This window comes from Microbispora sp. H10830, assembly GCF_014161375.1.
In the GTDB taxonomy this organism is placed as follows: Bacteria; Actinomycetota; Actinomycetes; order Streptosporangiales; family Streptosporangiaceae; genus Microbispora; species Microbispora catharanthi.
The window spans coordinates 55,139-111,543 of the sequence record NZ_JABBWX010000014.1 but is presented as its reverse complement, the minus strand read 5'-3'; the positions used below and the strand labels follow the sequence as shown (position 1 = coordinate 111,543).

At 72.4% G+C, this 56,405-nt stretch carries 52 protein-coding genes and 1 pseudogene (2 of these 53 running past the window's edge); 25 read left to right on the top strand and 28 right to left on the bottom strand.

The features are described from left to right. Positions 1-1,412, bottom strand: the 5' portion of a protein-coding gene (locus HHX35_RS31260; protein WP_285785049.1) for an MFS transporter. 418 nt of this gene lie to the left of the window's left edge; 1,412 of the gene's 1,830 nt are visible here — the first part of the coding sequence; the start codon lies at positions 1,410-1,412; its stop codon lies off the left edge, out of view. A gap of 207 nt (positions 1,413-1,619) precedes the next feature. Further along, on the bottom strand, positions 1,620-2,243 hold the full coding sequence (locus tag HHX35_RS31255) for a TetR family transcriptional regulator (protein WP_182902255.1): 624 nt from the start codon (positions 2,241-2,243) through the stop codon (positions 1,620-1,622). 144 nt (positions 2,244-2,387) lie between these two features. Here HHX35_RS31255 and HHX35_RS31250 point away from each other — a divergent pair, with 144 nt between their 5' ends. Then, positions 2,388-3,797: a serine/threonine-protein kinase gene (locus HHX35_RS31250; RefSeq protein WP_220506109.1), complete on the top strand. Its 1,410-nt coding sequence runs from the start codon at positions 2,388-2,390 to the stop codon at positions 3,795-3,797. Positions 3,798-3,910: 113 nt separating this feature from the next. Here HHX35_RS31250 and HHX35_RS31245 read toward each other — a convergent pair whose 3' ends face one another. From HHX35_RS31245 to HHX35_RS31225, 5 genes are all read right to left on the bottom strand, one after another. Continuing rightward, the gene (locus tag HHX35_RS31245; RefSeq protein ID WP_220506108.1) at positions 3,911-5,569 is read right to left on the bottom strand and encodes a wax ester/triacylglycerol synthase family O-acyltransferase; all 1,659 of its coding nucleotides are present in this window, start codon (positions 5,567-5,569) and stop codon (positions 3,911-3,913) included. Between the two features lie 61 nt (positions 5,570-5,630). Beyond that, positions 5,631-6,638, bottom strand: coding sequence for a peptidylprolyl isomerase (locus HHX35_RS31240; protein WP_182902253.1), 1,008 nt, complete (start codon positions 6,636-6,638; stop codon positions 5,631-5,633). Further along, positions 6,635-10,945, bottom strand: coding sequence for an NEW3 domain-containing protein (locus tag HHX35_RS31235; protein WP_182902252.1), 4,311 nt, complete (start codon positions 10,943-10,945; stop codon positions 6,635-6,637). Before HHX35_RS31235 ends, HHX35_RS31240 begins: the two co-directional genes overlap by 4 nt. 81 nt (positions 10,946-11,026) lie before the next feature. Further along, positions 11,027-12,415 carry a cell wall metabolism sensor histidine kinase WalK gene (locus tag HHX35_RS31230; protein ID WP_182902251.1) on the bottom strand — a complete coding sequence of 463 codons (1,389 nt, stop codon included), beginning with the start codon at positions 12,413-12,415 and terminating at the stop codon, positions 11,027-11,029. Further along, positions 12,412-13,113 (bottom strand): response regulator transcription factor, encoded by a 702-nt coding sequence (locus HHX35_RS31225; protein ID WP_182902250.1) that lies wholly within the window; start codon positions 13,111-13,113, stop codon positions 12,412-12,414. The genes HHX35_RS31230 and HHX35_RS31225 overlap by 4 nt, the downstream gene beginning before the upstream one ends. Before the next feature lie 131 nt (positions 13,114-13,244). Here HHX35_RS31225 and HHX35_RS31220 point away from each other — a divergent pair, with 131 nt between their 5' ends. Then, complete coding sequence (locus tag HHX35_RS31220; RefSeq protein WP_182902249.1) at positions 13,245-15,149, top strand: hypothetical protein; 1,905 nt, start codon at positions 13,245-13,247, stop codon at positions 15,147-15,149. A 65-nt stretch (positions 15,150-15,214) separates the two neighbouring features. Here the strand turns inward: HHX35_RS31220 and HHX35_RS31215 are convergent, their stop codons facing one another. Further along, on the bottom strand, positions 15,215-15,922 hold the full coding sequence (locus tag HHX35_RS31215) for an MBL fold metallo-hydrolase (RefSeq protein ID WP_182902248.1): 708 nt from the start codon (positions 15,920-15,922) through the stop codon (positions 15,215-15,217). Positions 15,923-16,116: 194 nt separating this feature from the next. On the opposite strand from HHX35_RS31215, the pseudogene HHX35_RS31210 reads away from it, so the two are divergent. After that, positions 16,117-17,940: pseudogene (locus HHX35_RS31210) on the top strand (glycoside hydrolase family 3 protein); the annotation flags it as partial. 8 nt (positions 17,941-17,948) lie between these two features. On the opposite strand, the gene HHX35_RS45220 reads toward HHX35_RS31210, so the two are convergent. Continuing rightward, positions 17,949-18,137: a hypothetical protein gene (locus HHX35_RS45220; RefSeq protein ID WP_396781221.1), complete on the bottom strand. Its 189-nt coding sequence runs from the start codon at positions 18,135-18,137 to the stop codon at positions 17,949-17,951. On the opposite strand from HHX35_RS45220, the gene HHX35_RS45215 reads away from it, so the two are divergent. Then, complete coding sequence (locus HHX35_RS45215; protein WP_396781219.1) at positions 18,097-18,408, top strand: cellulose binding domain-containing protein; 312 nt, start codon at positions 18,097-18,099, stop codon at positions 18,406-18,408. The genes HHX35_RS45220 and HHX35_RS45215 overlap by 41 nt on opposite strands. Before the next feature lie 32 nt (positions 18,409-18,440). Here the strand turns inward: HHX35_RS45215 and HHX35_RS31205 are convergent, their stop codons facing one another. The 4 genes from HHX35_RS31205 to HHX35_RS31190 all read right to left on the bottom strand — a co-directional run bounded on the left by HHX35_RS31205 (position 18,441) and on the right by HHX35_RS31190 (position 20,569). Beyond that, positions 18,441-18,857 (bottom strand): DUF3592 domain-containing protein, encoded by a 417-nt coding sequence (locus tag HHX35_RS31205; protein ID WP_182902246.1) that lies wholly within the window; start codon positions 18,855-18,857, stop codon positions 18,441-18,443. Between the two features lie 68 nt (positions 18,858-18,925). Beyond that, the gene (locus HHX35_RS31200) at positions 18,926-19,339 is read right to left on the bottom strand and encodes a PH domain-containing protein (RefSeq protein ID WP_182902245.1); all 414 of its coding nucleotides are present in this window, start codon (positions 19,337-19,339) and stop codon (positions 18,926-18,928) included. A 143-nt stretch (positions 19,340-19,482) separates the two neighbouring features. After that, positions 19,483-20,040, bottom strand: coding sequence for a DUF5709 domain-containing protein (locus HHX35_RS31195; protein WP_182902244.1), 558 nt, complete (start codon positions 20,038-20,040; stop codon positions 19,483-19,485). A gap of 37 nt (positions 20,041-20,077) precedes the next feature. Further along, positions 20,078-20,569, bottom strand: coding sequence for a metallophosphoesterase family protein (locus HHX35_RS31190; protein ID WP_182902243.1), 492 nt, complete (start codon positions 20,567-20,569; stop codon positions 20,078-20,080). A 131-nt stretch (positions 20,570-20,700) separates the two neighbouring features. On the opposite strand from HHX35_RS31190, the gene HHX35_RS31185 reads away from it, so the two are divergent. Beyond that, positions 20,701-20,841, top strand: coding sequence for a hypothetical protein (locus HHX35_RS31185; protein WP_161628093.1), 141 nt, complete (start codon positions 20,701-20,703; stop codon positions 20,839-20,841). A gap of 91 nt (positions 20,842-20,932) precedes the next feature. Here HHX35_RS31185 and HHX35_RS31180 read toward each other — a convergent pair whose 3' ends face one another. The 3 genes from HHX35_RS31180 to HHX35_RS31170 all read right to left on the bottom strand — a co-directional run bounded on the left by HHX35_RS31180 (position 20,933) and on the right by HHX35_RS31170 (position 23,408). Next, positions 20,933-21,247, bottom strand: coding sequence for a hypothetical protein (locus HHX35_RS31180; RefSeq protein ID WP_182902242.1), 315 nt, complete (start codon positions 21,245-21,247; stop codon positions 20,933-20,935). A 126-nt stretch (positions 21,248-21,373) separates the two neighbouring features. Then, positions 21,374-22,327 (bottom strand): Ppx/GppA phosphatase family protein, encoded by a 954-nt coding sequence (locus tag HHX35_RS31175; RefSeq protein ID WP_182902241.1) that lies wholly within the window; start codon positions 22,325-22,327, stop codon positions 21,374-21,376. A 67-nt stretch (positions 22,328-22,394) separates the two neighbouring features. Next, the gene (locus HHX35_RS31170; RefSeq protein ID WP_182902240.1) at positions 22,395-23,408 is read right to left on the bottom strand and encodes an NADPH:quinone reductase; all 1,014 of its coding nucleotides are present in this window, start codon (positions 23,406-23,408) and stop codon (positions 22,395-22,397) included. A 94-nt stretch (positions 23,409-23,502) separates the two neighbouring features. On the opposite strand from HHX35_RS31170, the gene HHX35_RS31165 reads away from it, so the two are divergent. The 3 genes from HHX35_RS31165 to HHX35_RS31155 all read left to right on the top strand — a co-directional run bounded on the left by HHX35_RS31165 (position 23,503) and on the right by HHX35_RS31155 (position 28,648). Next, complete coding sequence (locus tag HHX35_RS31165; RefSeq protein ID WP_182902239.1) at positions 23,503-25,251, top strand: ATP-dependent DNA helicase RecQ; 1,749 nt, start codon at positions 23,503-23,505, stop codon at positions 25,249-25,251. Positions 25,252-25,376: 125 nt separating this feature from the next. After that, positions 25,377-25,757, top strand: a complete 381-nt coding sequence (locus HHX35_RS31160; RefSeq protein WP_182902238.1) for a hypothetical protein — start codon at positions 25,377-25,379, stop codon at positions 25,755-25,757. Between the two features lie 476 nt (positions 25,758-26,233). Then, complete coding sequence (locus HHX35_RS31155; RefSeq protein ID WP_182902237.1) at positions 26,234-28,648, top strand: Tex family protein; 2,415 nt, start codon at positions 26,234-26,236, stop codon at positions 28,646-28,648. Positions 28,649-28,785: 137 nt separating this feature from the next. Here HHX35_RS31155 and HHX35_RS31150 read toward each other — a convergent pair whose 3' ends face one another. The 4 genes from HHX35_RS31150 to HHX35_RS31135 all read right to left on the bottom strand — a co-directional run bounded on the left by HHX35_RS31150 (position 28,786) and on the right by HHX35_RS31135 (position 33,799). After that, a complete protein-coding gene (locus tag HHX35_RS31150; RefSeq protein ID WP_182902236.1) occupies positions 28,786-29,103 on the bottom strand; it encodes a hypothetical protein in 318 nt (105 codons plus the stop codon). Positions 29,104-29,443: 340 nt separating this feature from the next. After that, complete coding sequence (locus tag HHX35_RS31145) at positions 29,444-30,691, bottom strand: allantoate amidohydrolase (protein ID WP_259405565.1); 1,248 nt, start codon at positions 30,689-30,691, stop codon at positions 29,444-29,446. Then, entirely contained in the window at positions 30,684-32,348 is a 1,665-nt protein-coding gene (hutU, locus tag HHX35_RS31140) for a urocanate hydratase (RefSeq protein ID WP_310739439.1), read from the bottom strand. Before hutU ends, HHX35_RS31145 begins: the two co-directional genes overlap by 8 nt. 179 nt (positions 32,349-32,527) lie before the next feature. Next, positions 32,528-33,799, bottom strand: coding sequence for a MurR/RpiR family transcriptional regulator (locus HHX35_RS31135; RefSeq protein ID WP_182902234.1), 1,272 nt, complete (start codon positions 33,797-33,799; stop codon positions 32,528-32,530). Between the two features lie 180 nt (positions 33,800-33,979). Between HHX35_RS31135 and HHX35_RS31130 the strand changes: the two genes are divergently transcribed. Further along, positions 33,980-35,086, top strand: coding sequence for an MBL fold metallo-hydrolase (locus HHX35_RS31130; protein ID WP_220506106.1), 1,107 nt, complete (start codon positions 33,980-33,982; stop codon positions 35,084-35,086). 23 nt (positions 35,087-35,109) lie between these two features. Here HHX35_RS31130 and HHX35_RS31125 read toward each other — a convergent pair whose 3' ends face one another. After that, entirely contained in the window at positions 35,110-35,514 is a 405-nt protein-coding gene (locus HHX35_RS31125) for an STAS domain-containing protein (protein WP_182902233.1), read from the bottom strand. 142 nt (positions 35,515-35,656) lie between these two features. Here HHX35_RS31125 and HHX35_RS31120 point away from each other — a divergent pair, with 142 nt between their 5' ends. From HHX35_RS31120 to HHX35_RS31110, 3 genes are all read left to right on the top strand, one after another. Then, a complete protein-coding gene (locus HHX35_RS31120; protein WP_182902232.1) occupies positions 35,657-36,043 on the top strand; it encodes a hypothetical protein in 387 nt (128 codons plus the stop codon). Positions 36,044-36,137: 94 nt separating this feature from the next. Continuing rightward, complete coding sequence (locus tag HHX35_RS31115; protein WP_182902231.1) at positions 36,138-36,812, top strand: DUF6766 family protein; 675 nt, start codon at positions 36,138-36,140, stop codon at positions 36,810-36,812. 111 nt (positions 36,813-36,923) lie between these two features. After that, positions 36,924-38,123, top strand: a complete 1,200-nt coding sequence (locus HHX35_RS31110) for a hypothetical protein (RefSeq protein ID WP_182902230.1) — start codon at positions 36,924-36,926, stop codon at positions 38,121-38,123. A 60-nt stretch (positions 38,124-38,183) separates the two neighbouring features. Here the strand turns inward: HHX35_RS31110 and HHX35_RS31105 are convergent, their stop codons facing one another. Both HHX35_RS31105 and HHX35_RS31100 read right to left on the bottom strand, forming a co-directional pair. Further along, a complete protein-coding gene (locus HHX35_RS31105; protein ID WP_182902229.1) occupies positions 38,184-38,765 on the bottom strand; it encodes a hemerythrin domain-containing protein in 582 nt (193 codons plus the stop codon). Between the two features lie 126 nt (positions 38,766-38,891). Beyond that, positions 38,892-40,205: a cellulose-binding domain-containing protein gene (locus HHX35_RS31100; RefSeq protein WP_182902228.1), complete on the bottom strand. Its 1,314-nt coding sequence runs from the start codon at positions 40,203-40,205 to the stop codon at positions 38,892-38,894. 462 nt (positions 40,206-40,667) lie between these two features. On the opposite strand from HHX35_RS31100, the gene HHX35_RS31095 reads away from it, so the two are divergent. Both HHX35_RS31095 and HHX35_RS31090 read left to right on the top strand, forming a co-directional pair. After that, entirely contained in the window at positions 40,668-41,696 is a 1,029-nt protein-coding gene (locus tag HHX35_RS31095) for an ROK family protein (protein WP_182902227.1), read from the top strand. A 127-nt stretch (positions 41,697-41,823) separates the two neighbouring features. Continuing rightward, on the top strand, positions 41,824-42,174 hold the full coding sequence (locus HHX35_RS31090; protein ID WP_310739417.1) for a hypothetical protein: 351 nt from the start codon (positions 41,824-41,826) through the stop codon (positions 42,172-42,174). A 10-nt stretch (positions 42,175-42,184) separates the two neighbouring features. Here HHX35_RS31090 and HHX35_RS31085 read toward each other — a convergent pair whose 3' ends face one another. Further along, positions 42,185-42,844, bottom strand: a complete 660-nt coding sequence (locus HHX35_RS31085; RefSeq protein WP_220506129.1) for an Lrp/AsnC family transcriptional regulator — start codon at positions 42,842-42,844, stop codon at positions 42,185-42,187. A gap of 139 nt (positions 42,845-42,983) precedes the next feature. Between HHX35_RS31085 and HHX35_RS31080 the strand changes: the two genes are divergently transcribed. From HHX35_RS31080 to HHX35_RS31055, 6 genes are read left to right on the top strand one after another with little or no spacing between them, the layout of a single operon-like run. Further along, positions 42,984-44,579, top strand: coding sequence for an ABC transporter substrate-binding protein (locus HHX35_RS31080; RefSeq protein ID WP_182902225.1), 1,596 nt, complete (start codon positions 42,984-42,986; stop codon positions 44,577-44,579). 22 nt (positions 44,580-44,601) lie between these two features. Continuing rightward, the gene (locus HHX35_RS31075; protein WP_310739416.1) at positions 44,602-45,627 is read left to right on the top strand and encodes an ABC transporter permease; all 1,026 of its coding nucleotides are present in this window, start codon (positions 44,602-44,604) and stop codon (positions 45,625-45,627) included. After that, the gene (locus HHX35_RS31070; RefSeq protein WP_182902223.1) at positions 45,624-46,499 is read left to right on the top strand and encodes an ABC transporter permease; all 876 of its coding nucleotides are present in this window, start codon (positions 45,624-45,626) and stop codon (positions 46,497-46,499) included. Before HHX35_RS31075 ends, HHX35_RS31070 begins: the two co-directional genes overlap by 4 nt. Beyond that, a complete protein-coding gene (locus HHX35_RS31065) occupies positions 46,496-47,299 on the top strand; it encodes an ABC transporter ATP-binding protein (RefSeq protein ID WP_182902222.1) in 804 nt (267 codons plus the stop codon). Before HHX35_RS31070 ends, HHX35_RS31065 begins: the two co-directional genes overlap by 4 nt. Beyond that, entirely contained in the window at positions 47,296-48,258 is a 963-nt protein-coding gene (locus tag HHX35_RS31060; RefSeq protein WP_182902221.1) for an ABC transporter ATP-binding protein, read from the top strand. The genes HHX35_RS31065 and HHX35_RS31060 overlap by 4 nt, the downstream gene beginning before the upstream one ends. Continuing rightward, positions 48,255-49,256, top strand: coding sequence for a Xaa-Pro peptidase family protein (locus tag HHX35_RS31055; RefSeq protein WP_259405564.1), 1,002 nt, complete (start codon positions 48,255-48,257; stop codon positions 49,254-49,256). The genes HHX35_RS31060 and HHX35_RS31055 overlap by 4 nt, the downstream gene beginning before the upstream one ends. Before the next feature lie 78 nt (positions 49,257-49,334). Here HHX35_RS31055 and HHX35_RS31050 read toward each other — a convergent pair whose 3' ends face one another. Then, the gene (locus HHX35_RS31050; protein WP_220506105.1) at positions 49,335-49,922 is read right to left on the bottom strand and encodes a TetR/AcrR family transcriptional regulator; all 588 of its coding nucleotides are present in this window, start codon (positions 49,920-49,922) and stop codon (positions 49,335-49,337) included. A 225-nt stretch (positions 49,923-50,147) separates the two neighbouring features. On the opposite strand from HHX35_RS31050, the gene HHX35_RS31045 reads away from it, so the two are divergent. Beyond that, the gene (locus HHX35_RS31045) at positions 50,148-50,912 is read left to right on the top strand and encodes an SDR family NAD(P)-dependent oxidoreductase (protein WP_182902220.1); all 765 of its coding nucleotides are present in this window, start codon (positions 50,148-50,150) and stop codon (positions 50,910-50,912) included. 63 nt (positions 50,913-50,975) lie between these two features. Here HHX35_RS31045 and HHX35_RS31040 read toward each other — a convergent pair whose 3' ends face one another. After that, a complete protein-coding gene (locus HHX35_RS31040; protein ID WP_182902219.1) occupies positions 50,976-51,560 on the bottom strand; it encodes a DJ-1/PfpI family protein in 585 nt (194 codons plus the stop codon). Positions 51,561-51,738: 178 nt separating this feature from the next. Here HHX35_RS31040 and HHX35_RS31035 point away from each other — a divergent pair, with 178 nt between their 5' ends. Together HHX35_RS31035 and HHX35_RS43910 are read left to right on the top strand one after the other, a co-directional pair. Beyond that, entirely contained in the window at positions 51,739-52,401 is a 663-nt protein-coding gene (locus HHX35_RS31035) for a hypothetical protein (RefSeq protein WP_182902218.1), read from the top strand. A gap of 387 nt (positions 52,402-52,788) precedes the next feature. Then, on the top strand, positions 52,789-52,914 hold the full coding sequence (locus HHX35_RS43910; RefSeq protein ID WP_259405563.1) for a hypothetical protein: 126 nt from the start codon (positions 52,789-52,791) through the stop codon (positions 52,912-52,914). Positions 52,915-53,225: 311 nt separating this feature from the next. On the opposite strand, the gene HHX35_RS31030 is transcribed toward HHX35_RS43910, so the two are convergent. Beyond that, positions 53,226-53,420, bottom strand: coding sequence for a CsbD family protein (locus HHX35_RS31030; protein ID WP_030506614.1), 195 nt, complete (start codon positions 53,418-53,420; stop codon positions 53,226-53,228). A 190-nt stretch (positions 53,421-53,610) separates the two neighbouring features. Here HHX35_RS31030 and HHX35_RS31025 point away from each other — a divergent pair, with 190 nt between their 5' ends. Both HHX35_RS31025 and HHX35_RS31020 read left to right on the top strand, forming a co-directional pair. Then, positions 53,611-54,087, top strand: a complete 477-nt coding sequence (locus HHX35_RS31025; RefSeq protein WP_182902217.1) for an SPW repeat protein — start codon at positions 53,611-53,613, stop codon at positions 54,085-54,087. Between the two features lie 193 nt (positions 54,088-54,280). Beyond that, on the top strand, positions 54,281-55,243 hold the full coding sequence (locus HHX35_RS31020) for a glutathione S-transferase family protein (RefSeq protein ID WP_182902216.1): 963 nt from the start codon (positions 54,281-54,283) through the stop codon (positions 55,241-55,243). 1 nt (position 55,244) lies between these two features. On the opposite strand, the gene HHX35_RS31015 is transcribed toward HHX35_RS31020, so the two are convergent. Next, positions 55,245-56,405: the 3' portion of an aminotransferase class V-fold PLP-dependent enzyme gene (locus HHX35_RS31015; protein ID WP_310739415.1), read on the bottom strand. It continues 12 nt past the right edge of the window; 1,161 of the gene's 1,173 nt are visible here — the last part of the coding sequence; the start codon falls outside the window, past its right edge; its stop codon occupies positions 55,245-55,247.

Below are 56,405 nucleotides of genomic sequence, written 5' to 3'. Positions count from 1 at the left end.
TGAGCCACCAGCTCGTCGTGCATGGTGTGCGGCAGCGACTGCGACAGGCCCGCGATCATCAGGCTGAAGAACACGCCGATGGACAGGACCATCGAGGAGTTCTGGAAGGTGGCGGTCATGCCCGCGCCGACGCCGCGGGACTCCGCCGGGACCGAGTTCATGATCTCCGCCCGGTTGGGCGAGGAGAACAGGCCGGAGCCGAGGCCGTTGATCAGGATGAGCAGCGCGAAGACGCCGTAGCCGAAGTCCGTGGGCAGGGTCATCAGGGCGTAGAAGCTCGCCGCGGTGACCAGCGCGCCGCCGACGGTGAACATCCGCGGCCCGAACCGGTCCGACAGCCAGCCGGAGACCGGCGCCGACAGCAGGAAGCCCACCGTCAGCGGGATCATGTAGATGCCCGCCCACAGGGGCGTCTCCTCGAAGCTGTAGCCGTGCAGCGGCAGCCAGATGCCCTGCAGCCAGATGATCAGCATGAACTGCAGGCCGCCGCGTCCGAGGGCGGTCAGCAGGCTGGCGATGTTGCCCGCGAGGAACGCGCGGTTGCGGAACAGCGAGAGCCGGAACAGCGGCTCGTCCACCCTGGTCTCGATCCAGGCGAACAGCGCGAGCAGCAGGACGCCCCCGCCGAGCGCGGCGATCACCCAGGGGTTGCCCCAGCCCATCACGCCGGTCCCGTACGGCTGGATGCCGTAGGTGATGCCGACCAGCAGCGCGATGAGGCCGACGGCGAAGGTCGCGTTGCCCCACCAGTCCATCCGCGCCCGGCGCCGCACGCCGTTGTCCTTGAGCTTGACGTACGCCCAGACGGTGCCGAAGACGCCGAACGGCACGGAGACCAGGAAGATCGCCTTCCAGTCGACCGGGGCCAGGACCCCGCCGATGACCAGGCCGAGGAAGGAGCCCGCGATGGCGGCGATCGAGTTGATGCCGAGCGCGGTGCCGCGCTGGCGCACGGGGAAGGCGTCGGTGAGGATCGCGGTGGAGTTGGCGAACAGCAGCGCGCCGCCGACGCCCTGCACGATCCGCCAGCCGATCAGCCACATCGCCCCGGCGTCGCCGTCCATCCAGGTCAGCGACAGCATGATCGAGCACAGACTGAAGACCGCGAACCCGAGGTTGTACATGCGGACCCGGCCGAACATGTCGCCCAGGCGGCCGAACATCACCACCAGCACGGCCGTGACGACCATGAAGCCCATCATCATCCACAGCAGGTAGCCCGTGTTGCCGGGGTCGAGCGGGTTCAGGTGGATGCCGCGGAAGACGTCAGGAAGGGCGATCAGCACGATGGACTGGTTGATCGTCACCATCAGGACGCCGAGGGTGGTGTTGGACAGCGCGATCCATTTGTACCGCGAGGACGGCGCCGACTGCGGCGACGCCCCCGCCAGGGACTGGTTCGCTACGGCCACGGAGTGGTTCCCCTCCTCTTGGTCCGTACAGCGCACGGCCTGTTTCCGCGCAGCGCGCGACGGACGGACAGTTAGTTAGCGCAACTAAATTACCCCGACCGGGTGACATCGATGTTTCACGGGCATGCGCAACTAAGGCCACGATGGGGCCCTTAAACGGATATGGGCGTTATCTGACCTGATTTGGGCTGACGGGAGAAGGCGACGTCAGGACGTGAGCGCCCCGGCGATCACGTCGGCGAGGCTGTCCACCACCGTGTCGCGGTCGAGCCCGGGGTTCTCCAGCCACCAGTCGCCGATCGCCTGCACCATGCCGACGAACGCGTGGCCGAGCACCCGGGCGCGCACCGGGTCGGCGACGCCCTCCTCCGCGAGCGCCGCGCCCAGTTCCTCGCCGACGCTGCGCACGATGGCGGCCATCTGCGTGCGGGTGCGGCTGTCCTCGGCGCTGGCCCGATGGAACAGGAAGCGGTAGAGGTTGGGGTTGGCCGAGATGGTCTCCAGGTAGGCCTCGATGGCGCCCCGGGCGCGGACCCGGGGGTCGGCCACGGCTCTGGCGAACTCCGGGCGCAGCAGGTCGATCACAACGCGCGTGTGGCGTTCCGCGAGCGCCTGATACAGGCCGCTCTTGTCGCCGAAGTGGCGGTAGAGGATCGGCTTGGTGATCCCCGCCTCCGCCGCGATCGCGGCCATCGACGCCTGCGGGCCCTCTCTGCGGATCACCCGGTCGGCCGCGTCGAGCAGGTCCCTGCGCCGCTCCGGGCTCCGGCCGCCCGTCGTGGTGCCTCCCGCCGTGCCTCCCGCCGTGCCACCCGTCGTGAGCCCCGTCATGAGCACAGCATAGGTGCCGATTCCGCGTCTCCTGGATCAAGACCGGGCCCTATGGGCGATCACTCCGGTAATGTGCCGGACGCGGGTTTTCTGGTCCGAATTTTTGTGGTGTCACGGTTCCGCCGGGTCCTCTGGAGGTGCGGGGTGGGCGAGGCGGGCGGACCGCTGGTGCCGGGCTACGAGGTGCTCGGGATCCTGGGCCAGGGAGGCTTCGGGGTCGTGTACCGGGCCAGGCAGCTCGCCGTGGGCCGCGAGGTCGCGCTCAAGGTCGACAACCGCGTGCTCGTCTCCGACCGCGACCGGCGCAGGTTCATGCGCGAGGTGACGTCCGCCGGCGCCCTGTCCGGCCACCCGCACGTGGCCGACGTCTACGACGCGGGCGTGCTGCCCGACGGCCGGCCGTACATGGTGCTGGAGCTGTGCCCGAACGGGTCGCTGGCCGACCGCCTGCGCGACGCCGGCCCGCTCGGCCCCCGCGAGGTGCGCGACATCGGCATCAAGATCGCCGACGCGCTGGCCGCCGCCCACGCCGTCGGTGTCCTCCACCGCGACGTCAAGCCCGCCAACATCCTGGTCAACTCGTACGGCATGGTCGCCCTGTCGGACTTCGGGCTGGCCACGATGCCGGGGCAGGGCGGCGCGGCGCGGGGCGAGATGTCGGTCACGCGCGAGTCGCTCACGCCCGCCTACGCGCCGCCGGAGGCGTTCGACCTCACCGAGCCCACGGCCGCCGGGGACGTGTACGCGCTCTCGGCCACGTTGTACGCCCTGCTCCAGGGCAGGCCGCCGCGATTCCCGGACAGCGGCGTGGTGAACATCGCGGCCATCATGGCGCTGCACCGGCTGCCGATCTCCGACATCCCCGGCGTGCCCGCCGCCCTCACCGGCGTCCTGCGCCACGGCATGGAGACCGATCCGGCCCAGCGGATCCCGACGGCCGCCGGGCTGCGGGACGCGCTCGCCGCCCTGACGCCGGACGGCTCCGCCTCGGGGGATCACCCGCATCCCGCCGCGTCCGGGGACCGAGGCGGCGTCCCGGGGTGGGGCGCCCCGTCCCCCTCCCCCGCCGGGCCTGTTCCACCCTCCTCTTGGCCCGCCGCGGTGACCGGACGGCACCCCGGGGAGCGGCGGCCTGTCGAGACCCGCGTTCCCGCCGCGCTGGGGCATTCGCCCACCGGCCCGGCCGGAGGCGTTCCCGTGAGCGGTCAGGACCTGCGCCGCGCGGCGACCGCGCCGAACGCGGTGCCGGACCCCCGGCCAGGCGGGCACTGGCCATCCGGTCATCGGCCACCCGGGCATCGACCACGCGGGCACCGGCCGCAGAGCCCCCGGCAAGGGTCCACTCCTCCGCTCCCGCCGCGCACCGGCATGTCCCGGCAGTCCATCGTGTTCGCCGTGATCGCCGCCGTCTTCGCCCTGCTGCTCACGGCCGGGATCGCGGCGCTGACGCTGGGAGACGGCGACCGGGGGACACGGCCGCCGGCGGTCCCCGGCTCCACCTCCGGCCTCGGTGCTGACCACGCCGGACCTGGCCCCACGGGCGCCTCCTCCTGACCACCGCCTGCGGGTGGCCGGTTGCAGGCGAGGAGGCCCAGGCGGGCGGAGTGCTCACTCACGGGCGGCTACCAGGTATGCGAGTTGCCTGCAGACCGACCCGGTAGCACCCATCAGGCGGGCGGCGGCTCCGGAGGCTTGCGGGCCCGCCTCGGCTTCGGTGCCGTGCCCTGCTCCTGCGGCGGCCCGTCGGCCGCCCGCGCGCCGCGCGCCGCTGCCGCGCCCGCCTTCGCCGTCCTTCGCGGCCTCGCGGGCTTTCCCGGCTCCGCGCGCTTCCCCGGCTCCGCGCGCTCTTCCGGCTCCGCCGTGCCCGGCGCGGGCGGGGCCGCCAGAGCGCCGTACTCGGCCAGCGAGTCGCGCAGGTAGTCGATGAGGTCCCACACGTCGGGCACCATGTCGCGGTCGGTGACGATTCCGAAACCGAGCCTGCCGTCGTAGGAGAACACCGTGATGTTGATCCCCCCGCTGACGTCCGTGATCACCGACATCGGGTAGAGCGCGGTGACCCGCGCCCCGCACACGTAGAGCGGCGTCTGGGGCCCCGGCACGTTGGAGATCATGAGGTTCATCGCGGAACCCGTGCGCGAGGCGATCCTGAAGGCGGACCTGGCCGCCAGCGCGCTCAGCGCGGCCGGCATCGCCTGGCTGAACTCCAGGAGCCAGGCCGCCGGCGCCGCGGCGAGCCGTTCCTTGAGCAGGCCCATCGAGCGGTTCACCGACAGCAGACGGTCACGCGGGTCGGGCACGTCCGTCGGCAGGGTGGTCATGGTCAGCATGACCTCGTTGGCGGCCGAGCCGTTGGCGGCCTGTCCCCGGGTGGAGACCGGGATCCCGGCGACGAGCGGCTGACGGGGCAGCTCGTCGCGCTTGGCCAGCCAGCGCCGCAGCGCCGTGGCGCACATCGCCATGACGACGTCGTTCACGGTGACGCCGAAGGCGTTCTTGATCCGCTTGACCTCGTCCAGGGGCAGCTGGCCGAAGGCGAACCGGCGGTGCCGCGAGATCGGCCCGGAGAACGGCGTGCGCGGCACCACCATGCGGGGCAGCTCGGGCAGGGGCTCTGCGTCCCCCCCGCCGATGCCGCGGACGAACCGCGAGACCACCCCCACCCCCGGGAGCTGCGCCACGAACGGCACCTCGTCCAGCCGCGGCACCGCCTCGGCGATGAAACGCAGCAGGGCGAACGGGTTGTCCAGCACCCGGGCCACGCCCCTGATCACCATCTCCACCGCGTCGGGGGCCCGCTGCGGCTCTGCCGCGGTCTCCGGGGCGGGAACGGCGGCCGGCTCGGGCTCGAAGTCCATCAGGGCGGCCAGCACCTCGGCCCCGGTGACGCCGTCGACGGCGGCGTGGTGGACCTTCGTGTAGATCGCCACCCGGCCCCCGGCCAGGCCGTGGATCAGGTAGATCTCCCACAACGGCCGTCCCCGGTCGAGCCGTGCCCCGTGCAGCCGGGCGACCTGCTCGGCGAGCTTGTGGTCGTCGCCGGGGGGAGGCAGCGCCAGGTCCCGTACGTGGTAGTCGAAGTCGACCTCGCGGTCCTCCGCCCAGTAGGGGTGGTCGAGCCCGAAGGGCACCTCGACCAGCCGCCTGCGCAGCGGCGGCGCCAGATGGAGCCGCCGCTTGAGCAGCCCGATCAGGTCCTCGCGGGTCAGCGCGCCGCCGGGCCTGCCGGAGGGGTCGAGAATCGTGAGCGCCGCGATGTGGGCGAGGTTCGTGCCCGTCTCGAAGTTGAGGAACTGCGCGTCGAAGGCGCTGACTTGCTCTGCCATGCCTACTCACGTGCCCCGAAACTCCGGGGTCGGACCGCCCGGGAACCGGGTGTTTCCCTGGTCAGTGCCGGTGGTCGGCGTCGGGCTGGGCCGGGTCGGCCGGATGCTCGTGCCCCGGCGTGAGCACGACCGAGTCGGCGTGCCGCGCGTCGAGCCACCGGGCGAAGGCCCGCTCCCCGTTCTCCTTCGCCAGCTCCGCGCGGATCCGCTCCCGCACGGCCGCGTACGGCTCCCGCCGCGCCGCCTCGATCCGCTCGACCACCAGGGTCCAGGGACCGCCGGGGCCCTTCACGGGCCCGACCGTCTCGCCCTCCCGGGCCGCGAAGACCGCGTCCTCGATCGGCCCGGTGAGCTGCCCGCGCCGCACCGGCCCGAACGGACGGACCCAGCGCGTCTCCGGGGTGGTGAACCGGTCGAGGTTGCGCCGGTAGTAGTCGCGCACCTCGTCCTCGGACGGCTCGCGGCCGGCGGCGAGCGCCCGGCACACCGCCCTGGCGGCCGGCGTCGTCACCAGGACGGCGGCCGCGACGCCGCCCGTCCGGAGCGCGCCCGCCAGGGTGAGCACCGCCTCGGGTCCGGGTGGAGCCGCGCGCCCGGCCGGCGAAGGACTTCCCGGCGGCACAGCGTTTCTCGGCGGCACAGGGTTTCCCGGCGGCACAGGGTTTCCCGGCGGCACAGGGTTTCCCGGCGGCACAGGGTTTCCCGGCGGCACAGGGTTTCCCGGCGGCACAGGGTTTCCCGGCGGCGGCGAGTGCCCGGCGGGCAGGCCGAGACGGGCCGCCTCCTGCTCGGCCAGCGCCTCGGCCACCATGACCTGCACCAGCCAGCGGCGCAGGTTGCGGCCCTCGGCGGTCTCCTCGCGCGGCAGCCGCGCCGCGAGCGGGCCGCTGCGCAGCAGGCGTAGCCGCCGGTCCACCTCGGCGACCGTGATCACCCGATCCCCCGCCGTCGCCGCGGCCCGCACGGCGGACGGACCCGGGTGGGGGCGGCCGTCCGAGCGCCACCCGCCGCCCCCTCCGCGTGCCGCCGGCGCGGCGCCGCCGGTCAGGGGAGCGTCCGGACCGCTCACAGCTCGACCTCGACCTCGACCGTGTCGGTGTAGTGCAGCCACCCGGCGCAGGCGATCTTCACGAGCGCCCACCAGCGGCCCGGGCGAGCGCCCGGCGGCACGCGTACCGGGAAGCGCACCTCCGCCTCGCCCTCGGGCGGCACGACGGCCCCGCTGTTCCACTCGGGGAACATCTCGAACGTCTGCCACGGGCTGACGAGCTGCGCCTGCGCGGCGACCGGCGACCGCGCCTCGGATCGCAGCCGGACCACGACCTCCGCCCGGCCGCCGGGCGTCAGCCGCAGGTGCGGCGGGTGGCCGAGACCCTCCAGCGACACCTCCAGCCCCGGCCACCGCCGTCCGCCCTCCCCCGGCCGGAACACGTGCAGCCGGGTCACGTCCTCGTACGCCTGGCCGCCGAACTCGGTGCGCGCGGTGAGCAGGTAGAGGCCGCCCTCGGCGCCGGGGGGCGGTGTGAGCCGGACCGGCACGGTGGCGTGGCCTCCCGGAGGCAGCACGTAGGGCCGGACGGCGGGCGCCACCGACCAGCCGTCGGGGGCCGTGAGCGTGACCACACCCTCCGCCCGGTCCTCCGTGAGGCTGGAGGCGATGGTCAGGGTCAACTCCACCGGCCCCGCGACGTCCAGGTCCGGTGGGGACAGGTGCACGGCGACCGGCAGGTCTCCCATCGGCGCGGGCCCGGTGTTGCCGAGCCAGTAGCGCGTATGAACCGGCTGGTGCGGCTCGGACTCCGGCACCTCCGGCACGGCCCCGCAGGCCGCCACTCTGCCACCCGTCCCCGCGCCGCCCGTCCCCGCGCCGCCCGCCGCTGCGACGCCCGCCCAGGGACCGGCCGCCCGCTCCCCCACCGCGTCCACGGGTGCCCCGGGACGGAGCGGAGCGACCAGCGTGACGATCTCCATGCCGTCGAGCGTGACGGGGGCGTCCCCGGTGGCGTTCTCCAGGAGGTCGGCCCGCCGCCACGGTCCCAGGGGCAACGTCGTGGCGACCGACAGCGGGACGGTCCGGCCGCCGGCCTCGTGGACGCGGGCGGTCAGCGCGGTCACCGGACCGGGCGTCCGGCCCGAGGCGATCGGGTTCCCGGCCGCCTTGAGCGCGGTGAGGACCAGGCCGGGCCCGGTCTCCAGGAACGACCGCGACTCGCCCGCCGGCCCGTCCCGCCCGTCCTGCCCCACGGTCGCCGCCAGCGGGTGGTTGACGTCGTGGCCGAGCCGTACGAGATCGGCCGCGCGCCAGTCGCCGGGGGCGGCCACCAGCGAGCACTCGAACGAGTGGGTCCAATGCTGGAGCTGGAAGCCGGAGCCGTCGGGCGCGGTGCGGCGCGGCGGGTCGATCCACACGCCGGACGGCCAGCCGGTGCACGACCGCATCAGCGACACGTGCAGCGCCCCGGACGGGTCGACCGCGAAGCCCGGGATGCCCCGGTTCACCAGCCCGATCGTGTAGTCGTCGAGGACGGCGTCCGCCGGCTCGGCGTCCGTCACCACCTCCACGGCCGCGTCGGCGAGGTCCGCGACCAGCTCCCCGACCGCGCCCTCGCCGCAGACCACGAGCACCGGAAGGTCGCGGGGGCCGGTGAGATCCGCGCCCGGCACCCAGACCTTCTCCAGCGGCTCGTCCGCGGGCACCCACAGGCGGGCCCGGCCCTCGGCGTCGAGACGCGCGCGCAGCTCCGCGGCCTCCGCGTCGTCCAGCAGCGCCGCGACGAACGGGTTCTCCTCGGGCGTGCCGATCGCGATGCGCACGTCGGGCAGGTTGGAGTCGACGGCGAGGTTGCCGTACCGGGGGCCGGGCCCGGTGGAGCACGTCGAGGTCACGCCCTGCCGTACGAGCGCCACGGCGAGGTCTCTCAGATCGCCGGCGGCCGCGTCCGGCGGCGCGATGATCTCGGCTACGCCGACGGCCCGCGCGCCGAGGGGGCGTCCGCCGGGCGAGCGCAGCGCGACGCGGGCCGTGGACGACAGCGCGAACCAGTTGTGCGCGGGGTTGTCCAGCGTCCACGGATGCTCCGCGGAGTCCACGTCGATCAGGCCGAACCCGCGGCCGACGACGGCGCCGGCGACCTCGCTGACCGGCAGCGCCCCCGGCACCCGCACCGGCCAGCGCAGCCGGAGCAGCACGTCGGAGCCGTGGAACTCGTCCACGTGGGTGGTGAGATCCACCCGCGGCAGCCCGTCCCAGAGCGTGATCTCCTGCGTGTAGACGACCGGGCCGACCCGGCCGCCGACGGTGATCCGCCGGCCCGCCGGGCACTCGGCGACGGCGACCTCCGCGGGGGCGGCGGCCGAGCCGCTCACCCCGCCGCTCGGCACCAGGTGCCAGGGGCCCTCGCCGAAGCGGGGGTGCGCCGGGTGCTCCTCGTAGACGAGCAGTTCGTTGCCCACCCGGTCCTGCTGCAGCAGCTCGCGGCCCTCGACGGTGAGGCTCGACACCGTCCCCCCGCGCTCGGGGTCGACCTCCACCACGTGCGTGGCGTTCTCGATCCTGCTCCCCTCACGAACGGCCCAGCCGATGGGCGCGGGCTCGGCGGTGGGCACCAGCCGGAACGTGCGATACCCGAGCGCGGGCACGTCGCCGGCGACGAAGACCGCGTCCACGGCGGCGAGGCTGCCGTCGGGATGCCGCTCGGGATGCTCAAGCAGCAGACCGCGCACGGGCGGGTCGAGCGCGACGCCGTACGCCCCCGGCTCGGGCAGCGTCAGCCGCACGCGTACGAGGTCGGTCCTGGCCCAGGAGGAGGGGTTCCAGACGGCGACGCCGGTCAGCCCCTCGCCGAGGCGGCGCAGCGACGCGTCGAGGACCCGCCCGCCCAGGTCGTACGCCTCCCGCCAGCTCGTCATCAGGTCGAGGTAGACCTGGTCGGACTCCGATCCGGTGATGCCGTCGTGGTGCGCGCCGTACGCGATCTGACGCCAGGCCTTGTCGAGGGCGGCGTGCGGGTAGGGCGCGCCGAGGGTCGCCGCGGCGACCGCTGCGAACTTCTCGGCGTCGGCGAGCCGCGTCTCGGCGTGCCGCTGCGCCTGCTTGGTGTCGATGTACGACACGTCCTTGCCGGTGTAGATCGGGTTCATGTCCCGCGTCTGCGGCGTCAGGCGGACGCCCTCGTCCCGCACGGCGGCGAAGAACTCCCTCGGCAGCCCGCAGACGAACCGGGGCGAGACGTAGCGCCGGTTCCAGTCGCGCTGGATCTCCATGACCCACTTGTTGGGCGGGGTGTAGTCGGTGCCGACGGGCAGCAGCACGTTGCGGGTCGCGGCGACCTTCTTGAGCAGCGTGAACAGTTCGTAGACGGCGGCCTCCGCCTGCTCCAGTGCGGGCGCGGAGTCCATCCACCACCCGGCGCTGTAGTGGGCCGGCATGTAGTGGGTCGTGACCCCGCGCCCCGACGGCGACAGCCACTCGAACTCCGAGGGGAACTGCATGACCGACGGGTCGCCCCAGCCGCCGCCGGCGAGCATCGGGCCCCATTGGTGGTAGGGCCCGCGCGCCCACGAGCTGGAGGTCAGCCCCGCCTCGGCGATCAGCCCGGGGAACTGGGGGTCGTGCCCGAACGCGTCGAGCTGCCAGGCGGTCGCCGGATCGCCGCCGAGCACGTCGCGCTGGAAGCCGATCCCGTGGACGATGTTGCGGATCGTCGCCTCGGGGCCGGTCAGGTTGGTGTTCGGCTCGTTGTACGTGCCACCCATGATCTCCAGCCGGCCCTCCGCGAGCAGGCGGCGCAGGTAGGCCCGATCCTCGGGGTGGGCGTTCCAGTACGGCTTGAGGTAGTCGACCTCGGCGAGCACGAACTTGTATTCGGGCTCCCTCCTGGCGGTGTCGAGGTGGAGCCGGACGAGGTCGAATCCCGCGTGCTGGAAATCCTGCCGGTTCGCCTGCGCCAGGCCGCCCGCGTGGTCCCAGGTGGCGGTGTAGGCGGCCTGGGTGTTCCACCAGACCGGGTCGTAGTGGAAGTGGGGAATCATCCAGACCGTCCACCCCGGCTCGGCCACGAGCAGTTCGCCCTCGGCCGTGCACCGCTCCCGGCCGGCGGCGGCCCGCACGGTGATCGGGACGCGCGCGCCCGGGACCGCGGCGGGCTCGGCCGCCTCCACCGGCACCACGACGGGCACCTCCACCACCACGGGCGCCGTGCCGGGAGGCCGCCCGTCCGCCGTGTGCTCGCCCCGCACCCCGGGGCCGGTGACCTCGGCCACCGGAGACGCGTCGTCCGGCACCTCGTCGAGGACGACGCGGACCACCTGGCGCGGGCCCTCGCCGGTGGCCACGCGGACGAACAGCTCGGTGGACTCGACGGAGGTGATCCGCATCGGCACCCCTTACTCCGGCACCGCGCGGCCGCCGCTGGGGGACAAGGTGACGGCGAGAACATCCCCCGCGCGCGGCGCCCTCTACCCTCGTCGTCCCGATCGGGCGGGCGACGGGAAACTGACCCGGACGACGGTGCCCTCTCCGGGCCCGCTGTCGAGAGTCGCCTCGCCGCCGTGGGCCCGGGCGATCGCGGCGACGATCGACAGCCCGAGGCCGCTGCCGGGGACTCCGGGACGGGAGGACCCCCGGTAGAACCGGGAGAAGGCCCGCTCCGCCACCTCCGGCGCCATGCCCGGTCCGGCGTCGCGCACCTCGATCACCCCGCCGCCACCCGGCCCGGCGCGTACGGCCACCGTCGCGCTCGTCCCCGGGGGGGTGTGCGTGCGGACGTTGCCGAGCAGGTTGGCCAGCACCTGCCGGACGGCGTCCTCGTCGGCCGCGACCTCGACGGCGTCACCGGCCTCCAGGGCGACGACCCGGTCCGGCGCGACGGCCCGCGCATCGCAGATCGCGTCGGCGGCGACGGTGGCCAGGTCCACCGGCCGCCGTCGCAGGCGCGGCTCCTGGTCGAGCCGGGCCAGGTAGAGCAGGTCGTCCACGATCTTCGCCATGCGCGCCGCCTCGTCGTCGGCCCGCCGTACGGCGTCGGGCCGGTCGGCCTGGCTGACCACGCCATACCTGAGCATCTGGAGGTAGCCGCGCACGGCCGTCAGCGGGGTGCGCAGCTCGTGGGAGGCGTCGGCGACGAAACGCCGCAGCCGGTCCTCCGACCGGGCCCTGGCCTCCATCGCCGCCTGGATCCGGGCGAGCATGCCGTTCACGGCCAGCGCGAGCCGGCCGGCCTCCGTCCTGGGCGAGGCGACCGGGGCGCGCCGGTCCAGGTCGCCGCCGGCGATCGCCCCGGCGGTGGCCGCGATCGCGGCGAGGGGCCGCAGGCCGCGGGCGACCAGGCGGTGCGCGACCAGGGCGAGCACGCCCAGGGAGGCGGCGCCGGCCATCGTCTCGATCAGCAGCAGCCGGCCGACCGTCTCCTCCACCGGCCTCAGGGGCAGCCCCACCGCCGCCCGGGTCTGGCCGCCCGCCCCCACGAACGACACGACGCGGTACGCCCCCGTCCCGCTGCCGAGCGTCACGGGGCCGGAGACGCCGCCCGCCGCCGGGGACGGGGCACGGTCGAGCAGCGCGGCGCCGGCCCGCCCGCCCCAGGCGCCGAGGACGCTCCCGTCGTGCCGCCAGATCCGCACCGCGTAGTCGGTCGGCGCCACGGCGGCGCGCAGCAGGCCGGTGCGGTCCGTGCTCTCCCGCAGCAGCGGGTTGGTGCGGGCGGTCGCCGCCGCCGCGAGGAGCTGCTCGTCCACCCGGCCGACGAGATAGGCCCGCAGGGCGAGGGCGACGGCGGCGCCGGTGGCCGTCAGCGCGGCGGCGGCCAGGACCACGAGCACGAGCAGAAGCCGGGCGCGGAGGGTCACGACGCCGTCCCGCTGTCGCGGAGCACGTACCCGAACCCGCGCTGGGTGTGGATGAGCGGCGGCCCCAGCCGGTCGAGCTTGCGGCGGAGGTAGCCGACGTACAGATCGACCACGTTGGAGGTCCCCCTGAAGTCGTAGTCCCACACCGCGTCGAGGATCTGGGCGCGCGACAGGACCCTGCCGCGGTTGCTCATCAGGTAGCGCAGGAGGTTGAACTCGGTCGGCGACAGGCGGACGGGCACTCCGCCGCGCCGCACCTCGCAGGCGTCCTCGTCCAGCTCCAGGTCGGCGACCCTGAGGCGCTCGCCCCCGGGAGGCGGCGGAGGCTGCGCGACCCGGCGGAGCACGGCCCTGACCCGGGCCAGCAGCTCGTCCAGGGCGAAGGGCTTGGTCACGTAGTCGTCGCCGCCGTAGGTGAGCCCGGACACCTTGTCCTGGCGGGCGTCCCTGGCGGTGAGGAAGACGATGCCGAAGCGGTGGCCGCGGGCCCGCAGGGTCCGGCAGACCTCGAGGCCGCCCATGTCGGGCAGCATCACGTCCAGGACCACGAGGTCCGGCGCGGCGGCCTCGGCGCAGGCCATCGCCTGCGCCCCGGTGGCGGCCGTCGTCACCTCGAACCCGTGGAACCCCAGCACCGTGGCCAGCACGTCGAGGATGTTCGGCTCGTCGTCGACGACGAGGATCTTCTCTCCAGGCATGTCGGGGACAGCACACCAGTCCCGGATGTGAGTTCGCTGTGAACCGGCTGTGGGGTTGCCGAAGAGGCTCTCATCTGTCCCCCTTCTCCCGCACAGGCAGTTCCCACCGCCCGGGGGTGGGGTGGACGGCCATGAGACTCATCCGATCCTCGATGGCGGGAGTGGCCGTGCTCGCGGCCGCCGCGTTCCCCCACGCCCCCGCGCTCCCGCAAGCCCAGGCGGTCCACCGGGCTCCTGCGAAGGCCGCCGCCGTCCCGCCCTTCGAACCGGTCGAGGTCGAGCGCGACGTCCCGCTCCCCTCCGGCGTGGCGCTCACGTCGTCCCAGGGCGTACGGCTGGCCCCGGACGGGCGCCACGTCGTCATGAGTGTGGTCTACCAGGGTCACGAGCACGTCGGCGCGATGAACCTCGACGGCACCGGCTTCAGCTGTGTGACCTGCGGGAAGCTGCCGACGGCGCGCGGGAACGAGGTGTTCCCCGACGGCAGGCGCCTGTGGGTCGAGCGGGTGCCGGAGGACTCTGGGGCCGCCGGGTCCAGCGGCGGGATCGCCGACGTGCGCTACTCGGTGCTCGAGTGCGCGCCGAGCGTGTACGACTGCCGCACAGGCAAGGTCCTTCCGGTGACGTTCCCGATCCCCGGCCTGAAGCAAGGCGCCCAGAACAGGGCGACCCAGTTGCACCCCGATGGGAAGCACATCCGCTGGACCGAGGTGCGCACCCTGGAAGGGCCGCGCATGACGATCGGCAAACTCGTGCGCCGCGGCGACGGCTACCGGGTGACCGAACCCCGGGTCGTGAACCCCGCCTACACGCTCGGTGACGACCCGAAGGGCTGGGCCGACGCCGGGAGCTACTACGAGGCCGGGCAGTGGATGGACGGCGGCCGCACCCTGAAGATCGGCGCCACCGGCAGCGCGCTCAACTACGACATCTTCACCCTCGACCTGGCCACTGGCGAGCGCCGGCGGCTGACCACCGACATCGACTACAACGAGGGCACCGACCCCTCGCCCGACAGCCGCTGGATCTCCTACACCTCCGCCCGGGGGCTCGACCGCATGGACGTGTTCACCCAGCTCCGGCGCCCGCCGTTCATCGACATGGCGGCCTTCGCCCAGATCGGCCGCGTCGGCCTGTGGAACAACCGGCGGTGCATGAACGAGCGCTGGCTCATGGACCGCGAGGGCCAGCGCGGCACCTACGGCGGCCAGCCCGTGGTCACCGAGGACGGCTGGGGCATCCGGTCCTGGTCGTGGCTCCCCGACGGCACCCGGGCGCTGATCGCGGAGGAGCACGTGACCGCCGCCACCGGCACCCCCGGCCACGCCCCCGAGATGCGGGTGCGGGTCCTGCGGTTCCCCGCCCGCACCCCGGTGACGCCGACACCCGTCGTCGACCTCGACACGATCGACCTGTCGAGGTCCACCGTGCCCTACACCCGCTACCGGGGTGTGGCCTCCCGCCAGGTGCACGGCCGTACGGTGCACGGGGCCGGGGGCGGCACGGCGCGGATGGAGTTCACCGGCACCTTCCTCTCCGGCCGCTGGGAGGTCCGCTACGACCACTACTCCGACGACGGGGAGAGCTTCGTCAGCGGCACGGAGTCGCTGACCACTCCGGCGTCGCTCGTGTCCGCGACCTGGCGCGCCGATCTCACGGTCACCGGGCGGCACCACGGATACCTGCGCGGCGACCTCGACGTCCGCTCCCCCGCCCGCTTCAGCGGGACCGTGCGCAGCGAGGTCGACGGCCGCCTGCTCTCCGGGGTGCCCACCCAGGCCGACTGCCCCGGGGTGCGCAGGCCGCCCCTGTCCCTCGTCGTACGGCCGGCGGGCGGCGGGACCTCCGAGGTCCGGGTCACCGCGACCGTGCCGGAGGATCCCACCCCCAGGCCGGTCAGGGGCGCGACGGTGACCGCGGGCGGCAGGACCGCCGTCACCGGGGCGGACGGCGTCGCACGCGTGCCGGTCGCACCCAGCGGCCAGGTCACGGCGGCCGCGGGCGGTTTCGCCGGCGCCGCCGCCTCAATGCCGTGAGCACCCGTGGGCACCGTTCCGTGAGCGCCCTCCCCTGAGCACCGTCCCGTGAGCGCCTGACCGCGTCACCCGGTGAGGCGGGCCGCGACGTCCCTGATGAGTCCGGAGGCGCCCTCGGTGACGGGCTCGCCGTGGCCGAAGCAGGCGATCTCGGCGTCGAGAGTCGCCTGCCGTGCGAGCGAGGCGACCGCACCGGCCGGGTCGGCGTTGAACACGCCGAGGATGACCTGCCCGTCGGGGGCGCGGGCGACGGTGTCACCGGTGAACAGCACGCCCGGCCCGGGCAGGTGCACCGCGAGGCTGCCGGGAGTGTGACCGGGCACGGCAAGCACCTGCGCCCCTCCGCCGAAGTCCAGCGTGTCGCCGTCACCCAGTTCGCGGTCCACGCGCACGGGCGGCGCGGGCACGTGCGGCATGCCCGCGTGGACCGCGTCCCACAGCTCACGCTCCCATCCGGACAGGACGGGCGGAGGTCCGTCAGCCTCGCCCCGGACGAAGGGCGCGTCGTCGCGGTGGGCGTACACGGTGACGTCGCCCCAGGAGGCGATGTCGGCGGCCGAGCCGGTGTGGTCCTCGTGGAAGTGCGTCAGCACCAGGCGCCGTACGTCGGACGGCGAGTGCCCGAGCGAACGGACGGCGTCCGCGATGAGGGGCGCGGAGCCGGGAACCCCGGAGTCGATCAGGGTCAGCCCGTCGGGATCGCGCCACAGGTAGACGTGCCCGACGGGAAACCGCAGGAAATACAGGCTGGGAAGCAGTTCGACCAGGTCCATGTGGCGACGTTAGGGCCGCCCGGCCGGCCATCGGCGCGATCTTCGCCGGTAGCGGATCCGCCAGGAGCGCAAAACCGGGCCGCGTGCGTGAAACTTTCCTCGCCCAGGGCTGGTGGCGAGTGTCCGGGAGTCACATCGATTGACCCGAATTCCCGGCGATTCCTACGGTCGGCGGGACCACCTAGGAGGACGTGATGACTTCCCGGCTGAGACCCGTCTGGATACCCGCGCTCGTCGCGCTGCTCGCCGTGGCGCTGGGCGCCGTCTCCATCGCCGGCCGCGGGGTCGCGCGGGCGGCTGACGCCCCCTACAAGGATCCGAGCCTTCCGGTCGCGGCGCGGGTGGACGACCTGCTGTCCAGGATGTCGCTTGACGACAAGGTCGGGCAGATGACCCAGGCCGACCGGTCGGCCCTGACGACGATCTCCGACGTGGCGACGTACCGGCTGGGCTCGATCCTGTCCGGCGGCGGCTCGGCGCCCTCCCCGAACACCCCGTCGTCCTGGGCCGACATGTACGACAACTTCCAGCGGCAGGCGCTGTCCGCCCCGCTCGGCATTCCGATGATCTACGGAATCGACGCGGTGCACGGGAACAACAACGTCGTCGGCGCCACGATCTTCCCGCACAACATCGGGCTCGGGGCGACCCGCGACCCCGATCTGGTGGAGCGGGTCGGGCGGGCGACGGCCGAGGAGGTGGCGGGCACCGGGATCGACTGGACCTTCGCGCCCTGCCTGTGCGTGGCCCGCAACGACCGCTGGGGCCGCACGTACGAGTCCTTCAGCGAGGACCCGCAGCTCGTCACCCAGATGACGACGATCGTGGACGGCTTCCAGAAGGCCGGGAACGCCTCCATCCTCGCCACCGCCAAGCACTACGTGGGCGACGGCGGCACCACGGGCGGCAAGGACCAGGGCAACACCGAGCTCAGCGAGTCCGACCTGCGGGCCATCCACCTCGCGCCGTTCAGGGCCGCCGTGCAGCGCGGCGTGGGCTCCGTCATGGTGTCCTACAGCTCCTGGAACGGTGTGAAGATGCACGGCAACAAGTACCTGATCACCGACGTGCTGAAGGGCGAGCTGGGCTTCACCGGCTTCGTGGTCACCGACTGGGCGGGCATCGACCAGCTCGACGGCCAGACCGGCTTCACGGCGAGCGAGATCACCACGGCGATCAACGCGGGCGTCGACATGGTGATGGTGCCGACCGACTACAAGAGGTTCATCTCACTGCTGAAGTCGGAGGTCCAGGCGGGCCGGATCGCGACGTCGCGGATCGACGACGCCAACCGGCGCATCCTGACCAAGAAGTTCGAGCTGGGGCTGTTCGAGAGGCCGCTGACCGACCGGTCCTACACCTCCACCGTGGGCGGCGCCGCACACCGCACCCTCGCCCGCGAGGCCGTACGCGAGTCGCTGGTGCTGCTGAAGAACGCGGGCAACGTGCTCCCGCTCGGCAAGAGCGGCGGCAAGATCTTCGTGGCCGGCAAGAGCGCCGACGACATCGGCAACCAGAGCGGCGGCTGGACGATCAGCTGGCAGGGCTCGTCCGGCAACATCACCACCGGCACGACGATCCTGCAGGGCATCCGCGACGCCGTCGGCTCCGGCACCCAGGTCACCTACAACCGCGACGGCAGCGGCATCGACTCCTCCTACCGCGCGGCGATCGCCGTCGTGGGCGAGACGCCGTACGCGGAGGGGCAGGGCGACCGGCCCGGGTCGATGGGCCTCGACTCGACCGACCTGGCGACGCTGCAGCGGCTCAAGGCGTCCGGCGTGCCGCTGGTCGTGGTGCTCGTCTCCGGCAGGCCGCTCGACATCGCCGGCCAGATCGACCAGTGGAACGCGCTGGTGGCGGCCTGGCTGCCGGGCACCGAGGGGCGCGGCGTGGCCGACGTGCTGTTCGGCGACTACGCACCGACCGGGAAGCTGCCGATGACGTGGCCGCGCAGCGCCGACCAGGAGCCGATCAACGCCGGGGACGGCAAGCAGGCGCTGTTCGAGTACGGCTTCGGGCTGTCCTACACGGGCTCCAGCCCGTCCCCCTCACCGTCCCCCTCCCCATCGCCCTCACCGTCCGCTTCGCCGTCCCCGTCCCCGTCTCCGTCGCCTTCTCCGTCCCCCAGCCCCTCGCCCAGCGCCAGTCCGTCGCCCTTGCCCGGCGGGTGTGTGGTGGCGTACAAGGTGAACGACTGGGGCAGCGGGTTCACCGCCGACGTGACGATCACCAACAGGTCGTCGAGCCCGGTCAACGGCTGGCGGCTCCAGTGGACCTACGCCGGCGACCAGAAGGTCACCGGCTACTGGAACTCGACGATCACCCAGTCGGGCCGGCAGGTCACCGCGTCCAACGCCACCTGGAACGGAACCATCGGCGCGGGCGGCGGCACGGCGAGCTTCGGCTTCCAGGGGTCCTACAGCGGCGCCAACCCCGCCCCCACCGCGTTCACCCTGAACGGGACGGCCTGCACGACCGGATGACGCCGGAGGGGGCGGGGACGGAACGTCTGGGCTCAGAACGTCTGGGCCAGCGCCACCCCCGCCCCCGCGGTGAACAGGACGATGCCGACCGTGAGGAAGATGCCGCCGAGGAGCGTGCCGCTCCCGGCCGCGCTGTCGATGCGGATCCGCGTCGGCCTGGCCGGGTCGTACAGCACCGTGACCTCCTCACCCGGCCGCGCGGGCGGCGGGTTGCTCCCATAGGTGGTCTCGGCCTCGACCTGCTGGCCGTAGACGGTGGTGAAACGAATGGTCGGGTAGTACGTGGTTCCGTCGTCGGACCGGCTCGCCCGCAGCCCGACGACCAGGCCGCGGCTGCGCTGCGCCCGGCGGCGGAACTCCCGGGCGTTCATGGTGATGCCGCCGCCGATGAGGCCGAAGACAAGCCCGAGCCCCGAAAGGATCAGTGTGATGAGAGCGGTTTGTGACACGATCGGACCTTAGGGCCCCACGCTTGCGATCGGCTTGCACCGTTCCCAAACCGCGACGCGCGTACGGATCAGGGGCGCATACGCATGAGCGTCTCGGCCACGTCGACGACCGGCTCGCCGAGGTCGAAACGGCTGAACAGGTGGATCTGCTCGCCCGCGTCGATCTCCAGCAGCTCGGTCGTCAGGCCGTAACGGCGGTGGGAGTCCACCCGGATGCGGTCCACGTCGTTCCAGGAGATGCGTTCCCGGCCGGAGAGCCCGGTGACGACCAGCCCGTCCTCCCCCGCCGCGAGCCGCACCGGCGCGACCAGGTCGCGGCCGGTCAGGAGGCCGAAGCCTACGGTGGCCACGCCGGCGAGGAAGAGCTGCGCGCCGTCGCCGGCGATCGCCAGCACACCGCACAGCATCGTGCCGACGGCCTTCAGCGCAACGATCCCGCGCGGCACCCGCCATTCGTGCCGCAACTCCTCAACTCCCGCCATCGAGGCAGCGTAACGAATGCGAGGTCCTCTCGCGGCTGCTTCCCGGCCCCTCACGCCGTGCGGCGGCGGCCCTGCCGCACGGCCGCCGCCGTCTCCCCCTGTGGCGTCTCGCCCTGTGTCGTCCCGTCTTGTGTCGTCTCGTCCTACGGCGTCTCGTCCTCTATGCGCATCGCCTGCTCCTCCGCCGTGTAGCCGCCGAAATCCGGCCCCACGTCCTCAGCGATCATGTCCTTCTCGGTGTCCACGCCCATGCCGCCGTCCGGATCGACGAGCCGGCCGGCCTGGCCGGGCTCCGCGGTGCCGGCGCCGTACCTCTCGTACGGCTGTTCGCCATTCTCGCCGAGGACGTCGGCCTCGGCTCCCGAGGAGTAGGCCAGCTCGTCCTCGGAGGAGTCGAGCAGCTCGTCGTCGGCCTCGCCGGCCTTCTCCTCACGACGGCCACCCGCAGTGCCCGGCTCCGTGCCGAACCGGACGTCCACATCGGGGACCTCGCGGGACAGGCGACGGCGGAGGGACTCGCCCTCGCGCATCTCGTTGGGCGTGGTGCCGTACTCGTCGAGACCCAGGGGCCGGTCGCCGGGCAGCGGCATCTCCTGCGGGTCCTCGGCCCACTGCTGCTCGGGCGTGCCCTCCTGCAGGTCCGGAATGCCTTCGTCCTCGAACCGCGAACGCGGGTCGGGCTGTGGTCTGTTCTCTCTCATACCGGCCCCATGCCCCGCCGTGCGGCCCTTAGGCAGGTCAGGTGACGGGGACGATCTCGGCCCGCCGCAGCACGCCGCTCTCGATGTCGAGTATTCCGACGGTGCCGTGCGGCTGTCGGCGGCGGTCGGTGGGCGAGCCGGGGTTGAACACCCGCACCCCGTCGCCGGTCAGATCCATGGGGATGTGCGAGTGGCCGAAGACGACCAGGCCGGCCTCGGGGAAGCGGCGCCGCATGCGCGCGGTCCGTCCGGCGGCCTGTCCGCTGTCGTGGATCATCGCCACCCGGAGCCCGCCGAGGTCGAGTTCGAGCGTCTCGGGGGCGCCCCAGGCCGCGACGTCCTGGCCGTCGTTGTTGCCGAGCACCGCGTGGACCGGAGCGTACGCGGACAGCTCCACCAGGACGTCGGCGGTGCAGACGTCGCCGGCGTGCAGGATCAGGTCCGCCCCCCGCAGGTGCTCGGCGACCGCGGGCGGGCAGGACTTCCAGCGCCGGGGAGCATGGGTGTCCGCGAGCACGACGACCTTCACCGTTCCATCTTCCCCGCGGAGAAGAGGTGCCAAATCACATATTCGGGGAATAGAGATCCACGACCCGCACGACCCTCATGTCCTGCACCCCTACACCGGTCTCCCCCGGCCGGTCCCGCTTGGGAGGAACGATGAGCAGGCAGATCGCCGACGGCTACCAGGCCCCCACCCTGTCCGAGCTCGAGGCGCGCGTACGCGGGCTGGAGACTCAGGTCGCCCACCTGACCGAGCTGGTCAAGACGCTGTCCGGCCAGAGCAGGGAGAGCCGCTGACGACGGCCCGTCCGGCGGCGAGGCGCCCCAGAACGACGGCGTCCCCGCCAGGACGGACCTGACGGGGACGCTGACGCCGGCGTGGGCCTCGCTACGCGCGACGCGCGGAGGCGGCGACGGCCCGGACCTGCCGGTCCACGCCCCGGCCCGCGGCGCGCCCGTTCGCGTGTCCCTTCACGTGTCCGTTGACGGGCGCCGTCTCGGACGCGTTGACGGGCGCTATCCCGGACGCGTCCGCACCCGTGCCCGCCGGGACGGGTTTCGCCCGCCCGTAGGACTCGCGCCCGGTGCTCACCGCCATCGCACCCAGCCATACGAGGGTCGCGATCGCGATGACCACCACGGCTCCGAGCACCAGCACCGCCACCGCCGCCAGGGAGACCACGGCTCCCAGCAGCTCCACCATTTAGATTCCTCCAGAGGTCGACCCCGATTACGGCACTCCGGTGGCCGGCGGAAGATCACCTGCCACGTAGAGGAACGGAAATTGCCGGTTATTGGTGCCTTGCCCCGTTTGGATGACCCTCATACCTTACTGATCGGCTAGCGGGGGCCGACCCATGGGCAGGCCGTCGAGCCTGCGCAGGATCACGCCCTCCCGCAGCGCCCACGGGCAGATCTCCAGCACCGGCAGCTCGAACAGGTCCATCGCGGCGTCCGCGACGACCGCGCCGGCGAGAAGCTGGGCGGCCCGCCCCGCGGACACGCCGGGAAGCTCCGCCCGGCGGGCCGCCGGCATCGTGGCCAGCCGGGCCGTCCACTCGACCAGGTCCTCGTGCGTCAGCGTCCGCTTGACGTACGGGCCCTCGCTGGACGACGCCGCCCCCGCGATGCGCGCGAGCTGGCGGAAGGTCTTGGACGTGGCGACCGCGTGGTCCGGCCTGCCGTACCTGGCGACCGCCCCGACCGTCCGCGCGATCTCGGTGCGTACGTGCCTCCGCAGCGCGCGGACCTCTTCGGGATCGGGCGGGTCGGCGGTGAACCAGTCGCGGGTGAGCCGTCCCGCGCCGAGCGGGAGGGAGACGGCGACGTCGGGCTCCTCGTCGACGCCGGAGGCGATCTCCAGCGACCCGCCCCCGATGTCGGTCACCAGCAGCCGCCCCGAGGACCAGCCGAACCAGCGGCGGACGGCCAGGAACGTCAGCCTGGCCTCGTCGTCCCCCGACAGCACCTGGATGTCCACCCGGGTGTCGGCCTTGATCTGGGCCAGCACGTCCTCGCCGTTGACCGCGTCGCGGACCGCCGAGGTGGCGAAGGCGACCAGGTCCTCCACTCCCTTGTCCTCGGCGATGCGGGCCGCTTCGCGCACGAAGGCCCCCAGTCGCGCCGCGCCCTCCTCGCTGAGCCTGTCGCCGTCGACGAGATGCTCGGCCAGCCGCAGCTCCTCCTTGTGGGAGAACGCGGGCAGAGGCCGGGCACCCTGATGCGCGTCCATCACCAGCAGGTGCACCGTGTTGGAACCGACGTCCAGGACTCCGAGTCGCATGCCCCGACGGTACCGCCCGCCGGGGAAAGATCCACCGCCCCTCCCGGCCCCCGGACTCACGTGGGGCTCACTCCGGTGCGACGTCCACGAGCACCTTGCCGACCGCACCGGACTCGACCGCGTCGTGGGCGTCCGCCGTACGCTCCAGCGGGAAGTGGTGGAGGGGCAGCCCGGCCTCCTCCCCCACCCGCAGCGCGCCCGACTCGACCGCCGCGCATACGTCCGCCACGGCGGCGTCCTTGGCGGCCTCGGGCACGGTGTAGACGAGCACGAACTGATAACGGATGTTGCGGCTGAACAGCTCGCGCACCGAGAGCGCGACCTCGTCTCCCCCGTTGTTGGCGTACACCGCGACGACCCCCTGCGGCGCGGTGACCGCCCTGTCCAGGGCGGCGTTCGGCGCCGGCGCGACCTCCACAACGATGTCGGCGCCCCGCGGGGCCACGGCGCGGATCGCCGCCGCCGGATCCCCGGTGCGGTAGTCGACCACGTGGTGCGCCCCCGCGGCCCGGGCCAGCGCCGCCTTCTCCGGTCCGCTGACCGTCGTCACCACGGCCGCCCCGGCCCAGCGGGCGAGCTGGATCGCCGCGTTGCCCACGGCCCCGGCGCCGCCCGCGACCAGGACGGTCCTGCCGTCGAGGGCCCCGGGGGCGAGCCGGTCCGGCCCGCCCTCGGCCACGGTCAGGCAGCGATGCGCGGTCAGCGCGGGGATGCCGAGGCTCGCGCCGAGGTCGAGGGAGGCCCCGTCCGGCAGCGGCACGACCTGCCGCTCGGGCAGGACGACGTACTCCTGCGCGGTGCCGTCCGGCCGCCCCCAGGCGGCCTCCCACAGCCACACGCGGTCTCCCGGTGCCACTCCTGTCACGCCCGGCCCGGCGGCGTCGACGATTCCGGCGCCGTCCTGGTTGGGCACGGCCTCCGGGTGGCCCAACGCGCCGCGCCGCGCCTTCCAATCGGTCGGATTGACGCCCGAGCGCACCACTCGCACGCGTACCTCTCCGGGCCCCGGCTCGGGCACCGGCCGGTCGGTCAGGCGCAGGACACCACTGTCACCGGTCTCGGAATACACGATCGCTCTCATACCGGCTCCAAGCCGCCGGGTCCGTGACGCTATTCCGGTTCGGCCCTTTCCGCTCGGGTAGTTGCAGGCCGATCGGGCGAGGGGGTGCGGTGGAATGAGCGTCAGGCAGAGATACGGGGGCCTGTCCGGTGGAAGGGCCGGTGACAGGCTCGGCGGCACGGGAGGCGGCTGGTCGAGGGACTGGTCGGGAAGCTGGGCCAGAGGCTGGGCGGGGGGCCGCTTCGGCCGGCATTACGGACGCAGGGGCAGGCGCCTGCGGGCCACGGCCAGGGAGGCCTTCGGCTGGCAGCAACTGCGCCCGGGCCAGCAGGAGGCGATGGAGCTCCTGCTCGCGGGGCGCGACGTGCTGCTGGTGATGCCGACCGGCGGCGGCAAGTCGGCCGTCTACCAGGTGCCCGGCTTGCTCCTGGAGGGCCCGACGGTCATCGTCTCGCCGCTCATCGCCCTGCAGCGCGACCAGGTCATGAGCCTGCTCAAGGCGGGGGCCGCGGGCGCGGTGGCGGTCAACTCGGCCGGCTCGGTCGAGGCGGGGCTCGACCAGGTCACCGCGGGCGACGCCGAGTACGTGTTCCTTTCGCCGGAGCAGCTCGCCAAGCCCGAGGTGGTCGAGCGGCTGGCCCAGGCCCGGCCCTCCCTGATCGCCGTGGACGAGGCGCACTGCGTGTCCACCTGGGGCCACGACTTCCGGCCGGAGTATCTGCGGCTCGGCAAGGTCATCGAGCGTCTGGGCCATCCCCCGGTGATCGCGATGACGGCCACGGCCGCGCCGACCGTGCGCGAGGAGATCGTCGAGTCGCTCGGCCTGATCGGGGCCCAGCAGATCGTGCGGGGATTCGACCGGCCCAACCTGCATCTCGAGGTCCACCGGTTCACGAGCGACGACGACAAGCGCAGGGCCCTGGCCGACCACGCCGCCGGGCTGGACGGCGTGGGGCTGGTCTACGTGGCGACGCGGCGCCAGGCCGAGGAGTACGCCGACCTGCTGAAGGAGCGCGGCCGCCGGGCCGAGGCGTACCACGCGGGGATGAAGGCGAAGGAACGCCGCCGCATCCACGAGCGGTTCCAGGACGACGACCTCGACACCGTCGTGGCGACCTCGGCCTTCGGGATGGGCATCGACAAGCACGACGTGCGCTACGTGCTGCACGCCGCGCCCCCCGAGTCGCTCGACGCGTACTACCAGGAGATCGGCCGGGCGGGCCGGGACGGCAACCCGGCCGAGACCGTGCTGTTCTACCGGCCCGAGGACCTGGGGCTGCGCAAGTTCTTCGCCTCGGGCCGCGCGGACGAGGCCCTGATGCGGCGCGTCGCGACGCTGGTCCGCGAGCACGGCGGGGAGGTGGCCGCCGCCGACCTGCGCGAGCTCCTCGACATCGGGACCGCCAGGCTGACCTCGCACGTCAACCTGCTGGAACGGGCGGGCGCGGTCGAGGTCAGCCACGGTGGCGCCCTGCACTACGCGCCGGACGGCCCGCCGCCGGACGAGGCCGCCGCCCGCGCGGTGGAGATCGACGATCTCCGGCATCGGATGGAGGACTCCCGGCTGGAGATGATGCGCGGCTACGCGGAGACGACCGGCTGCCGGCGTCGCTTCCTGCTGGAGTACTTCGGCGAGCCGTACGAGCGGTCGTGCGGCGACTGCGACACCTGCCGCTCGGGGACGGCGACCCCGCCGGATACCGGCGACGGGCGGTTCCCCATGCACGCGAACGTACGGCACGCCGAGTGGGGACACGGGATCGTGATGAGCCGCGAGCAGGACCGGATCACCGTGCTGTTCGACTCCGTGGGCTACAAGACGCTGGCGCTCGGCCTGGTCGACGAGCTGCTCGAAGTGGTCTGACGGAGCACGAGAAGCACCCGCCCGGCTGGGCAATCATTACTGTTCGTGTCCTTCGCACCACTTGCAGTGGTTTCACCCTGTGTTGAGACTCGTAGGCGGAGGTCGTGAGTTCGGGGGTGGTACCGGTGCGGGAGGCAATCAGCGCCAGGGAGACGTGGCCGTTCGAGTGCCTGCACTGCCTGCGCGTCTGGGAGGAGGAGTACGTCGTCCACCGCGGGCGCGACGAGCAGGGCGTCGACGTCGTGATGTGGACGCGGGACGACGTGGCCGTCCAACCGCCCTGGTCCGGGATGACCTGCCCAGGATGCGGCTGCGGGACCGTGACCACGTTCCCGACCGGCTATCTGGCCCACCATCCGGAGATCACGCTGGGCCGGCCCGCGTTGAAGGCCCCGGCCGGCGAGACGCCCGCACGGGGCGCGCCGTTCGCGTCGCACGCGCTGCTCACCCTCGCGCTCCTGCTGCTGACCGGCGCCGGTCTGTACGAGCGGCTCCACGTCCGCTGAGCACGCGCCCGGGCCGCGGCGTCCTCCGGCAGAGGTCGGCGGAGGTCGGCGGAGGTCGCCCGGGTCCCGACTCACGGATCCTTTCGAGCCCGAAGCGCACACCGTCGTCGAACGGATCGCGGTATTCGATCAGGGTGACGGCTCCCTCGAACAGGGAGTGCGTCTCCGCGCGGCGCAACGTCGTGCCGCCGTGAAAGGCGCGTCGCGCAATTCCCACTGCATCGCGGGCCGGAATCGCCTCGTGTCCGCGTCGAGCGACATACCGGGATCCAGACGCACGACAGGGACGATAAGCCCATCGTCCTTTCCCCTCCAATGGCCGGGTGGAGGATTCGATGGCGGTGGCATCCGACATCGCGGCCCGCACGGGTTGTCCACAGGTGGAGCGAGGGGGCCCGGCGGATCCGGCAGAATGAGAGCCTCCGGAGAGGGTGGCCCCCGGAGAGGGCGGACTCGGAAGAAGGCGGATCAGGATCGTGACCACGTCCATTCAGCAGCGGATCGCCGAAGAGCTCGGCGTGCGCGAGAGTCAGGTCACCGCGGCCGTCGACCTGCTCGACGGCGGGGCGACGGTGCCGTTCATCGCCCGCTACCGCAAGGAGGCCACGGGCGCGCTCGACGACGCCCAGCTGCGCACGCTGGAGGAGCGGCTGCGCTACCTGCGCGAGCTGGAGGAGCGGCGGGCCGCCGTCCTCGACTCGATCCGCTCGCAGGGCAAGCTCGACGAGGCCCTGGAAGCGCGGATCATGGAGGCCGACTCGAAGGCCCGGCTGGAGGACATCTACCTGCCCTTCAAGCCCAAGCGCCGCACCAAGGCGCAGATCGCCAGGGAGCTGGGGCTGGAGCCGCTGGCGGACGCGCTGCTCGCCGACCCCTCGATGGACCCCCAGGCGACCGCCGAGGGGTACGTGCGCGAGGGCGTGGCCGACGCCGCCGCCGCACTGGAGGGCGCCAGGGCCATCCTGGTCGAGCGTTTCGCCGAGGACGCCGACCTCATCGGCGACCTGCGGGAGCGGATGTGGTCCCGCGGGCGGCTGATCTCCCAGGTGCGGGAGGACAAGCAGGAGTCCGGGGCCAAGTTCTCCGACTACTTCGACTTCTCCGAGCCCTTCACCCGCCTGCCCTCGCACCGCATCCTCGCGATGTTCCGGGGCGAGAAGGAGGAAGTGCTCACGCTCACCCTCGACCCGGAGGCCGAGGAGCCGAACGACTACGAGGCGCGGATCGCCCGGCGCTTCGGCATCGCCGACCTCGGCCGCCCGGCCGACAAGTGGCTGCTCGACACCGTGCGCTGGGCCTGGCGGACCCGCGTTCTCGTGCATCTGGGCATCGATCTGCGCACCCGGTTGTGGCAGGCGGCAGAGGAGGAGGCCGTGCGCGTGTTCGCGGCAAACCTGCGCGACCTGCTGCTCGCCGCCCCCGCCGGGGCGAGGCCGACCATGGGTCTCGACCCGGGGCTGCGCACCGGTGTGAAGGTCGCGGTCGTGGACGGCACCGGCAAGGTCGTGGCCACCGAGACGATCTATCCGCACGAGCCCAAGCGGCAGTGGGACCAGTCGCTCGCGGTGCTGGCCCGGCTGGCGGCCGAGCACAAGGTGGAGCTGATCGCCATCGGCAACGGCACCGCGTCGCGGGAGACCGACAAGCTCGCCGGCGAGCTGGTCAAGCACATGCCGCACGTCACCAAGATCGTGGTCTCGGAGGCCGGAGCCTCGGTGTACTCCGCGTCGGCCTACGCCTCGCAGGAGCTTCCGGGCCTGGACGTCTCGCTGCGCGGCGCGGTGTCGATCGCGCGGCGTCTGCAGGACCCGCTGGCCGAGCTGGTGAAGATCGACCCCAAGTCCATCGGCGTCGGCCAGTACCAGCACGACGTGTCCGAGGTGAAGCTGTCGCGCTCGCTCGACGCGGTGGTGGAGGACTGCGTGAACGCGGTGGGCGTGGACGTCAACACCGCGTCCCCCCCGCTGCTGACCCGCGTCTCCGGCATCGGCGCCGGGCTGGCGGAGAACATCGTCGCGCACCGTGACGCCAACGGGCCGTTCCGCTCGCGGACCGGGCTGAAGGAGGTGCCGCGGCTCGGCCCGAAGGCGTTCGAGCAGTGCGCGGGCTTCCTGCGGATCCCCGGCGGTGACGACCCGCTCGACGCCTCCAGCGTGCACCCGGAGGCCTACCCGGTGGTGCGCCGCATCCTCGACTTCACCAAGGGCGACCTGCGCACGCTGATCGGTAACACCTCGGCGCTCCGCTCGCTGAAGCCGTCGGAGTTCGTCGACGACACCTTCGGCCTGCCGACCGTCACCGACATCCTCAAGGAACTGGAGAAGCCGGGCCGCGACCCCCGCCCGGCGTTCAAGACCGCCACCTTCAAGGAGGGCGTCGAGAAGCCGTCCGACCTGTCGGCCGGCATGATCTTGGAGGGCGTCGTCACCAACGTCGCCGCGTTCGGGGCGTTCGTCGACGTCGGCGTGCACCAGGACGGCCTGGTCCACGTGTCCGCCATGTCCAACTCCTTCGTGAAGGACCCCCGCGAGGTGGTCAAGCCCGGCGACATCGTCCGGGTCAAGGTGCTCGACGTGGACCTCCAGCGCAAGCGCATCTCGCTCACGCTACGTCTGGACGACGAGACGGCGGGCAACGGCCGCAGAGGCGGGCCGAACGGCGAGGCCCGCGACGACCGGCAGGGCGGCCGCCGCGGCCAGCCGCGCCAGAACCCGTCCCGCCAAGGCCAGGACGGCCAGAACCAGGGTGGCCAGAACAAGGACGGCAGGGGCGGGTCGGGCCGCGGCAACGGCCGGGGCTCGAGCGGCGCGCCGCTGGGCGGGGCCATGGCCGAGGCCCTGCGCCGGGCCGGTCTGGCCGATCCCGGCTCCGGTGACCGCCGCTCCCGCTGACGGTCCCACTCGATCCGGCCTCTCTCGCCCGGCGCCGCCTTCGGTGCGCCGGGCCCGCGTCCGCCGGCGACGGAAAATGCCCCGCGAGGCGATACGCGGGGCACAGGGTTGATCAGGCACGATGGACGGTCATTGGGTCACTGCTGCTGCTGTTGCTGCTGCTGGCCCCCACGGCCGTGCTGTTGCTGTTGCTGCTGTTGCTGTTGCTGACCGCCGCGGCCCTGTTGCTGCTGTTGCTGCTGTTGCTGCTGCGGTAACTTCTCCCGATGGTGGCGGTGGTGACGGTGATGGTGGTGCCGGCCGCGGCATCTGTCTCCCGGGCAGTCCCCCGTGGTGGACGGCCGGATGACCTGCTCGGTCGTGCCGGCGGCGTTGGCGGGCTGCGTCTGCATCGCGACAGGAACGACGAGGGCCGAAGCCGTCATGACGGCAGCAGCCAATGCTTCTTTGAACATGGGTATCCCTCCGTCGGCTCCGTGACGAGAAAGCGGACGACATCCGAATTTCACGGAGCTCGAATCGATCCATCGAACCCTGGATCTGGACCCTGATTCTCACGCTAGAGGCAGCAAACGCCCCAGTCACCCATCAGGGGGCAAATAAGCATTTTTGGCATCAAAAAGCAAATGGGCCCGAACGCGCGGGGATGTCTGCCTCACTCGAACAGGTCGGCGATTACGGCTTGCCAAGACCCGGAGCGAATTCTCCCGATTTGGGATTCCGATTGTCGCTTCCATGACCTCGAAGGTCCTCACGACCGCCTCCGCGTCGCCCGTGGCGAAGCCGTCCGCGCGCTCAGCGAGCCACGCCGGGGCCGTCGGCGGCCGACGTGAGCAGGTCCTCCAGGACGGCGGCGAGGGCGGCGACCCCGGCGAGGCAGTCGGCCTCCTCGGCGTGCTCGAACGGTGAGTGCGAGACGCCCGTGGGATTGCGCACGAACAGCATGGCCGCCGGGACCTCGCCGGCGAGGATGCCCGCGTCGTGTCCCGCCCCCGTGGGCAGCACGGGCGCGCCGCCCAGTACGCGCGCGACGCGGTCACGCAGGGGCACGTCGAAGTTCACGACCGCCGTGTAGGACTCCCGGATCACCTCGGCCCCCTCGGCCGCCCGGGCCGTCTCCTCGACAAGCCTGTCCAGCAGGGCGGCGTCCGGCGCCCGGCAGTCGAGCCAGGCGCTGACCAGCGACGCGATGGCGTTGGTGCCGTTGGGCTCGACCCTGATCCTGCCGAAGGTGGCCAGAGCCCCCAGGCGCTCGGCGTTCGCCCGGGCGGCCAGCACCGCCGCCGCGTACACCGGCATGGGATCGCGCCGGTCCTCCAGCCGGGTGGTCCCGGCGTGGTTGGCCTCGCCGCGGAAGTCGAAACGCCAGCGGCCGTGCGGCCAGATCGCGGAGGCGACGCCGACCGGGTGCGGCGTGGCGGCGAGGTGGCGGCCCTGCTCCACGTGCAGTTCCACGAACGCGCCGATCCGCGCGAGGCGCTCGCCGTCACGCCCGGTGGACGCCGGGTCGCGTCCCGCCCGCTCCATCGCCGCCGTCAGGGTGACGCCGTCCGCGTCGCGCAGCGCCCCCGCCGTCTCCGGGCGCACGGCGCCGGTCATCAGCCGCGATCCCAGGCAGGCGAGGCCGAACCTCGCGCCCTCCTCCTCGGTGAAGTTCACCACCGCCAGCGGCCTCCCCGCCCGGAGGCCGCGCGCCCGCAGCGCGTCGAGCGCGGCGAAGGCTCCCACCACGCCCAGCGGGCCGTCGTACGCCCCGCCGTCGGGCACCGAGTCCAGGTGGGAGCCGGTCACCACGGCGTCACCCGCCGTGGGATCTCCCAGCCAGGCCCACTGGTTGCCGTTGCCGTCGGTCTCGTACGTCAGGGCACGCTGCCGGGCCTGTTCGGCGAACCAGGCCCGGCACTCCACGTCGGCCGCCGTCCAGGCGTGCCGGCGGTAGCCGCCCGTCGCGTCGCACCGGCCCACGGGGAGCAGGTCGCGCCACATCCGGCGGAAGCCGTCCGCCACCTCCTCCGGCAGGACCCGCGCCGCCGCCTCAGACATCGGCGTCGGGGCCGGCCGGCTCCGCCTCGGCCATCGGAACGCGTACGCCGCGCTCCCGGGCGACCTCGGCGGCCCGGTCGTATCCGGCGTCCACGTGCCGGATCACGCCCATGCCGGGGTCGTTGGTCAGCACCCGGCGGATCTTCTCCCCCGCCAGCGGCGTGCCGTCGGCGACGGTGACCTGTCCGGCGTGGATGGAACGGCCGATGCCGACCCCGCCGCCGTGGTGGATCGACACCCAGGACGCGCCGGAGGCGACGTTGACCATGGCGTTGAGCAGCGGCCAGTCGGCGATCGCGTCGGAGCCGTCCAGCATGCCCTCCGTCTCGCGGTAGGGCGAGGCGACCGAACCGCAGTCGAGGTGGTCGCGCCCGATCACGATGGGCGCGGAGATCTCCCCTGAGGCGACGAGGTCGTTGAACCGCTCGCCGGCCCGGTCGCGCTCGCCGTACCCCAGCCAGCAGATCCGCGCGGGCAGGCCCTGGAACCGCACCCGCTCCCCCGCCATCCGGATCCACCGGGCCAGCGGCTCGTTGTCGGGGAAGAGATCGAGGATCGCTCGGTCGGTCGTCGCGATGTCGGCCGGGTCGCCGGACAGCGCCGCCCATCGGAACGGGCCCTTCCCCTCGCAGAACAGCGGCCGGATGTAGGCCGGCACGAATCCCGGGAAGTCGAACGCCCGGGCATACCCGGCGAGGCTCGCCTCGCCTCTGATCGAGTTGCCGTAGTCGAACACCTCCGCGCCCGCGTCCTGGAAGCCGACCATCGCCTCGACGTGCCGGGCCATCGACTCGCGGGCCCGGCGGGTGAAGCCCTCGGGGTCCTTGCGCGCCAGCGCGGCCATGTCCTCGAACGCGACGCCCAGCGGCAGGTAGGCCAGCGGGTCGTGCGCGCTGGTCTGGTCGGTCACGACGTCGATCTCCGCACCCCCCGCCAGCAGGGCGGGCACGGCCTCGGCCGCGTTGGCCACGACCCCGATCGACAGCGGGCGGCGCGCGTCCCTGGCCTCGTACGCCAGGCGCAACGCCTCGTCGAGGCTCTCGGCGCGGACGTCGAGGTAGCGGTGGCCGATCCGGCGCTCGACGCTGCGCGGGTCGCAGTCGACGCAGATCGCCACGCCGCCGTTCATCGTGACCGCGAGCGGCTGCGCGCCGCCCATGCCGCCGAGCCCGGCGGTGAGCGTGATCGTCCCCGCGAGACTGCCGCCGAACCGCTTGGCCGCGACCGCCGCGAAAGTCTCGTACGTCCCCTGCAGGATGCCCTGAGTGCCGATGTAGATCCACGAACCGGCCGTCATCTGCCCGTACATCGTGAGCCCGAGCCGCTCCAGCCGCCGGAACTCCGGCCACGTCGCCCAGTCGCCGACGAGGTTGGAGTTGGCGAGGAGCACCCGGGGAGCCCACTCGTGGGTGGTCATCACGCCGACAGGCCGGCCCGACTGCACCAGCAGCGTCTCGTCGGCCCGCAAGGTGGTGAGCTCGCGCACGATGGCGTCGTACGACGGCCAGTCGCGGGCCGCCTTGCCGCTGCCGCCGTAGACGACGAGCCGCTCTGGATGCTCGGCGACCTCGGGGTCGAGGTTGTTCATGAGCATGCGCAGGGCGGCCTCCTGCTGCCAGCCCCGCGTGTTCAGGGTGCCGCCGCGCGGAGCTCGGATGGGAGCCCGGTCGCCGGAAGCCCGGTTGTCGAGCGCCCTGTCGTGTGGAGCCCTGTTGTCGAGGGCGCCGTCGTCGAGGGCGCTGCCGCCGTCGTCGGCCACGAGGCCTCCTTCCACCCGCGCGCGCGGCGCATGGTCCCATTCAGTGAGCCCCATCCATCCTGGGTGAATGAATAGATTCAGTCAATGAGAAACACTCCACGGTCGGCTGCCGATGCCTCGAACGCCTCCAGGCGGGCCTGCGCCCCGGGCAGTTCGTCGCACATCGCCTCGAGCAGCACCCGGCCGAGCATCATCGGCCCGCACGCCGTGTCGAACACCAGGTGCGTGCCCACCGCGGCGGTGAGCAGAACGTGCGACAGAGCGGCGAGGGACGGCACCCGCCGGTCCGCGACCGTCACGACGGCCAGCCCGGCCGAGTGTGCGACCCGAAGAGCGTCCACCAGTTCGGCCGGGTAGCGCGGCAGGGCGAAGCACAGCAAAGCCGTCGCCCCGGCCGCCGCCGCCTGCTCGACACGGTCGGCCAGGAGCGACCCCGCCTCGTGCAGGGGCCGTACGTCGGGGTGTACCTTCGCCGCGAAGTAGGCGAACCCGGCGGCCTGGGCCGCGGCGGCCCGCAGGCCCAGCACCGGCAGCGGCCGCGAGGCGGCGAGCAGGCGGGCGGCCGCGGCGACGGGTCCGGGGTCGTCGAGCGACCGGGCGAGGGCGCGCAGGTTCTCGATCTCCGCCAGCACGGCCCGCCGGTATTCGGCACCGGGGCCCGTTGCCCGATCCAGGCCGGGATCGTGATCCGCGGACGCGAGATCCGCGGCGACGGGAACCTGAGGCGCCGGGCGCGCGGGCGCGAGATCCTCGGCAACGGGATCCTGAGGCGCGGGATCCTCAAGCACAGGGCGCGCGGGCGTGCCGGGTCGCGACGACGGGCGATGAGAGTCCTCCGCCGTCGTAGGAAGCGTCTCCCCGGCCCCTTCCCGGCCCCCGCTCCGCACGGCCGCAGCGCCGTCGGGGAGCCGGAGGGCAGCCGCGTGCGCGGAGGGGCCGGCATCCGGACCGGCGTCCTCCCCGTTCCGGCCGGTGCCGTCCCGTCCCCGGCCGGGCCGTACGCCCAGCTCGCGGAACCTGCGCCGGAGGCCGGGGTATCCGCTGTAGCCCAGCGCCATCGCGAAGCGGGTCACCGACGGCTGGCTGACCCCGGCCAGCTCGGCCACTTCGATGCTCGACAGGTACGGCGCCTCGGCGGCGTGCTGCGCGAGGCAGTGGGCGATCCTGCGCTGCACGGGCGTCAGTCGCTGCCCCTCGAACAGCCGCAGCAGGCGGGACGCGGCGTCGCCGTCAAGGCCGTCAAGGCCGCCGAGGTCATCGGGGACGTCGCGGTCATCGCCCTGGTCGCGGTCATCGCGGTCGTCGCGGTGGCCGGCCGGGCCGTCGTCCGCGTTGTGGCCGGTGTTCATCGTCCCCTCGCCTCGCCTCGCCTGCCCGTGCCGGGCCGTTCGGTCTGCATACTTTCATTCAACACGCAGTCTCCAGGGAGGGTTGTCCACAGGCAAGGCGCCGTCAGCGCGACCGGCCCGGAGATTGCCTAGTCTGATCGGCAGAACCCAGCAAGGAGATTGCCGTTGAAGACCGGTGGTTTGAGAAGTAGTGACCTGGGCCGTCGCGTGGGGCTCGTCGCGGGCGCGGCCGCCCTGGCGGCGGCGGTGTGGGCGGTGCGGAACGTCCCCGCCGCCTTAGGGGCGCGGCCGTCAGGCGAGCGGGCGAGTCGGGTGCGGCGCTCGAAACAGTTCCGTGACGGCGCGTTCCGCAACACGACGCCCAGTCCCATCCTCCCGCCGGGGACCAGGCAGCAGGTCGCCCGCGAGTTCCTCCGCCGGACGCAGCGCAAGCCCCGCCTGCCCGTTCCCCTGATGACTCCCGGTCCGTCCCAGGGCGGCGACCTCGACGCCGTCTGGTATGGCCACTCCTCGGCGCTGATCGAGATCGAGGGGCGGCGGGTGCTGCTCGACCCGGTGTGGAGCGAGCGTTGCTCCCCGGCGTCGTTCACCGGGCCGCGCCGTCTGCACCCCCCGCCGGTGCCCCTGTACCAGTTGCCCGAGCTCGACGCGATCGTCATCTCGCACGACCACTACGACCACCTCGACATGGACACGGTGCGCCTGCTGGCCCGCACGCAGTCCGCGCCGTTCCTGGTGCCGCTCGGGGTCGGCGCCCATCTCGAACGGTGGCGGGTGCCCGCGTCCCGGATCATCGAGCTCGACTGGAACGAGGAGGCCACGGTGTCCGGCCTCCGGTTCGTGGCGACCCCCGGCCGTCACTTCTCCGGCCGCGGGTTCCGCCGGGACCAGACGCTCTGGGCCTCGTGGGTGGTCGCGGGCGAGCGCCGGCGGGTCTTCTACACCGGCGACTCCGGCTACTTCGACGGGTACGCCGCGATCGGCGAGACCTACGGGCCGTTCGACCTGTCGGTGATCCAGATCGGCGCCTACAGCAAGGGCTGGCCGGACATCCACATGACGCCCGAGGAGGCGATCCTCACCCACCTCGACGTACGCGCCCGGGTGCTGCTGCCGGTGCACTGGGGCACGTTCTCACTCGCCCCGCACGCCTGGAACGACCCGATCGACCAGCTGTGGCGGGAGGCCAAGGCACGCGACGTGCGCCTCGTGGTGCCGCGGCCGGGCGAGCGCGTCACGCTCGACGACCCGCCGCCGGTGGACGGCTGGTGGCAGACGATCATGTGAGGAGCCGGATTCGCGCCGGCCGGTCAGTTCATCCGGGCCGTGTCGGTGTGGGCCGTGTCAGTGTGGGCCGCGTCAGAGGGCATGGCCGCCGGATGGCTCAACGCGTCGGCGCGGGTCGGATACACGGTGAGCCGCGAGATCAGGCCGAGCAGCGAGAACAGGTGGCGCATCTGCGGGCTCATCCCGCAGACGGCGCCGTCGCCGTCCTTCGGCGGCGTGCGGACACAGGCGTCGATGAGCACCCTCATGCCGGCGCTGTCGATGAACCGCAGTTTCTCCACGTCGAACAGGATGCGCGTCGCGGGACAGGCCAGGAGGGGGGCCACCTTCTCACGCAGCCGGGGGACCGTGATCACATCGAGTTCGCCGCTGAGGGTGACTAGAGTGAAGGGAGGCGACTGCGCCACCGACACCTGGAAGTCGTGCAAGGGTCCCACCTCCGCTGGTGAGACGAGCCTATCCGGACCGCTTCCGGCCTCGCCCATTTTACGCGCGACGGGTGATTAATCCCATATCGCCGACGAAAACTCTGCTCAGGTTTCACTTCCGCCCCCCGGGTAGTCGCGGTCCATGGGCATACGAGCAACGGCGGTCGTCTGCCTCGCGCTGGTCGCCACCGCACTGATCACCACAGGGTGCGCCTCGGCGGAGGGCACCTCGGTCACCTCGACGGCGGAGCGGTTCCTGTCCGCGGCAGGGGAAGGCCGGGGAGGACAGGCGTGCCTTCTCCTGGCCCCCGAGGCCGCGCGATCGCTGGACGACTGCGAGAAACAGATCGTGTCGGTCGGGCTGCGGGCGGGCGCGGTACGCGGTGTCGACGTCTGGGGCGACGAGGCGCGCGTACGGGTGGACGGCGACACGCTCTTCCTGCACCGGTTCCCCGACGGCTGGCGGGTGCGGGCCGCGGGCTGCGAGCCCCGTCCGGAGCAGCCGTACGAATGCGAGGTGAACACGTGAACGGTGCGCGCACGCTCTACGCGGTGCTGCTGGTCACGATCGCGCTGGTCCTCGCGTACGTGATCGTCGTCGGCCTGGCGGGGAGGTAGCGGCGTTGAAGCGTCTGGTCAGGGACAACGCGCTCGCGCTGTGCTTCCTGCTGCTGTTCCTGGCCACCCTGGCCGGGCAGTCGGTCGCGGGCGCGGCGGCCTTCAACGAGGAGCAGGCGGCCAACGGCGGCTCCTCCGTCACGTGGGCCGAGTACGTCACCTCGTCGAGCTTCGCGGTCGACGTCGCCGAGAACTGGCAGTCGGAGTACCTGCAGTTCTTCCTCTACATCCTCATCACGGTCTGGCTGATCCAGCGCGGCTCGCCGGAGTCGAAGAAGAGAGGCGAGGAGGGCCTGGAGTCCGATGCCGAGCAGAAGGTCGGCCCGCACGCCGCCCCCGGCTCCCCCGCCTGGGCGGCGGCGGACGGCTGGCGGCGGACGGTCTTCAGTCACTCCCTGGGCATCGCGATGGGCCTGCTCTTCCTGCTGTCCTGGCTGGCCCAGTCGGTCGCCGGCCTCGCGGCGTACAACAACGAGCAGCTCGCCCAGTTGGAGGACCCGGCCAGCTGGGGCGGCTACGTGACCTCCCCCGACTTCTGGAACCGCACCCTGCAGAACTGGCAGTCGGAGTTCCTGGCGGTCGCCTCCATGGTCCTGTTGGCGATCTTCCTGCGCGAGCGGGGCTCACCGCAGTCGAAGAAGGTCGGCGACCCGCACTCCGAGACGGCGTCCAGCGGCTGAGGGACCCCACGCCACCGGATGACAATCCCGGTCAAAGCCTCCGAATGTCCACGTTTGTCGCATTCCACGCTTTGGGTACGCCCAGCGCCAATCGTGGGGAGGAGCACCGAGATGACGTTCAATCCGCTGCAGGAGCGGGGGATACCTCTGGATCGGCAGCTGCGCAACTGGCGCGAGCTGAATGTCACGCCGATCGATCCCGACCGCGCCGATCCCTACACCCGGTGCCGGATCATCACGATGAACGGCATCGAGATCGAAGCGATCATGTTCAGCCATCATTTCGCCAGGCGCTGCCCCGACCTGGAGGTGCGGCAGCGCCTGGCGGAGGTGCGCTACATCGAGGCCCAGCAGCAGAAGGCGGTCAACTGGCTGCTGCCGGGAGTGGCCTCGGTGTTGGAGACGACCCTCGCCTACGAGCAGGTGGCGGTGGATCTGACCGCCTGGGTGGCCCGGATGGAGCCCGATCCCTATCTCAAGCAGGCCTACCAGTTCGGCGTGCTGGAGGACTTCGACCACCTGTACCGGTACGCCAACCTGTACGAGATGATCGAGCACCGCAAGGCCGAGAAGATCGTCGACCAGCTGACCGAGGTGATGCCGGGCCGGCCGACGAAGATGCACCACCGCCACCCGGCCGACAACGTCCGCGAGCACTACAACCGGGAGACGACGCAGGCGATCTCCAAACTGCACGCGTTGACCATCATGTCCGCCGAGCAGCAGACGATGAACTTCTACATGAACGTCGGCCCGATGTACATGGAGCCGATCGCGCGACAGCTCTACCAGGAGATCGGGCTCATCGAGGAAGAGCACGTCACGCACTACGAGTCGCTGCTCGATCCGGGTGAGTCGTGGTGGGAGCAGTGGCTCAACCACGAGTACAACGAGTGCTACCTGTACCACTCGTTCATGGAGACCGAGTCCGACCCGAGGATCAGGGCGATCTGGGAGCTGCATCTGAACATGGAGCTGGAGCACCTGCGGATCGCCGCGGACATGTTCCGCCAGCACGACGGGCGCGACCCGGAGCAGCTGGTGGCCCGGGAGTTGCCGAAGCCGGTGACATTCGAGCCGAACAAGGAGTACCTGCGCGAGCTGATCGCCACCCAGATCGACTACACGACCCTGGGCACCGGGTATGTCCAGGAGGCCCACGAGCGGTTCCAGCGCTGGCAGGAGCAGCTCATGGGCGGGGAGGAACCGTCCAGCGAGCGCGTCATCGACGAGAACCGCGCCAGGTCGGGCGACGAGTACCGCCTGGAGACCGAGGGCACCCACCCCCTTTACAGCCTGCGCACCCACTGAGGACGGCCCCCGGCCCGGGCCCGCGCGTACGCGTACGGACCCGGGTCGGGGATCATGTCCCTACCTGCGCAGCGCCTGCCGGATCAGGTCGCGCGCCCGATCCATGATCGCCGCGGGCGGGCCCAGCAGCAGGTTCCTCGTCATCGACTCCACCCCCGGGTGCGGACGGGTCGGGGCCATCGCCAGGGCGGCCCGGACGCCGAGCGCCATCGCCCGCCGCTCGGCCGCCGTCGTCTCGGCCCGGAGCCTGGTGAACTCGTAGCGCTCCTCGGCCCGCGCGTGCGTGAGCACGGCCATCCGCAGCGTGTTCAGCTCGGGCATGAAGCCGAGATGCTCCGGGCCCATCTCGTCCAGCCTGCGGAGCATCTCCTTGGCCTCGCGCTCCTCCTTGAGCCGGTCGGCCACCACGCCCGCTCCCCCGTCCACCCGCAGTCGGGTGTAGGGGTGGACGATCTCCTCCTCCGCCGTCTCGTGGACGGCCAGCATGCGCACCAGCCGCCGGAACGGCTCGTGGCGCGTGCCCGGCGCGGCGTGCTCCACCTCGTCGAACATGTCCCTGATCAGCCCGTGCTGGTGGACGAGCAGGTCGACGACGTCGCCTTCCTTCATCAGTTCGGGCACCGGGTGCTGCACGTCGGTCATGTCCCTCTCCCCTCGGATACGGCGCCCGGCCTCCCACGGGAGGCCGGGCGCCGGACGAAACGGGACCACGGTCGAGCCTGACCGCACTTGGCGGACACCCGGCTACTTACCCCTGGGGCTCGGTGATCAGCAGCCGATCGGGCTCGACCCCAGCGCCACGTCGTCGTACCAGATGGTGTCCGAGTCGCCGCCGTAACTCTCCCATCCGAGGCGGAACGTCGTGGGCCGCGGCGCGGTGGAGCGGCGCAGCCACTGGGCGTCCACGTCGGTGGTCGGCGTGCCGTCCACCCGCAGGCCGGCGATCTCCTGGTCGTCCAGGTACGTACGCATCGCCTGCTGCGTGGTGTCGATCTGGAAGCGCAGGCAGACCCAGCGGTTGACGGGCAGCGGGGCGCTCAGCGCGACGCCGGAGGGGCTCTGCTCGGGCAGCGTGGCGTCGTCGGACTCCCGGTTCCACTGCAGCGCGCCGTTCTGGCCGCCGATGCGCAGGTCCTTGCCGCCGTCCCTGGAGTCCGCCATCGTGATCATCGCGACGTGGCCCGCCGGGAGCGCGGTCGTGTGGCGCACCCACATGCGCCCGTACACGACGGGCGAGACGGCGGAGACGTTCTTGGTGGTCGCGGCGAAGATGTGGTTGCAGTAGTTGCCGCCGCCGTTGATCCGCAGCGACCTGCCGCCGCTGTGCACGGTGGCGGTGTCGATCGTGGCGGTGCCGGTGCCCGAGCAGTTCGGGGTGGTCACCTGCCACTCACCCGACGGCGTGCCCGACTGGTCCTCGAAGCCGGAGCAGACGACCAGTCCGGTCCCCGAGCAGCCGGACGGCGACGGCGTCACCGAAGGACTGGGCGAGGGGGACGGCGAAGGCGAAGCGGACGGTGAAGGCGAAGGGGACGGTGATGAGGAAGGCGACACCGAGGGCGAAGGGGACGGCGACGGCGAGTGGTCCACCGTCGGCGACGGGGTCGGCGACGGCGAGGGAGAGGAAGTGCCGCCGCACGGCACGCCGTTCAGCGACCAGTCGGACGGCGTCGTGAGGCTGCCCGACCAGGTGCCCTGGAACCCGAAGTCGGTGGTGCCGCCCGTGGCCAGCGAGCCGTTCCAGCCGACGTTGGTCGCGGTCACGGTCGTGCCCGACTGGCTGACCTGGGCGCTCCAGGCGTTGGTGATCTGCTGGCCGGCGCCCGCCGTCCAGCGCAGCGTCCATCCGCTGACCGCCGAGCCGAGGTTGGTGAGCCGCACCGACGCGGTGAAGCCGCCCGGCCACTGGTTGGTCGTGTAGTCCACCTTGCAGACGGGAGCCGCGGTCGCGGGGCCGGGCACCAGCACGACCACGAGGCCGGCGACCAGCGCGGCCAGGGCCGCGACCAGGCGCGCCGCCGGAGAGCCCGGCAGGCCTCGGGCGGCGGGGCGATGCCCTCGGACGGAACGGAACTGCTTCATGCGTACCTCGATTTCTGCGCATCTGCTCGTACGGCACGCCACCCGGCTCGGGCGTCCCGCCCTCCTGCCGGAACGAGCATGGACAGGCGAGGTCAGGCGCTCCCGCTCGGGGCCGCGGCCACTGGGACAGATGGGTCGCGACGCTGCGGCCCCCGGACGCAGATGTTTTCTCCGGGTCGCGGAACGGGTCAACGGACGCCGCCGCTCCCGGGCCGGTCGCGCCCGAGCGGCGACGACGCCCGCGCAGCTCACGGGCACGACATGGGCCGGAGACGGCCGGGCGCGGGCGGCGGCGCGAACTGAATCTTTCACCGTGGGCACCCCGGGCGCGCCCTCGCCCCCGGGCCCCTGCGCACCCGCGCACGGCACGCGCCCCGCCTGTCCGGCCCCGGCCGGTGCCCCCGAGCGCCCGACTCTCGTAGTCTTCGCACTGACACGCGCGAACGCAAAGGACAACCCCCAATGGCAGATGCAGGGTCCTGGGTCGTCGTCGGGCTCGACAACGGCGGCACAAGCAACAACGCGACCGTTCTCGACGCCTCAGGGCGGTTCCTCGTGGACCGGATGGTCGAGACCCCCAGCCTCGTACGGGAGGGTCCTGAGGTCGCGGTCGAGCAGCTTCTGCTCGCCCTCGACAACGTGCTGGAACTGACCGGCACACCGCGCTCCACCGTGCGCGCGGTGGGCCTGGACACCCCTGGCCCGGCCAGCGCCGACGGCGTGATCTCCTCGAAGGGCGCGACCAACTTCGTCGACCCGGGCTGGTTCGGCTTCGACTTCCGCGGAGCCCTGGAGTCCCGGCTGGGGCTGCCGGTCGTCTACAACAACGACGGCAACGCCGCGGCCCTCTACTCCCACCACGTACGCTTCGGGCCGGACGCCTGGCAGCACTCGTCGGTCTCGGCGATCGTCGGCACCGGCCTCGGCGGCGGCGTCATCCAGTCGGGACACGTGGTGAAGGGCGCCGCCGGAATGGCCGGCGAGCTCGGGCACGTCCACATCCCCCTGCAGGGCCTGCTGGAGGACGGCCAGCCGCTGCCCGAGTGCAACTGCGGCTTCGTCGGGGACGCCGAGAGCGTCGCCTCGCTGACCGGCATCGAGAAGAACCTGCTGCCCTACTGGCTGACCCGCTTCCCCGGCCACGAGCTCCACGGGGTCGAGCCCGCCGGGAAGGCCGCCAAGCTGCTGCGCGGTTACGGCGAGAACGGCGACCCGCTCGCGCTCAAGGTCTTCGAGCAGCAGGCCATGGCCATCGGCAGGCTGTTCACCGTCGCGGCCAACTTCACCGACCCGGACGCGTACTTCCTGGGCGGCGGGGTGGTCGAGGCGGCCCCGCACTTCCGCGAGTGGTTCCTGGAGAAGGTCCGCGAGCACACCCTGCTGCGCGAGGAGCAGCGGCGGGTGGCCACGGTGACGCTGGTCGAGGACCTCGACATGGCCGGCGCCCGGGGCGCGGCGCTCGCCGCCCTCGCCGAGATCGTCGGCCGCTGACACCTGTTCACGATCGGGCCCGGCCACGGCGAGTGATCTGGACGGATCACCCGCCCGGCCGGGGTCCGGTGAGCGGAACGTCCAGAGCGGGTTGCGAATCTCGTTCGGTTCGGCACGATGCGGACTCGTGAACGACACAGACCTGCTCAACGGCCGCCGCTTCGTCATGATCAGCTCCACGGCCGGCACGGTGGACGCCGACGCGCCCACCGAGTTCGCGTACGAGGAGTCGGGCGGCGTCATCTGGGGGCACTACACGGGCGACACCGTCATCCACGGGCGGTTCGTCGGCACCCGGGACGCCGACCGCATCGAGCTGTCCTACGTCCATCTGCTGAAGACCGGCGAACGCGCGAGCGGCCGGAGCACCAGCCGCGTCGAGACGGCCGAGGACGGCCGGCTGCGCCTGGTGGAGGAGTTCCAGTTCGAGGGCGACGACGCCACCCACGTCAGCGTCTGCGCCGAAGTGGTCTCCTGATTCGTCCCTCCTACGTCGCATCGCGCAGCGCGGCGCGGCCCTCGGCCGCGCCGACGAAGCGCATCTTGCCGAGCGGCAGCCCCTGTCCCTGTCCCTGTTCGGGCTCCGACGAGGCCGAGGGGGCGGGCCGCCGCGGGACGCCGCGGCCCCGGTCCCGCTCCCTGTCGCTCGGCAGCACGTACGGCCGCCTGAGCACCTCGTCGAGGATGAAGACGGTCTCGGTGGCCTTGACGGCCGGGATGTTGGCCAGGCGTTCTGTGACCATCGCGTGCACCTCGGCCACGTCGGCCATCCTCACCTGGATCATGGCGTCGTGCTGCCCGGTGGTGATGGCGCAGTACTCCACCTCCGGCATCTGCGCGAGCTGGGCGCGGAACTGCGGCCACATCTGCTGGCGCACGGTCACGAAGATCAGCGCGACGATGCCGAGGCCGGCCCGCTGGTGGTCGATCTCGGCCGTGAAGCGCCTGATCACGCCGTCGGCGCGCAGCGCCTCGAAACGCGTGTAGGCGTTGGCCCGGGAGATCCCCACCCGCTCTGCGAGGGCGGACACCGAGACGCGCCCGTTGTCCCTGAGCACCTCGAGGATCTTCAGATGGGTGGCGTCCAGCTCCAGGCCGATGCCGATCCGTCCAGTGGCGCCGCCCCCGGACCCCGAGTTGCTTGACATTTCGGTCACTGGTTGTTCCTCCACGGGAGATTCGTCTCGGCTTGGCCGCACGAGCTGGACTTTCTGCCGGACAATCCTGGACGATCGGCGACCAAACGTCCATACGGCCAAGAGTTGGCCTGTTTTCGGAGGACACATAATGACGACCCGTTCGTGGCAGGTGAGGGCCGGCCTGCTCCCGGTTGCGCTCACCGGCGCCCTCGCCCTCGCGGCCTGCTCCGGCGGCGGCTCGTCCAGCAGCACCCCAAGCGGCGCCGCGGGCAAGACGCTCGTGATCGACACCTCGTTCGACCTCAAGACGGCGGACCCGGGGCGGACCTACGAGCCGACCGGCCTGATCGTCGACAAGGCGACCTACGACACGCTTCTCACGTTCGACGGCTCCGACGTCACCAAGCCGGTGCCGTCGCTCGCCGAGTCGTACGAACTGTCGTCCGACGGCAAGGAGCTCACGCTCAAGCTCCGGCAGGGCGCCAAGTTCGCCGACGGCTCCCCGGTGACGGCCGACGACGTGGTGTTCTCCCTCACCCGCGTGCGCGACATGAAGGGCACGCCGTCGTTCCTGCTCGACGACGTGGAGATCGCCAAGACCGACGACACGACCATCACGCTGACGTCGAAGACCCCGAACCCGGCGCTTCCGTACATCCTGCCGAACCCGGCCCTCGGCATCCTCAACTCGAAGGCGGCCAAGGAGCACGGCGCGACGAACGACCCGAACGACAAGGCCGAGCAGTACCTGAACTCCGCCTCGGCGGGCTCCGGGCCGTACACGATCGAGTCCTTCAACGTGAGCAGCCAGGTCGTGCTGAAGGCGAACGCGCAGTACTGGGGCGCGAAGAAGCCCTACTACGACAAGGTCGTCATCCGCAACGTCGAGTCGGCCACGCAGAAGCTCAACGTGCAGCGCGGCGACAGCCAGGTGGCGCTGAACCTGTCCGGCGACCAGGTGGCCGGCATCTCCGGCGGCCTGCAGGTCAAGCGGACCGCCTCGGCGTACGTGTTCTTCCTGCTCGCCAACCAGGACTCGGGCGTCAGCAAGGTCACCTCCAACCCCAAGTTCGTCGAAGCCGTGCGCAAGGGCATCGACTACCAGGGCCTGCTGGAGCTGGCCGGCGAGGGCTCGACGCAGGCGTCGGGCATCATCCCGTCGATGTTCCTCGGCGCGCTGCCGGCCGACCAGGCGGCCAAGCGCGACGTCGAGGGCGCCAAGGCGGCGCTGGCGGAGAGCGGCGTGACCGCCCCCACGGTCAAGCTGGAGTACCCCAGCGAGCTGACCGTGAACGGCCTGTCGTTCCAGCCGCTGGCCGAGCGCATCCAGGCCAACCTCAAGGACGTCGGCATCACGGTCGAGCTGACCCCCGCTCCGGTCACCACCGCGCTGGACAACTACCGCAACGGCAAGGAGGAGCTGGGCCTGTGGTACTGGGGCCCCGACTTCCCCGACCCCAGCAACTACCTGTCGTTCGCCCCGGGCAAGCTGGTCGGCCTGCGGGCCGGATGGAAGGCGGGCGCGGACAAGGACGTCGAGGCCGCGGCCGACAAGGCCGGCGCCGCGGTGACCGACGACGACCGCAAGCAGGCGTACACCGACTTCCAGCAGAAGCTCAACGCGACCGGTCCGTTCATGCCGCTGATCCAGCCGGGCCAGAACATCGTGACGGCGGCGTCCGTCACCGGCGTGGAGTACCACCCCGTGTGGACGATCAATGTCGCCGACCTCGGCGCCAAGTAGACGCCGTACGGGGAACCGGGCGGTGCGCAGCCCGCTCGCCCGGTTCCTGGTGCGGCGGATCGTCACGGCGCTGCTGCTGGCGGTGGGGATCACGCTGGTCACCTTCGTGCTGACCAACCTGGTGCCGGGTGACCCGGTGGCGGCCAACCTCGGCCAGCGGGCGCTCGGCGACCCGGCGATCGTGGCCCAGTGGCGCACCGACCACGGCCTCGACCGGCCGCTGCCGCAGCAATACCTGATGCACCTCGAAGGGCTCCTGCACGGCGACCTCGGGACGAGCCAGCAGAGCCACCGCCCGGTGCTGGACGACCTCGCCGAGTCCGTGCCGGCCACGCTGGAGCTGGCCGGGGCCGCCATCCTCGTCTCGCTGGTCCTCGGCGTCGGGTTCGGGGTGGTCGCGGCGCTGCGCCGGGACCGGCTCTCCGACCACGTGCTGCGGGTGCTGAGCCTGGTCGGCATCTCGGTGCCGACGTTCTGGCTCGCGCTGGTGGCGTTCTACGTGTTCTTCTTCCGGTTGCAGATCACCCCGGGCAGCGGCCGCATCGATCCCGGGATGACCCCGCCGCCGCAGGTCACCGGCCTCTACACGGTCGACGCCCTGCTGTCGGGACGCTGGGACGTGCTCTCCTCCGCCGTCGGCCACCTGGCCGCGCCGGCGCTCGTGCTGGCCCTCTACACGATCGGCCTGCTGACGCGGTTCACCCGCTCGGCGGTGCTGGAGGTGCTCGGGCAGGACTACGTACGCGCCGCTCGCGCCAAGGGCCTGCCCGGCCGCGTGGTGCTGTTCCGGTATGTCCTGCGCCCGGCGCTGGTGCCCGTCATCACCGTCGCCGGCCTGGCGTTCGGCAGCCTGCTGTCCGGCACCGTGCTGGTGGAGGCCGTCTTCGCCTGGCCGGGGGTCGGTCAGTACGCCTACAGGAGCGCCACCACCCTCGACCTGCCCGCCGTCATGGGCGTCGGTCTCGTGGTGGGCGTGGTCTACCTCGTCATCAACCTGGTCGTCGACGTGCTGTACGGCGTCATCGACCCGAGGGTGAGGGTCTCATGAAGCGCGCCGGCCTGTTCGCGCGCAGCCGCGTGAGCCGGCTCCCGCAGGCGTGGCGGCGGCCGCTGGCGGTCGTCGGCACCGTCGTCGCGCTGGCCTGGATCGTGGTCGCGCTGGCCGCGCCGGTGCTCGCGCCGCACGACCCGCTGGCGCAGGAGCTGCCCCGGCTCGCGCCGCCCGGCCCGGGCCACTGGCTCGGCACCGACCAGCTCGGCCGCGACATCCTCAGCCGGATCATGTACGGCGCGCGGGTGTCCATCCCGCTCACGCTGCTGCTCGTGGCGCTGTCGGTGGCGGTCGGCGGCCTGCTCGGCGCCTGCGCCGGGTATTTCGGCCGGTGGGTGGACGAGACGATCATGCGCCTGGCCGACCTCGTGTTCGCCTTCCCCACCGTCATCCTCGCGATGGTCGTCGCCGCCGCCCTCGGCGCGAGCCTCGGCAACGCGGTGCTCGCCGTGCTCGTCGTCGCCTGGCCGGCGTACGCCCGGGTGACCCGCGGCCTCGTGCTCGGCGTACGGGAGCGGGAGTTCGTGCTGAGCGGCCGGCTGCTGGGCTTTTCCGCCTGGCGGTCGCTGCGGGTGGACGTGCTGCCGAACGTCACCGGGCCCGTCCTGGTGCTCGCCACCCTCGACATCGGCACCGCGCTGCTGCTGCTGTCGGGCCTGTCGTTCCTCGGGCTCGGCGCGAAGCCGCCGTCGCCCGAGTGGGGCGCGATGGTCGCCGCCGGAGTGGACGTCTTCGACAGTTGGTGGGTCGCGACGTTCCCCGGGCTCGCCATCCTGACGGTCGTCCTCGCGTTCAACTTCCTCGGCGACACGCTGCGCGACGCGCTCGACCCGCGTACCGCCGGGGCGATCAAGGAGCGTGCGCTGTGACGGCCGCACAGAAGACGGCGGCGTTGACGATCGAGGGGCTGCGGGTCTCGATCGGCGGCCACGACGTCCTGCACGGCGTCGACCTGGCCCTTGAGGCGGGACGCGTGCACGGCCTCGCCGGCGAGAGCGGCTCGGGAAAGACCATGACGGGTCTCGCGGTGCTCGGCCTGCTCCCCCACGGCTCCCGCGCGTCGGGACGAATCGCCTTCGGCGGCCGTGACCTGCTGGAGATGCCGGTCCGCGAGCTCAACGAGGTGCGCGGCGCGAAGATCGCCATGGTCTTCCAGGACCCGGCGACCAGCCTGCACCCGATGCTGACGGTCGAGCGGCAGCTCACCGAGCACATGCGCCACCACCTCGGCATCGGCAGGAAGGAAGCGCGCGAGCGGGCCGCGGGCCTGCTCGCCAAGGTGCGCATCCCGGGCCCCGAGGAGGCGCTGAAGCGCTACCCGCACCAGTTCTCCGGCGGCATGCGGCAGCGGATCGCCATCGCCGTCGCGCTGGCCTGCGAGCCCGAGGTGCTCATCGCCGACGAGCCGACGACCGCGCTCGACGTGACCGTGCAGGCCGGGATCCTCCGCCTGCTGCGCGGCCTGTGCGACGACCTCGGCCTCGCCGTCCTCCTCGTCACCCACGACCTCGGTGTGATGTCGGCGGTCGCCGACGAGGTGAGCGTGATGAAGGACGGGCTGGTCGTGGAGACCGGCCCTCGCGGCCAGGTGCTGCGCGAGCCGCGCCACCCCTACACCCGATCGCTGCTCGACGCCCTGCCCGTGCCTCCTGGGGAGAACTCGCCATGACCATGCCTCTGACAGGGCCCCTGTTGTCCGTGGAGGACCTGGTCGTGGAGCACCGCACGCCGGGCCGCCCGGTCGTGAGGGCCGTGGCCGGGGCCGGCCTGCACGTCGCCGCCGGCGAGGTCGTCGGTTTGGTCGGCGAGTCGGGATGCGGCAAGTCCACCCTGGCCCGGGCGGTGTGCGGGCTGCACGGCGCGGCCTCCGGACGGATCCTCGTCGGCGGGCACCCCGTGACGCCCCTCGGGCTGCGCCGCAGGGACCCCGCGCTGACCGGCGTGCAGATGGTGTTCCAGGATCCGTACTCCTCGCTGAACCCCCGCCGCCGCGTGGGCGCGCAGATCGCCGACGGGCTGCGGACGGCGGGCGACACCGCGACCAGCCCCGCCGACCTGCTCGAACGGGTCGGGCTGCCGCGCGCGTTCGCCGGCCGATACCCGCACGAGTTCTCCGGGGGGCAGCGGCAGCGCGTCGCCATCGCGCGGGCGCTCGCCGCCCGGCCGTCGCTGCTGATCGGGGACGAGCCCATCTCCGCCCTGGACGCCTCCGCCCAGGCGCAGGTGGCCCGGCTGATGCGCGACCTCGCCGTGGAGTCGGGCGCGGGCCTGCTGTTCATCAGCCACGACCTGTCCGTCGTGCGGCTGATCGCCGACCGGATCGCGGTCATGTACCTCGGCAAGGTCGTGGAGACCGGGCCGACCGCGGAGGTGTGGGCCGACCCGAAGCACCCGTACACACGGGCGCTGCTCGCCGCGATCCCCTCTCCCGACGGCGCCGGAGTGCTGCCCGCCGAGTTGCCCGGGGACGTGCCCGACCCCGCCGATCCCCCGGCGGGCTGCCGGTTCCACCCCCGCTGCCCGTTCGTCATGGACGTGTGCCGGGAGCGGGAGCCCTTGGGTGGATCGGCGCAGTTCGGGCCGGTGGCCTGCTGGCTCCACGAGCCGGAGCCGTCCTCCCCGTCATGATCGACCCCCTCATGCTGGAGGACGTACGCGCCGGAATGGCCGGAGCGGGCATCGACGCCCTCGTGCTGCGGCCCTCCCCGGACTTCCGGTACCTGCGAGCGGCCCCGCTGTCGGGCGCGGGCGACGAGAGCTATCTCGTGGTGTCGCTCGACGGGCCGCCCACCCCGGCCGGCGACCCCGCGCAGGCGGCGGCCCTCGTGCCCCCGACGGCACGCCGCGTGGCGGTGGACCCGCAGATGCACGCCGCCGAGCTTTTCGCGCTGCGCCTGGACGCGGAGCTCGTGCTGGCCTCGGCTGTGCTCGCGCCGCTGCGCCTGCGCAAGCGGGCCGACGAGGTGACCGCGATGCGGCACGCCGCCGCGGCGGCCGACGCCGTGCTGCTCGCGGCCCGCGAGCTGGCGTGGTTCGGCGCCACCGAGCTGGCGATGGCCCGCAGGCTGCGGGCGATGCTCGCCGAGACGGGCTGTGAGGGGGCGCCCTCCGTGCTCGTCGCGGCGGGCGAGCATTCCGCCGACGCGCGTCACCAGCCGTGCGAGCGGGTGATCAACCCCGGTGACGCGCTGCTCGTCTCGGTCGGCGGGCGCTGGAACGGCTACTGCGCCGAGGTCGCCCGGGTCTTCGCGGTCGCCGAGCCGCCGGAGGACTTCGACGCCATGTACTCGGTCGTCCTCGCCGCGCAGCGGGCCGCCGTCGACCTCGTACGCCCCGGAGTGGCGTGCGCCGAGGCCGCGACGATCGCCGGCGAGGTCATCGACGGCAGCGGCTACGGCGACTACGCCGCCGCCCGGGCCGGCCGGGGCATCGGGCTGAGCCCGGTGGAGGGGCCCTGGCTGGCGGCCGGGGAGAGATTCGAGGCCGGGATGGCCGTCTGCCTGGAGCCCGCCATCTACCTGCCCGACCTCTTCGGCGCCCGGGTGGCCGACGTGGTCGTGTGCGGCGAGGAGGGGCCGGAGCTGCTCAGCACCGGCTCCCGCGCGCTGCACGTCCTCGACCGTTAGTGCTTCGTTCTTTCGAATCGACACCGGCCAGGGTCTCGACCACGGTGGCGACGCCGGGCGGCGCGGGCCAGGTGCCGTTCAGCTCGTCACGATGCCGTGCAGGAGCAGGTCGATGAGCCTCGTGGCAAGGCCGGGCTCTTGCTCGGTGCCGGCCATGTAGCTGATGCCGCCGAGCGCCATCAGGACGTCCTGGGACTTCGCCTGTTCCTGCATGGCCCCTTGGCTCCTCCCGGCAGCGAGAAGGCGTTCCACTGCTTCGACGAGGCCGGCGCGGGTCTGCAGCCGCTCGCTGTCGTCGGTCAGCACCACGCGGAGGGCGCCGGCCATGCCGTGCTTGGTGGCCATGAAGTCGATGAAGCGCTCCATCCACGTCCGTAGCGCGTCCACCGGGGGCAGCAAGGCCGCGAGCTCGGGCGCCGCCTCGCACAGGAGCCGCACTTCGTGCCGGTACACCGCCTCGATCAGCAGTTCCTTGGACGGGAACCGGCGGTAGAGCGTGCCGACACCCACGCCGGCCTCGCGGGCGACGTCCTTGACCGAGGCGTCGGCTCCGTCGCGGGCGATGACGGCTGCCGCGGCCTTGAGCAGACGGTCTTCGTTGCGCTTCGCGTCGGCTCGCAGCGGCCTGTGCCGCCGTGCGGAGCCGTCCTCGCCGTTGTCGGCCAATCCCAGCCCTTTCTCTCACGCTTGAAACCGGAACCAGTTCCGGTTATGGTTCAAGCGGAACCGGTTCCGGATACGAGGCTATCGCGGCTTCGGGCTTCTCCGCGAGCGGCCGTCGGCGGCACGGCGGCGACGCACCCGCCGGGGCTCTCTCGAGGTCCGCAGCCGCAGACGGCCACACCTCGGGGCCCGCGAAGGCCACGACCACGACATCTGGAGGAAGACGACATGACCGGACGACTGCGGAAGACGGTGGCGCTGGTGACCGGCGCCGGCAGCGGAATCGGCGAGGCGACCGCCCGCGGCCTCGCCGCGGAGGGCGCGGCCGTCGCCGTCCTCGGGCGGCGACGCGGCAGGCTGGAGGAGCTCGCGGACAAGGTCCGGGCCGACGGCGGCACCGCCCTCGTCGTGGAGGCCGACATCACCGACCGGCGGCAGGCCGCGGCGGCAGTGGAAAGCGTGGTGACCACGCTCGGCCGCCTGGACATCCTCGTCAACAACGCCGGATTCATGGGTGTGGGGCAGGCCGCGGAATCCCCGCTCGAGGAGTGGGATCACATGCTCGCGGTCAATGTCCAGGGCCTGCTGTACACCACCCATGCCGCCCTGCCGCACCTCCTCCGCGCCGCGGAGGACTCCCCGCGGAAGGTGGCGGACCTGGTCAACATCAGTTCCACGGCAGGCCGGGTCGCCCGGCCCGGGACTGCCGTCTACAACCTGACGAAGTTCGGCGTCAACGGGTTCACCGAAGCCCTGCGGCAGGAGGTCGTGCGGAAGGGCCTCCGGGTGAGCGTGGTCGAGCCCGGCACGGTGGACACCGAACTGAGCTCCCACCTCCGCGACGGCGTGCGCCAGGCCGTAGAGCGTCAGATCGAGAACATGGAGTTGCTGCGTCCGGAGGACATCGCCGACGCCGTCTCCTACATCGTCACCCGGGACCGTCGAGTCGCCGTCAACGAGATCCTCGTGCGCGCCGGCGAGCAGACCTGGTGACAGGCCGCGCGCCGCACGCCGTATGCCCTGGCACTGCCGGGGGGCGCTCGTCCGGCCGGGTGATCACACAGGGGGCTCGGGGTCGTACTGCATGTGCCGGCGCACCTCGCGGGCCCGCTCGACCCCCGCGAGCCGTGCCACCAGGTGGAGCGCCATATCGATGCCCGCCGACACCCCGGACGAGGTGACGACGTCGCCGTCGTCGACGAAGCGCTCCTCCCGCCGGACGTCGATGGTCGGGTCCAGCTCGGCGAGCAGGTCGAGGGCGCCCCAATGCGTGGTCGCCGGGCGGCCCGCCAGCAGCCCGGCCGCCGCGAGGACGAGCGACCCGGTGCAGACGCTGGTCATCAGGGGCACGCGTCCGCGCAGGTCCCGCACCCAGGCGAGGTGGTCCGAGTCCTTGAGCTGGGGACGGGTCCCGGCGCCGCCCGGATGCAGGAAGACGTCCAGGTGACCGACGTCGGCCGCCGACCTGTCGGCATGGAGCGTCAGCCCCTTGGACGCCCGTACGGCTCCCGCCCGCGGCGCGAACGCGACGACCTCCGCCTCGTCCGGGAACAGTTTCGCCCACACGCCGAAGACCTCCCATGGGCCCACGGCGTCCAGTTCCTCCACCTGGTCGAACAGCAAGATCCCTATCCGTGTCATGCCCGCCATCCTCGCGCAGGGGCGTACGGAGACGAAAGCACCGGCAAAAGTGGGCAAATAGTCGCTATCAGCACCAGCAACCACAGGGGGCTCGATAGAGGATAGAAAGGTCATTTTCCCGAAGCTCTCGCGGGTCGGGCAGAGATCCGCGTCGGGGACACGTCATCGGGGAGGATCCATGACCACGACCGAGGCGACGCCGGGCACGACCACGGCAGGCACGACTGCCGGCACGGCCACGACCGGCACGACGACCGCCCGGGGCCGGACGACCCGCGCCCGGACGACCACGCCGCCCACACCCACGCCCACTCCGGCTCCGCCCCCCGGCGCGGGCATGGAGATGAAGGAGGAGCACCGGCCCCAGCTGGATCTGAACCTGCCGTTCCTGCGGCTCCAGCTACGGGCGCCCGAGATGCACCTGCCGCACGTGGGCATGCCGCACATCAGCGGACGTGACGTCGGGCACGCCATGGACGTCGCCCGCACGTTCCTTCCGCCGCCCGAGCGGATCATGTACTACGGCGGTCTCGGCGCGCTGGCCGCGCTCGGCATCCTGGAGTGGCCGGTGGCGGCGGCGATCGGCGCGGGAACGATGATCGCCCAGCGCGCCAGGGGCCGCGAGCAGCGCTGGTCGCCCCTCGGCGGCGCGCAGAGGGAGACCCGCGGGGCTCCCACACCGGGGACGGCCGCCACCGGAGCCGGAGCCATGCAGGAGCCGGCGACGCCGACGACAGGGCGGGCGGCCGGGAGGAGAACCAGCACGGCCAAGGGCGAGGCGAAGACCCCCGCCACCACCGGCCCCACCACCGCCCGGCGCACCAGGGCCGGCGCCAAGTAACGCGGGGCGCCTCGCGCGGGTCCGCGAACGGCGGCACCGCGCGATAGGCGCGCGCCCGGCGGCATCCGCGGCCGGCGGCATCCCGGCGGGCGGCATCCCGGCGGGCGAGGGCGATATGCGGCGACCAGAGGGCAGGTGACCACCGGGGCAGGCGACCACGGGCACGGGAGCGGTGCGGGGCCGGCGCGTGAGTCGCGCGGCTCGGGGCAACCCCACGGCCACACGGGGGGCGAATCATGATCGGGGACATGGCAGGGGACGCATGATCAGGGCGCGTATCCGCAACGGTCATCGACCGTTCACCGAACGGTAACCTTAACTACGCCGTTTTGGGAGGTTGATGCGTCACTCTTCCCTAGAAGCCGATTTGTCCTAATGAGGTGTGAAGTGTCTGAGTTCCTCGCCGCCGTACTCTCCCGGGCGGCCATCATGGTCCTGGAGGCGCTGCTCGTGCGTCTCGTCCAGACTCTTGTGACGTCGACCTTCCGCGTCCGGCTGCCGCACGCGGCCTGACACGGCAGGCGTCTTTCGTCATCGCGGGCCGGTGCCGCCGGCCCGGAACCAACGGCTCTCCCCGAGACGACCGTTGCTCCAGGTGAACAGTCGGTGAACGGCCCGGTGAACACGGAAGCCGGCTCCTTGCGGAGCCGGCCGCTCTCCACACCATCAAGGGGGACGGGAGCGCCGGGCGATCGTGCCCGGCTCGGCGGCCCCTCGTCCCCCGGCGAGTCTCCCGGCGAGTCCCCCGGCGACGGCCACCGGCCCGTCCGTCCGGGCCCCTTTGCGGCCTGTCGCCTCCCGCGGGATCGTCGTCCCCGCGCGGGTCAGTCCTTGAAGGCGTCCTTCACCTTGCCGGCGGCGTCCTTGACCTTCTCGCCGGCCTGCTTCATGTGACTCTTGGACTGGTCGGCCCGACCCTCGGCCTCCAGGCTCTCGTCGTCGGTGACCTTGCCGAGCCCCTCCTTGGCCTTGCCGGCGACCTCTTCCGACTTGTTGCGGAACTTGTCCTCCGTGCTCATCCGGACGCTCCTCTCGGTTCCAGAAGGTGACGAACTCCCTCTTTCCGCTGGTGAAGGGGCTAAACGCCGCTCGACGTGTCGCCGCTCACACCCCGCAAACACAATCCCACCAAAACGGGAAAAAGTGACGAACCGGGCGTACGCTAGGAATAAGGACTACAGCACACACCTCTGAAGGGTGGTGTGACGTATGACACACGGCGCCGACATCGGGACGCATCCCGACATCATGCAGATGCGCGCTCGCTACGAGGCCGCCGCGGCGAATCCCGCCGCGCAGCTCGCCGACGGTCTCACGCTCCTGAGCGGCCTGTATCTAGCGCTCTCGCCGTGGATCGTCGGATTCAGCGGCACGCGAACTCCGCTTGCCGTGAACAACCTGATCACGGGCCTCGCCGTGGCGCTCCTGGCGATGGGGTACAGCTCGGCGTTCGGGCGCACCTACGGAATCTCCTGGGTCGCCCCGCTGCTCGGTATCTGGACCATCATCGCCCCCTGGGTGATCCGCGGGGGCATGGCGACCACCGCGACGATCATCAGCAACGTGGTCGTCGGCGCGCTCATCCTGCTCTTCGGCCTGGCGACCATGCGGTTCGGGATGATGGAGCGCGGGCAGCCCGGCGGCTTCCGCACGACGGGACCGGCGCACATGGGACCGGCCCACTGACCGGACTCCGGCCTCCGGCTGGCGGCGCCCCGCCCCGCGCCGGCCACGCGGCGCGCAGGCGCGGCACCGCCGTCCCGGGCCCGGGACTGACGTCCCGAGGCGGTCGACGCCGGCGGTCGACGCCACGCCATGGCGGCCGTGTCACCGGCTCCCGTTACCCTCGTCTCGTCGGAGACGAGAGGACGGTGGCAGTGTGACGACAACGGCCCCCGTCGCGAGTCCGGTGGACTTCGCGGCCTACGGCGACTACGCGATCAAGGCGGCCACCCGGCCGGACGGGTCGTTCGAGCGGCCCCTGTACCGCTTCCGCGACCGCGTGACGGCCGACGGGAGCGGCGCATATCCCGCCGAGCCCGGCCGGTATCACCTGTACGTGTCCCTGGCCTGCCCGTGGGCCCACCGCTCGGTCATCGTCCGGGCGCTCCTCGGCCTGGAGGACGTGGTGTCGATGTCCGTCGTCGATCCCGTGCGCGACGGGCGCGGGTGGGCGTTCCGCGAGGGCCCCGGCCACGGCCCCGACGAGCTGAACGGCTTCACGCTGTTGCGGGAGGCGTACGAGGCGACCGAGCCCGGCTACGACGGCCACGTGTCGGTGCCCGTCCTGTGGGACCGGCGCACCCGCCGGATCGTCAGCAACAACTTCCCCGACATCAGCCTCGACCTCGGCCAGGCGTTCGCGCGGTGGGCCAGGCCGGGGATCGACCTCTACCCGGAGGACCTGCGGGGCGACATCGACGCGCTCAACGAGCGCGTGTACGCCGACGTCAACAACGGCGTGTACAAGTGCGGCTTCGCCGAGAGCCAGGAGGCGTACGACGCGGCCGTGACGACGTTGTTCGCGGCGCTCGACGAGCTCGAGGAGCGCCTGGGCGGCGGCCGCTACCTGTTCGGCGACCGGCTCACCGAGGCGGACGTCCGCCTGTGGGTCACGCTGGCCCGCTTCGACACGGTCTACGTGACCCACTTCAAGGCGAACATCCGCCGCCTGGCCGACTACCCCAACCTCTGGCGCTACGCCCGCGACCTCTACGCGAACCCGGCCTTCGGCGGCACGACGAACTTCGCCCACATCAAGCGGCACTACTACGGCACCCACCCGAAGATCAACCCGCTGCGCATCGTGCCCGCGGGGCCGGTCATCGACTGGGGTCTGTAGCTCACGCGGAGGGCAGGGCCTCGCACAGCCGGTCCAGCTCGTCCTCGGTGTTGTAGTAGTGCACCGAGGACCGCACGAGCGAGGGCAGCGCCCGGGCCTCGAAGTCCCATCGGGCGGAGTACGCCGCGGACACCGAGACGTTGACCTTCGCGGCCGACAGCCGGGCGGCCACGTCCCGGCTGTCGTGCCCGTCCACGGTGAACGTCACGATGCCGCACCGCCGCGCGCCCCGGTCGTGCACGGCCACCCCGGGAATCGCGGTCAGGCGCCCGCGCAGCGCCTCGGCGAGGCCGGTCACCCGCTCCTCGATGGCGTCGAGCCCGAGGCTCAGCGCGTAGTCGGCCGCCACGCCGAGACCGATCTTGCCGGCCACGTAGCCCTCCCAGTTCTCGAACCGCCGGGCGTCGCCGCGCACCTCATAGGAGTCCGCGGAGGTCCAGGTGGCGGCGTGCAGGTCGAGGAACGGCGGCTCCAGGCGGTCGAGCATCCGCCGTGAGCAGTACAGGAACCCGGTGCCACGGGGCCCGCGCAGGAACTTGCGGCCGGTCGCCGACAACAGGTCGCAGCCGATCTCCCGGACGTCGACCGGCAACTGCCCGATCGACTGGCAGGCGTCCAGCAGGAACGTCACCCCCGCCTCCCGTGCCACGGCGCCGATCTCCGCCGCCGGGTTGACCAGGCCGCCCTGGGTCGGCACGTGGGTGACGGCGATCAGCTTGACCCGCTCGTCGATCATGTCCCGCAGCGCCTCGACGGACAGGGCGCCGGTCTCGTCGTCGGGCACCACCTCGACCCGCACATCGTGCCGCCTGGCGGTCTGCAGGAAGGCGATCGCGTTGCTGGCGTACTCGGCGCGCGAGGTGAGGATGCGGTCGCCCGGCTTCCACGGCAGGGAGTAGAAGGCCATGTCCCAGGCGCGGGTGGCGTTCTCGACGAGGGCGATCTCGTCGCGGTCCGCGCCGACGAGCTCGGCCAGCGCGTCGTAGGTCCGCTCCGACCGGTCGAGGGCGGCGCCGGCCGCCTCGTAGCCGCCGACGCGCTCCTCCAGGCGCAGGTGGTCCACCACGGCGTCGGTCACCTGCCGCGGCGGCAGGGACGAACCGGCGTTGTTGAGGTGGACGACGTGCTCGCATCCCGGCGTGTCCGCCCGCACCCGTCCGAC

Coding starts and splice junctions, on each gene's coding strand:
- HHX35_RS31255 (WP_182902255.1), bottom strand. CDS start 2,243: ATGACGGGGCTCACGACGGGTGGCACGGCGGGAGGCACGGCGGGAGGC.
- HHX35_RS31245 (WP_220506108.1), bottom strand. CDS start 5,569: ATGGCAGAGCAAGTCAGCGCCTTCGACGCGCAGTTCCTCAACTTCGAG.
- HHX35_RS31235 (WP_182902252.1), bottom strand. CDS start 10,945: ATGCGGATCACCTCCGTCGAGTCCACCGAGCTGTTCGTCCGCGTGGCC.
- HHX35_RS31225 (WP_182902250.1), bottom strand. CDS start 13,113: ATGCCTGGAGAGAAGATCCTCGTCGTCGACGACGAGCCGAACATCCTC.
- HHX35_RS31220 (WP_182902249.1), top strand. CDS start 13,245: ATGAGACTCATCCGATCCTCGATGGCGGGAGTGGCCGTGCTCGCGGCC.
- HHX35_RS31215 (WP_182902248.1), bottom strand. CDS start 15,922: ATGGACCTGGTCGAACTGCTTCCCAGCCTGTATTTCCTGCGGTTTCCC.
- HHX35_RS31200 (WP_182902245.1), bottom strand. CDS start 19,339: ATGGCGGGAGTTGAGGAGTTGCGGCACGAATGGCGGGTGCCGCGCGGG.
- HHX35_RS31195 (WP_182902244.1), bottom strand. CDS start 20,040: ATGAGAGAGAACAGACCACAGCCCGACCCGCGTTCGCGGTTCGAGGAC.
- HHX35_RS31185 (WP_161628093.1), top strand. CDS start 20,701: ATGAGCAGGCAGATCGCCGACGGCTACCAGGCCCCCACCCTGTCCGAG.
- HHX35_RS31180 (WP_182902242.1), bottom strand. CDS start 21,247: ATGGTGGAGCTGCTGGGAGCCGTGGTCTCCCTGGCGGCGGTGGCGGTG.
- HHX35_RS31175 (WP_182902241.1), bottom strand. CDS start 22,327: ATGCGACTCGGAGTCCTGGACGTCGGTTCCAACACGGTGCACCTGCTG.
- HHX35_RS31170 (WP_182902240.1), bottom strand. CDS start 23,408: ATGAGAGCGATCGTGTATTCCGAGACCGGTGACAGTGGTGTCCTGCGC.
- HHX35_RS31165 (WP_182902239.1), top strand. CDS start 23,503: ATGAGCGTCAGGCAGAGATACGGGGGCCTGTCCGGTGGAAGGGCCGGT.
- HHX35_RS31150 (WP_182902236.1), bottom strand. CDS start 29,103: ATGTTCAAAGAAGCATTGGCTGCTGCCGTCATGACGGCTTCGGCCCTC.
- HHX35_RS31145 (WP_259405565.1), bottom strand. CDS start 30,691: ATGTCTGAGGCGGCGGCGCGGGTCCTGCCGGAGGAGGTGGCGGACGGC.
- HHX35_RS31135 (WP_182902234.1), bottom strand. CDS start 33,799: ATGAACACCGGCCACAACGCGGACGACGGCCCGGCCGGCCACCGCGAC.
- HHX35_RS31120 (WP_182902232.1), top strand. CDS start 35,657: ATGGGCATACGAGCAACGGCGGTCGTCTGCCTCGCGCTGGTCGCCACC.
- HHX35_RS31110 (WP_182902230.1), top strand. CDS start 36,924: ATGACGTTCAATCCGCTGCAGGAGCGGGGGATACCTCTGGATCGGCAG.
- HHX35_RS31105 (WP_182902229.1), bottom strand. CDS start 38,765: ATGACCGACGTGCAGCACCCGGTGCCCGAACTGATGAAGGAAGGCGAC.
- HHX35_RS31100 (WP_182902228.1), bottom strand. CDS start 40,205: ATGAAGCAGTTCCGTTCCGTCCGAGGGCATCGCCCCGCCGCCCGAGGC.
- HHX35_RS31095 (WP_182902227.1), top strand. CDS start 40,668: ATGGCAGATGCAGGGTCCTGGGTCGTCGTCGGGCTCGACAACGGCGGC.
- HHX35_RS31085 (WP_220506129.1), bottom strand. CDS start 42,844: ATGTCAAGCAACTCGGGGTCCGGGGGCGGCGCCACTGGACGGATCGGC.
- HHX35_RS31080 (WP_182902225.1), top strand. CDS start 42,984: ATGACGACCCGTTCGTGGCAGGTGAGGGCCGGCCTGCTCCCGGTTGCG.
- HHX35_RS31070 (WP_182902223.1), top strand. CDS start 45,624: ATGAAGCGCGCCGGCCTGTTCGCGCGCAGCCGCGTGAGCCGGCTCCCG.
- HHX35_RS31060 (WP_182902221.1), top strand. CDS start 47,296: ATGACCATGCCTCTGACAGGGCCCCTGTTGTCCGTGGAGGACCTGGTC.
- HHX35_RS31055 (WP_259405564.1), top strand. CDS start 48,255: ATGATCGACCCCCTCATGCTGGAGGACGTACGCGCCGGAATGGCCGGA.
- HHX35_RS31045 (WP_182902220.1), top strand. CDS start 50,148: ATGACCGGACGACTGCGGAAGACGGTGGCGCTGGTGACCGGCGCCGGC.
- HHX35_RS31040 (WP_182902219.1), bottom strand. CDS start 51,560: ATGACACGGATAGGGATCTTGCTGTTCGACCAGGTGGAGGAACTGGAC.
- HHX35_RS31035 (WP_182902218.1), top strand. CDS start 51,739: ATGACCACGACCGAGGCGACGCCGGGCACGACCACGGCAGGCACGACT.
- HHX35_RS31030 (WP_030506614.1), bottom strand. CDS start 53,420: ATGAGCACGGAGGACAAGTTCCGCAACAAGTCGGAAGAGGTCGCCGGC.
- HHX35_RS31025 (WP_182902217.1), top strand. CDS start 53,611: ATGACACACGGCGCCGACATCGGGACGCATCCCGACATCATGCAGATG.